General features: G+C 60.4%; 54 protein-coding genes (1 of these 54 only partly in view). 33 read left to right on the plus strand and 21 right to left on the minus strand.

What is annotated here, in order from left to right; all coding sequences use genetic code 11:
* The 3 genes in view from AAIH70_RS06270 to AAIH70_RS06280 are tightly spaced (each overlapping or abutting the next) and all read right to left on the minus strand, a layout consistent with a single transcriptional unit that may run on beyond the window.
* Window positions 1-41: the 5' end (the start) of a pyridoxal phosphate-dependent aminotransferase gene (locus AAIH70_RS06270; protein ID WP_132271340.1), read on the minus strand. 1141 nt of this gene lie to the left of the window's left edge; the window shows 41 of its 1182 coding nt (coding positions 1-41); the start codon lies at window positions 39-41; its stop codon lies beyond the left edge, outside the window.
* Window positions 41-736 carry a TetR family transcriptional regulator C-terminal domain-containing protein gene (locus AAIH70_RS06275; protein WP_132271341.1) on the minus strand — a complete coding sequence of 232 codons (696 nt, stop codon included), beginning with the start codon at window positions 734-736 and terminating at the stop codon, window positions 41-43. Before AAIH70_RS06275 ends, AAIH70_RS06270 begins: the two co-directional genes overlap by 1 nt.
* Entirely contained in the window at window positions 733-1611 is an 879-nt protein-coding gene (locus AAIH70_RS06280) for a dimethylarginine dimethylaminohydrolase family protein (protein ID WP_132271342.1), read from the minus strand. The genes AAIH70_RS06275 and AAIH70_RS06280 overlap by 4 nt, the downstream gene beginning before the upstream one ends.
* 222 nt (window positions 1612-1833) lie before the next feature.
* Between AAIH70_RS06280 and AAIH70_RS06285 the strand changes: the two genes are divergently transcribed.
* The 4 genes from AAIH70_RS06285 to AAIH70_RS06300 all read left to right on the plus strand — a co-directional run bounded on the left by AAIH70_RS06285 (window position 1834) and on the right by AAIH70_RS06300 (window position 5054).
* Window positions 1834-2607 carry an ABC transporter ATP-binding protein gene (locus tag AAIH70_RS06285; protein WP_132271343.1) on the plus strand — a complete coding sequence of 258 codons (774 nt, stop codon included), beginning with the start codon at window positions 1834-1836 and terminating at the stop codon, window positions 2605-2607.
* A 39-nt stretch (window positions 2608-2646) separates the two neighbouring features.
* Window positions 2647-3429, plus strand: a complete 783-nt coding sequence (locus AAIH70_RS06290) for a transporter substrate-binding domain-containing protein (protein WP_132271344.1) — start codon at window positions 2647-2649, stop codon at window positions 3427-3429.
* 93 nt (window positions 3430-3522) lie between these two features.
* Window positions 3523-4230, plus strand: a complete 708-nt coding sequence (locus AAIH70_RS06295; protein WP_132271345.1) for an ABC transporter permease — start codon at window positions 3523-3525, stop codon at window positions 4228-4230.
* Between the two features lie 8 nt (window positions 4231-4238).
* The gene (locus tag AAIH70_RS06300; RefSeq protein WP_132272511.1) at window positions 4239-5054 is read left to right on the plus strand and encodes an ABC transporter permease subunit; all 816 of its coding nucleotides are present in this window, start codon (window positions 4239-4241) and stop codon (window positions 5052-5054) included.
* Window positions 5055-5185: 131 nt separating this feature from the next.
* Here AAIH70_RS06300 and AAIH70_RS06305 read toward each other — a convergent pair whose 3' ends face one another.
* Window positions 5186-5953, minus strand: coding sequence for an endonuclease/exonuclease/phosphatase family protein (locus AAIH70_RS06305; protein ID WP_132271346.1), 768 nt, complete (start codon window positions 5951-5953; stop codon window positions 5186-5188).
* A gap of 84 nt (window positions 5954-6037) precedes the next feature.
* On the opposite strand from AAIH70_RS06305, the gene AAIH70_RS06310 reads away from it, so the two are divergent.
* Complete coding sequence (locus AAIH70_RS06310; protein ID WP_132271347.1) at window positions 6038-6988, plus strand: lysylphosphatidylglycerol synthase domain-containing protein; 951 nt, start codon at window positions 6038-6040, stop codon at window positions 6986-6988.
* Here AAIH70_RS06310 and AAIH70_RS06315 read toward each other — a convergent pair.
* Complete coding sequence (locus AAIH70_RS06315) at window positions 6950-8551, minus strand: phospholipase D-like domain-containing protein (protein WP_430033625.1); 1602 nt, start codon at window positions 8549-8551, stop codon at window positions 6950-6952. The genes AAIH70_RS06310 and AAIH70_RS06315 overlap by 39 nt on opposite strands.
* A gap of 24 nt (window positions 8552-8575) precedes the next feature.
* Complete coding sequence (locus AAIH70_RS06320) at window positions 8576-8740, minus strand: hypothetical protein (RefSeq protein ID WP_165931910.1); 165 nt, start codon at window positions 8738-8740, stop codon at window positions 8576-8578.
* Window positions 8741-8898: 158 nt separating this feature from the next.
* Here AAIH70_RS06320 and AAIH70_RS06325 point away from each other — a divergent pair, with 158 nt between their 5' ends.
* On the plus strand, window positions 8899-9402 hold the full coding sequence (locus tag AAIH70_RS06325; RefSeq protein ID WP_132271348.1) for a ferritin-like domain-containing protein: 504 nt from the start codon (window positions 8899-8901) through the stop codon (window positions 9400-9402).
* Between the two features lie 78 nt (window positions 9403-9480).
* Here the strand turns inward: AAIH70_RS06325 and AAIH70_RS06330 are convergent, their stop codons facing one another.
* From AAIH70_RS06330 to AAIH70_RS06350, 5 genes are all read right to left on the minus strand, one after another.
* The gene (locus AAIH70_RS06330; RefSeq protein ID WP_132271349.1) at window positions 9481-9678 is read right to left on the minus strand and encodes a hypothetical protein; all 198 of its coding nucleotides are present in this window, start codon (window positions 9676-9678) and stop codon (window positions 9481-9483) included.
* 368 nt (window positions 9679-10046) lie between these two features.
* Window positions 10047-11678, minus strand: a complete 1632-nt coding sequence (locus AAIH70_RS06335; protein ID WP_132271350.1) for a GumC family protein — start codon at window positions 11676-11678, stop codon at window positions 10047-10049.
* Between the two features lie 126 nt (window positions 11679-11804).
* Complete coding sequence (gene asnB / locus AAIH70_RS06340) at window positions 11805-13754, minus strand: asparagine synthase (glutamine-hydrolyzing) (RefSeq protein ID WP_132271351.1); 1950 nt, start codon at window positions 13752-13754, stop codon at window positions 11805-11807.
* A gap of 104 nt (window positions 13755-13858) precedes the next feature.
* Window positions 13859-15235, minus strand: coding sequence for an FAD-containing oxidoreductase (locus AAIH70_RS06345; protein ID WP_132271352.1), 1377 nt, complete (start codon window positions 15233-15235; stop codon window positions 13859-13861).
* Window positions 15232-15711, minus strand: a complete 480-nt coding sequence (locus AAIH70_RS06350) for a DUF4126 family protein (RefSeq protein ID WP_132271353.1) — start codon at window positions 15709-15711, stop codon at window positions 15232-15234. Before AAIH70_RS06350 ends, AAIH70_RS06345 begins: the two co-directional genes overlap by 4 nt.
* 443 nt (window positions 15712-16154) lie before the next feature.
* On the opposite strand from AAIH70_RS06350, the gene AAIH70_RS06355 reads away from it, so the two are divergent.
* From AAIH70_RS06355 to AAIH70_RS06375, 5 genes are all read left to right on the plus strand, one after another.
* Window positions 16155-17984: a sensor histidine kinase gene (locus AAIH70_RS06355; protein WP_430033629.1), complete on the plus strand. Its 1830-nt coding sequence runs from the start codon at window positions 16155-16157 to the stop codon at window positions 17982-17984.
* A complete protein-coding gene (locus AAIH70_RS06360) occupies window positions 17981-19327 on the plus strand; it encodes a sigma-54-dependent transcriptional regulator (protein ID WP_132271355.1) in 1347 nt (448 codons plus the stop codon). Before AAIH70_RS06355 ends, AAIH70_RS06360 begins: the two co-directional genes overlap by 4 nt.
* Before the next feature lie 329 nt (window positions 19328-19656).
* Window positions 19657-20640, plus strand: a complete 984-nt coding sequence (locus AAIH70_RS06365) for a tripartite tricarboxylate transporter substrate-binding protein (protein ID WP_132271356.1) — start codon at window positions 19657-19659, stop codon at window positions 20638-20640.
* A gap of 275 nt (window positions 20641-20915) precedes the next feature.
* Window positions 20916-21377, plus strand: coding sequence for a tripartite tricarboxylate transporter TctB family protein (locus AAIH70_RS06370; protein WP_132271357.1), 462 nt, complete (start codon window positions 20916-20918; stop codon window positions 21375-21377).
* A 12-nt stretch (window positions 21378-21389) separates the two neighbouring features.
* On the plus strand, window positions 21390-22895 hold the full coding sequence (locus tag AAIH70_RS06375) for a tripartite tricarboxylate transporter permease (RefSeq protein ID WP_132271358.1): 1506 nt from the start codon (window positions 21390-21392) through the stop codon (window positions 22893-22895).
* A 172-nt stretch (window positions 22896-23067) separates the two neighbouring features.
* Here the strand turns inward: AAIH70_RS06375 and AAIH70_RS06380 are convergent, their stop codons facing one another.
* Window positions 23068-24126, minus strand: a complete 1059-nt coding sequence (locus AAIH70_RS06380; protein WP_132271359.1) for a LacI family transcriptional regulator — start codon at window positions 24124-24126, stop codon at window positions 23068-23070.
* Between the two features lie 245 nt (window positions 24127-24371).
* Here AAIH70_RS06380 and AAIH70_RS06385 point away from each other — a divergent pair, with 245 nt between their 5' ends.
* The 6 genes from AAIH70_RS06385 to AAIH70_RS06410 all read left to right on the plus strand — a co-directional run bounded on the left by AAIH70_RS06385 (window position 24372) and on the right by AAIH70_RS06410 (window position 31920).
* Complete coding sequence (locus tag AAIH70_RS06385) at window positions 24372-25628, plus strand: ABC transporter substrate-binding protein (RefSeq protein WP_132271360.1); 1257 nt, start codon at window positions 24372-24374, stop codon at window positions 25626-25628.
* 256 nt (window positions 25629-25884) lie between these two features.
* Window positions 25885-26799 (plus strand): carbohydrate ABC transporter permease, encoded by a 915-nt coding sequence (locus AAIH70_RS06390; protein WP_132271361.1) that lies wholly within the window; start codon window positions 25885-25887, stop codon window positions 26797-26799.
* The gene (locus AAIH70_RS06395) at window positions 26799-27683 is read left to right on the plus strand and encodes a carbohydrate ABC transporter permease (protein WP_132271362.1); all 885 of its coding nucleotides are present in this window, start codon (window positions 26799-26801) and stop codon (window positions 27681-27683) included. Before AAIH70_RS06390 ends, AAIH70_RS06395 begins: the two co-directional genes overlap by 1 nt.
* A 4-nt stretch (window positions 27684-27687) precedes the next feature.
* Window positions 27688-28794: an ABC transporter ATP-binding protein gene (locus AAIH70_RS06400; RefSeq protein ID WP_132271363.1), complete on the plus strand. Its 1107-nt coding sequence runs from the start codon at window positions 27688-27690 to the stop codon at window positions 28792-28794.
* A 291-nt stretch (window positions 28795-29085) separates the two neighbouring features.
* Window positions 29086-30786, plus strand: coding sequence for a sensor histidine kinase (locus AAIH70_RS06405; protein ID WP_132271364.1), 1701 nt, complete (start codon window positions 29086-29088; stop codon window positions 30784-30786).
* 75 nt (window positions 30787-30861) lie between these two features.
* The gene (locus tag AAIH70_RS06410; RefSeq protein ID WP_132271365.1) at window positions 30862-31920 is read left to right on the plus strand and encodes a DNA topoisomerase IB; all 1059 of its coding nucleotides are present in this window, start codon (window positions 30862-30864) and stop codon (window positions 31918-31920) included.
* Window positions 31921-32132: 212 nt separating this feature from the next.
* Here the strand turns inward: AAIH70_RS06410 and AAIH70_RS06415 are convergent, their stop codons facing one another.
* The 3 genes from AAIH70_RS06415 to AAIH70_RS06425 form a co-directional block, all read right to left on the minus strand.
* On the minus strand, window positions 32133-32690 hold the full coding sequence (locus AAIH70_RS06415; protein ID WP_132271366.1) for a type 1 glutamine amidotransferase domain-containing protein: 558 nt from the start codon (window positions 32688-32690) through the stop codon (window positions 32133-32135).
* 29 nt (window positions 32691-32719) lie between these two features.
* A complete protein-coding gene (locus tag AAIH70_RS06420; RefSeq protein ID WP_132271367.1) occupies window positions 32720-32932 on the minus strand; it encodes a hypothetical protein in 213 nt (70 codons plus the stop codon).
* Window positions 32933-33507: 575 nt separating this feature from the next.
* A complete protein-coding gene (locus tag AAIH70_RS06425) occupies window positions 33508-33789 on the minus strand; it encodes a hypothetical protein (RefSeq protein ID WP_132271368.1) in 282 nt (93 codons plus the stop codon).
* A gap of 444 nt (window positions 33790-34233) precedes the next feature.
* Between AAIH70_RS06425 and glgX the strand changes: the two genes are divergently transcribed.
* The 3 genes from glgX to AAIH70_RS06440 all read left to right on the plus strand — a co-directional run bounded on the left by glgX (window position 34234) and on the right by AAIH70_RS06440 (window position 37135).
* Window positions 34234-36306, plus strand: coding sequence for a glycogen debranching protein GlgX (gene glgX, locus AAIH70_RS06430; RefSeq protein WP_132272514.1), 2073 nt, complete (start codon window positions 34234-34236; stop codon window positions 36304-36306).
* Between the two features lie 203 nt (window positions 36307-36509).
* Window positions 36510-36767 (plus strand): hypothetical protein, encoded by a 258-nt coding sequence (locus AAIH70_RS06435; protein ID WP_132271369.1) that lies wholly within the window; start codon window positions 36510-36512, stop codon window positions 36765-36767.
* A complete protein-coding gene (locus tag AAIH70_RS06440) occupies window positions 36764-37135 on the plus strand; it encodes a hypothetical protein (protein WP_132271370.1) in 372 nt (123 codons plus the stop codon). Before AAIH70_RS06435 ends, AAIH70_RS06440 begins: the two co-directional genes overlap by 4 nt.
* Here AAIH70_RS06440 and glgA read toward each other — a convergent pair.
* Both glgA and AAIH70_RS06450 read right to left on the minus strand, forming a co-directional pair.
* Window positions 37129-38601: a glycogen synthase GlgA gene (gene glgA / locus AAIH70_RS06445; protein ID WP_132272515.1), complete on the minus strand. Its 1473-nt coding sequence runs from the start codon at window positions 38599-38601 to the stop codon at window positions 37129-37131. The two genes, AAIH70_RS06440 and glgA, sit on opposite strands and share 7 nt — an antisense overlap.
* Window positions 38602-38940: 339 nt before the next feature.
* Window positions 38941-39351 (minus strand): DUF2934 domain-containing protein, encoded by a 411-nt coding sequence (locus tag AAIH70_RS06450; protein ID WP_132271371.1) that lies wholly within the window; start codon window positions 39349-39351, stop codon window positions 38941-38943.
* Here AAIH70_RS06450 and AAIH70_RS06455 point away from each other — a divergent pair.
* Entirely contained in the window at window positions 39334-39729 is a 396-nt protein-coding gene (locus AAIH70_RS06455) for a hypothetical protein (protein WP_132271372.1), read from the plus strand. The two genes, AAIH70_RS06450 and AAIH70_RS06455, sit on opposite strands and share 18 nt — an antisense overlap.
* A gap of 67 nt (window positions 39730-39796) precedes the next feature.
* On the opposite strand, the gene AAIH70_RS06460 is transcribed toward AAIH70_RS06455, so the two are convergent.
* On the minus strand, window positions 39797-40294 hold the full coding sequence (locus tag AAIH70_RS06460; RefSeq protein ID WP_132271373.1) for a ferritin-like domain-containing protein: 498 nt from the start codon (window positions 40292-40294) through the stop codon (window positions 39797-39799).
* A gap of 201 nt (window positions 40295-40495) precedes the next feature.
* The gene (locus AAIH70_RS06465; protein WP_430033636.1) at window positions 40496-40672 is read right to left on the minus strand and encodes a hypothetical protein; all 177 of its coding nucleotides are present in this window, start codon (window positions 40670-40672) and stop codon (window positions 40496-40498) included.
* Between the two features lie 277 nt (window positions 40673-40949).
* On the opposite strand from AAIH70_RS06465, the gene AAIH70_RS06470 reads away from it, so the two are divergent.
* The 3 genes from AAIH70_RS06470 to AAIH70_RS06480 all read left to right on the plus strand — a co-directional run bounded on the left by AAIH70_RS06470 (window position 40950) and on the right by AAIH70_RS06480 (window position 44465).
* Window positions 40950-41474, plus strand: a complete 525-nt coding sequence (locus AAIH70_RS06470) for a sigma-70 family RNA polymerase sigma factor (protein ID WP_132271374.1) — start codon at window positions 40950-40952, stop codon at window positions 41472-41474.
* 35 nt (window positions 41475-41509) lie between these two features.
* On the plus strand, window positions 41510-42037 hold the full coding sequence (locus AAIH70_RS06475; RefSeq protein WP_132271375.1) for a superoxide dismutase family protein: 528 nt from the start codon (window positions 41510-41512) through the stop codon (window positions 42035-42037).
* A gap of 82 nt (window positions 42038-42119) precedes the next feature.
* Window positions 42120-44465 (plus strand): glucose/quinate/shikimate family membrane-bound PQQ-dependent dehydrogenase, encoded by a 2346-nt coding sequence (locus tag AAIH70_RS06480; protein ID WP_430033639.1) that lies wholly within the window; start codon window positions 42120-42122, stop codon window positions 44463-44465.
* Between the two features lie 67 nt (window positions 44466-44532).
* Here AAIH70_RS06480 and AAIH70_RS06485 read toward each other — a convergent pair whose 3' ends face one another.
* Window positions 44533-44811: a BON domain-containing protein gene (locus tag AAIH70_RS06485; protein WP_132271377.1), complete on the minus strand. Its 279-nt coding sequence runs from the start codon at window positions 44809-44811 to the stop codon at window positions 44533-44535.
* Window positions 44812-44866: 55 nt separating this feature from the next.
* Window positions 44867-46411 (minus strand): PAS domain-containing sensor histidine kinase, encoded by a 1545-nt coding sequence (locus AAIH70_RS06490; RefSeq protein WP_132271378.1) that lies wholly within the window; start codon window positions 46409-46411, stop codon window positions 44867-44869.
* Window positions 46412-46573: 162 nt separating this feature from the next.
* On the opposite strand from AAIH70_RS06490, the gene AAIH70_RS06495 reads away from it, so the two are divergent.
* The 9 genes from AAIH70_RS06495 to AAIH70_RS06535 all read left to right on the plus strand — a co-directional run bounded on the left by AAIH70_RS06495 (window position 46574) and on the right by AAIH70_RS06535 (window position 56310).
* Window positions 46574-47200, plus strand: coding sequence for a TetR/AcrR family transcriptional regulator (locus AAIH70_RS06495; protein WP_132271379.1), 627 nt, complete (start codon window positions 46574-46576; stop codon window positions 47198-47200).
* 53 nt (window positions 47201-47253) lie between these two features.
* The gene (locus AAIH70_RS06500; RefSeq protein WP_430033642.1) at window positions 47254-48396 is read left to right on the plus strand and encodes an efflux RND transporter periplasmic adaptor subunit; all 1143 of its coding nucleotides are present in this window, start codon (window positions 47254-47256) and stop codon (window positions 48394-48396) included.
* A 27-nt stretch (window positions 48397-48423) separates the two neighbouring features.
* Window positions 48424-51579, plus strand: coding sequence for an efflux RND transporter permease subunit (locus AAIH70_RS06505; protein ID WP_132271381.1), 3156 nt, complete (start codon window positions 48424-48426; stop codon window positions 51577-51579).
* A gap of 165 nt (window positions 51580-51744) precedes the next feature.
* Window positions 51745-52728: a thiosulfate ABC transporter substrate-binding protein CysP gene (cysP, locus tag AAIH70_RS06510; RefSeq protein ID WP_132271382.1), complete on the plus strand. Its 984-nt coding sequence runs from the start codon at window positions 51745-51747 to the stop codon at window positions 52726-52728.
* Window positions 52729-52928: 200 nt separating this feature from the next.
* Complete coding sequence (cysT, locus tag AAIH70_RS06515; protein WP_132271383.1) at window positions 52929-53753, plus strand: sulfate ABC transporter permease subunit CysT; 825 nt, start codon at window positions 52929-52931, stop codon at window positions 53751-53753.
* Window positions 53754-53756: 3 nt separating this feature from the next.
* Window positions 53757-54635, plus strand: a complete 879-nt coding sequence (gene cysW, locus AAIH70_RS06520; RefSeq protein WP_132271384.1) for a sulfate ABC transporter permease subunit CysW — start codon at window positions 53757-53759, stop codon at window positions 54633-54635.
* Window positions 54632-55651 (plus strand): sulfate/molybdate ABC transporter ATP-binding protein, encoded by a 1020-nt coding sequence (locus tag AAIH70_RS06525; RefSeq protein ID WP_430033645.1) that lies wholly within the window; start codon window positions 54632-54634, stop codon window positions 55649-55651. The genes cysW and AAIH70_RS06525 overlap by 4 nt, the downstream gene beginning before the upstream one ends.
* A gap of 76 nt (window positions 55652-55727) precedes the next feature.
* Window positions 55728-56006 carry a type II toxin-antitoxin system ParD family antitoxin gene (locus AAIH70_RS06530; protein WP_132271386.1) on the plus strand — a complete coding sequence of 93 codons (279 nt, stop codon included), beginning with the start codon at window positions 55728-55730 and terminating at the stop codon, window positions 56004-56006.
* Entirely contained in the window at window positions 55996-56310 is a 315-nt protein-coding gene (locus AAIH70_RS06535) for a type II toxin-antitoxin system RelE/ParE family toxin (protein WP_132271387.1), read from the plus strand. Before AAIH70_RS06530 ends, AAIH70_RS06535 begins: the two co-directional genes overlap by 11 nt.
* Window positions 56311-56328: the final 18 nt, after the last annotated feature.

The raw sequence follows: 56328 nt of genomic DNA on the forward strand, positions 1-56328 counted from the left end.
CCGAGATGGGCGAGGCGGTCGGTGATGGAGGCGTAACGCATCAAATGTCTTTCTTCAGTGGGTCGGCGGGTGGGATGCCATCTGCACCCTGTGTGTCGTCTGTCTGCACCGAAAGGTCGCCGGATTTCAAGCCAAGCAGCGTCTCGACCGAACGAAAGGCCAGCGCCTGCAGTTCGCCTTCGGCGAACAGGTCATCTGCCAGCGTTGCTTCCAGCCAGAGCCCGTCGAGAAGTCCTGTCAGTGCGACCGTGTGGTGATGGCAGCGCGCGACTTCTTCCGGTCGATTGTTTTCGATGAAGAAATCGCGGAGCAGGTTTTCAAGTGCGGTCAAAATGGCCGTGTAGTTTTCGCGGTGGATGGCGGCAAAGGTCGGATCGTGCCTGATATGGCCGATAAAGGCCGCCCAGAGCGACAGCATGCGCGGATCGGTAACGCTGGCCGAGTGGTTGGCATCGATGAAACGGCCAAGCCGCTGTTTGGCTGTGCCGGCGCTGTTGGCCGCCTCGATGGAGCCGGAGGTCATGGCCGCCATCATCTCGCGATAGGCGGCCTGCATCATCTGGTCCTTGCTGTCGAAATAGTGCCGGATCAGGCCGCCGGTGACACCGGCGCGGGCTGCGATCTGGCGCACTGTGGCGCCCTGTATGCCGAATTCGGCAATACAGTCGAGCGTTGCGGCAATGAGATCCTCACGCCGCTCCGTTTCGCTTGCCCGATGAAAGGTCCGTCGGCTCAATTTTTCTCCCGAAGAATGGGGCGGGTGAGGCATGTCGGCCCGCCCTCGCAGGCGATGCAGAGCGCATCCGCCTCAAACGTTTCGACCTTGCAGCCATGCGCTTCCATCGCCGCCTTGGTGTCCGGAAAGCCGCTGACCATGATGACATGGTTCGGCGTGACCGGTAGAACGTTGAGGTTGAGGCCGTTGCTGGCCGCAAAATCCGCTTCCGGGGCGTGGATCAGCGTATACTCACGTTCGCGCAGCAGCATATAGAATGCGGCGGGCATCAGCGGCGCATGCACCAGCGCCAGTTTCGGCGCCAGCGGGCTCATCACCGACATCAGATGCAGGCAGGCTTCCTCGCCCTGCCACAGCGGCAGGTCGAAACCGAGGACGGTGACGCCGATTTCTGCAAGGATCGTCTGCATCTGCTCGATGCCGGCCTGGTTGGAACGCACGCCGCGGCCGATCGCCAGCGTCTTGTGATCCACCCAGATGCAATCGCCGCCTTCCACCGTGCCCGGCGCTTGGATGCGGCCGAGGATCGGGATGCCGGCATCCCGATAGGTCTTTTCGTGCAATTCCGGTTCGGCTGCGCGCAGCGGCTTGCCCATGCGCAGGATCACGGCGCCCTTGTCGGTCATCAGCGAGGGGTCGTGGGTGAACATGCTGTCGGCCAGGCCGTCGCCGTCATCCTCGATCCACAGAACCTCCGCGCCGGACTTTTCCACAAGGCCTGCAAACACCTTGTGCTGTTCGATCGCCTTGTTTGCGTCGAAGGTCGGGCCGTAGTGCCAGTTTGCCGCATCCGCAGCCAGAAGGCTTTTTCCCGGCCGGCGCATCATCACCCGCAACAGCCGTTCAGACATGGCCTGGGAGCCGTATTCGCTCATGTAAAAAACCCCTCGAAAGCTATGGGTTGATCTGTTCCGGGCAACACAATGGCCCGGTCAGGTTGTGTGTTTGGCTTATTATACGCTTGAGTAATTTTTGGACAAGTGCAAAACTTGCCCCAAAATCGGGCTGCAATTCCAGCAGGTGGTCCGAAGATATGCGCTGGGGGAACATGTCAAAACAGCAGATCGGGCGGCAAACGCCCGGCGGTGACGGTGTGAATGAGTGATACGGCGCAAGCCATCGAGGTCCGCGACCTCCACAAGCGGTTTGGCCCGCTTGAGGTCCTGAAGGGTGTGTCCCTGACGGCCAAACAGGGTGATGTCATCGCCATTATCGGCGGTTCGGGGTCCGGCAAGTCGACGCTTTTGCGTTGCATCAACATGCTGGAACTGCCCAGTGCCGGTTCGGTAACGGTGCATGGCGAAACAATCGAGATGAAAACCGACGGTCATGGCGGGCTGATCCCGTCCAACCGCCGTCAGGTGCAGCGCATCCGCACCCGGCTCGGCATGGTGTTCCAGAGTTTCAATCTCTGGCAGCACATGACGGTTCTGCAGAATGTCATCGAAGTGCCGGTGCATGTGCTGAAACAGCCACGCGACGAAGCGATCGCGGTGGCCGAGACCCTCCTGAAACGCGTCGGGCTCTATGAAAAGCGCGATGCCTATCCCGCCTTCATGTCCGGTGGCCAGCAGCAGCGTGCGGCAATTGCCCGTGCGCTCGCCATCCAGCCGCTGGTCATGCTGTTCGACGAACCGACCTCGGCGCTCGACCCGGAACTGGTCGGCGAGGTTCTCTCCGTCATCGGCGATCTGGCGCGCGAAAAGCGCACGATGATCCTCGTTACCCACGAGATGAAGTTTGCCCGTCAGGTGGCGAGCCATGTGGTTTTCCTGCATGGCGGCGTCATCGAGGAACAGGGCCCGCCTCAGGCGATTTTCGAAGATCCGAAATCGGAGCGGCTGAAGAAGTTCATCAGCTCCATCCATTAAAGCAATCAAAAAACCTGCAAAACCTAAAGGGGACAAACCATGAAGAGCATTTTGAAGACGGTCGCGCTCGCAGCACTGGTTGGTGTTGCCGCTGTCGGCGCCGCATCGGCCGAACCGATCAAGGTCGGCGTTGCCGCAGAACCCTATCCGCCGTTCACCTCGCCGGATGCCAGCGGCAAGTGGGTCGGCTGGGAAGTCGAGTTCATGAACGCCGTCTGCGCCGAAGCAAAGCTGGAATGCGTCATCACCCCGGTCGCCTGGGACGGTATCATTCCGGCGCTGACCACCAAGAAGATCGACGCCATCATGTCGTCCATGTCGATCACCGACGAACGCCTGAAGACGATCGATTTCTCCGACAAATATTACAACACCCCGACCGGCATCATCGGTCCGAAGTCGGAAAAGTTCACGGCAACGCCTGAAGGCCTCAAGGGCAAGATCCTCGGCGTTCAGGTTTCCACCATCCATGCCGAATATGCCCAGAAGCATTTCAAGGACGTGGTTTCCGAGATCAAGGAATACCAGACGCAGGATGAGGCCAATAACGACCTCGCCGCCGGCCGCGTCGATGCCGTTCAGGCCGATGCGATCACGCTCGACAGCTTCCTCGCGTCCGATCAGGGCAAGGAATGCTGCGAAAGCAAGGGCAATGTCGTCGATGATCCGGCCGTTCTGGGTGCCGGCGTCGGCATCGGCCTGCGCAAGGATGAAACCGAGCTGAAGGGCAAGTTCAACGCCGCCATCAAGGCGATCCGTGCCAACGGAACCTATGACAAGTTCTCGAAGGCCTATTTCGATTTCGACGTCTACGGCAAGTGATTGCCTGATTGCTTGCGGTTCCGGCGCCTGTCGCCGGGACCGTTCTGTTTTGATCCCTCCTGACGGAGCCGATCCTCGAATGGCGGTAATTTCATGGACCTGAGCCTGCTTGCTTTATCTCCCCCCGGATGGGGTGGCGTTCTGCTGGCTGGTCTTTTCAGTTCGTTGCAGCTTGCGGTCGGCGGTTACCTGCTCGGCCTCATCATCGGTATCGGCGGCGCCTCCGGCAAGCTGTATGGCGGGCCGATCGTTCGCGACCTGCTGGAAATCTACACGACGCTGGTGCGGGCCATTCCCGAACTGGTGCTGATCCTGCTGCTCTATTACGCCGGCACCGATCTGGTGAACCAGTTGACGGCGCTGCTCGGCCTGCCGTCGGTGGATATCAGCGGCCTTGCCGCCGGCATTTTTGTCATCGGCGTGGTGCAGGGAGCCTATTCGACCGAGGTTCTGCGCGGCGCCATCAAAGCCATTCCGGCCGGCCAGATCGAGGCGGCACGCGCCTATGGCATGTCGCCGTTCATGACTTTGCGGCGCATCACCCTGCCGGCCATGCTGCCCTATGCCGTGCCGGGTCTGTCCAATCTCTGGCTGATCGCCACCAAGGATACGGCGCTTCTCGCCGTCGTCGGTTTCAGTGAACTGACGCTGGTGACGCGACAGGCTGCGGGCACGACCAAACATTACCTGACCTTCTTCCTCGCTGCCGGTGTGCTCTATCTCGCCGTGACGCTGGTCTCCAACATCGCCATCGGCGCCATCGAAAGACGGGCGCGACGGGGCATGGTGCGGGAGGCATGACGGTGATGATGAAGGACGAAGCCACCATCCTGCCTGCCTACAAACCGCCAAAGGCACGCAGCCTGTTGGAGCCGCACCGGCTGTTCCTGATGGCTGTGTTTGTCGGCGTCTTTGCCTGTGCCGTCGTTTTCATGCGCTGGGACTGGCTGCCAAAATATCAGGACAGGCTGATCGCCGGCATCTGGCAGACGCTGGTGCTTCTTGCCACCACATCCTTCTTCGGCTTCCTGCTGGCCGTACCGCTCGGTTTGGTGCAGGTCACCGGGCCGCGACCGTTGAAATGGCTGGCAAACGGTTTCTGCACAATCATTCGCGGCACGCCGCTGCTGTTGCAGCTCTGGTTGCTTTATTACGGTCTCGGCTCTCTGTTTGCGCAGTTTCCGGAAATCCGCCAGTCGTTCATGTGGCCTTATCTGCGCCAAGCTTGGCCCTATGGTTTCACGGCGCTGATGCTGTCCTTCGCGGCTTATGAAGGCGAAGTCATGCGCGGCGCCTTTGCCGGTGTGCCGAGGGGCGAACTGGAGGCGGCACGCGCCTTCGGCATGCGCCGTTTCACCATGTTCCGCCGCATCTGGCTGCCGCGCGCCATCCAGCGTTCGCTGCCGACGCTGAACGGCGAGACCGTTCTGCAGTTGAAGTCGACCCCTCTCGTCGCAACCATTACCGTGATGGATACCTATTCGGTGATCGCCAAGGTTCGCTCGGATACGCTGCTGACCTACGAGCCGCTTCTGCTTCTGGCGCTGATCTATCTGGTGCTGACCGGCATTCTGGTCGTTGCCTTCCGTTATCTGGAAAACCGCGTTCCCAACCGCGGCGCCTGATGTCCCCAAAGAAAAGGCGCTTCCCTCATCTAAGGGAAGCGCCAGACGGGGAGGTATCCATGACGCGCCGCCGCGGTTGGATGCGTCGGCACGGGCTGTCAACTTTCCTATCGTGATTTGGTTCCGCCGCCTCAGAATTCGATCGTCACCAGCAATGGCAGATGATCGGAGGCCAGCCGCGTCAGCGGCGTCGAGACAGCCTTGGCTTCGATGATTTTGGGGCCGCCCGCAACAAACACATGGTCCAGCCGCAGCAGCGGAAAACGAGACGGAAAGGTGCGGCTTGCCACCTTGCCGGTTTCGACGCCGATATCGCGCATCGTCGATGCCAGTTGCCTATAGGCGGGGGATGAGGGGATGGAGTTGAAATCCCCCATCAGCAGGCGTGGTTTTCCCAGCGCATCGGGGTGGCCGATCCAGTCCGGCCCGGTGATGATCGCCGACTGGCGCACACGCTCGCGGCGAAACAGCCCGAGATGGGTGTTGAACACCTGCAAGGGCCGTCCGCCGATATCGATTTCCGCCCACAAGGCACCACGCGGTTCGCCGTAGGATGGCAGGGCATCGGCCTTGATCAGGCGCGTCGGAAAGGCGGAGAGGATGGCGTCGCCGTAATTTTCCTCCTCGACACGCAGGGCCGGGTGGAAATGAAAATCCATTTTCAACAGCGAGGCGATGGCATGCGCCTGATCGATGCCGCCGCTGCGCTTGCGGCCGACATCGAGTTCCTGCAGGCCGATGATATCCGGCTCCAGCCCGGCGATCACATCGGCGATGCGGGCCGGATCGAGTTTCTTGTCGGTGCCGATACAGGAATGCACGTTGTAGCTCAGGATCCTGAGCTGGCGGGCCTGTGTTTCAGGCGTGATCGGGGCAGAAATTGTCGGGCGGTCGTTCATGACGCAGGGAACACCTTCGGCAGTGTTTTCGTTCCGCTTTCACGACCGAAATCCACAAGAGCATAATTGCAGGAGCGAGACAGGGTGAAGCGCCATTTAATCAGGATCGTTATCGCGCTTGCCGTCTGCATTGCCGCCTGGCTGGTTTATCGGGCGTTAGGGCGCTACAGCATCGCCGATATCAGCGCCTCCATGGATGCCATTCCGGCGGTGCGCATCGCCAGCGGTTTTGCCTTCGTGATCGCCTCCTATGTCTGCCTCAGCTGGTTCGACATGCTGGGCCTGAAATATGTCGGAAAGCCACTGGCTTACCGGCGGGCGGCGCTGGCATCCTTCACAGCCTTGTCCATCGGCCACAATATCGGCGTCGCGGCGCTTTCCAGCGGCACGGTGCGTTATCGCTTTTATGCGCGCTGGGGGCTCACCGGCGAACAGGTGGCAAAAATCATCCTGTTCTGCGGTGTCACGGTGGCGCTCGGTCTGGTGACGCTGGCGGGACTGGCGCTGGTGCTGCAGCCGGGGCAGGGGCTGGAACTGCTGGAGCTGGACGAAGGCGCGAAACGGCTGCTCGGGTTCATTCTGCTGGCCGCGCCGGTTCTTTATGTCGGTTTCTGCGCGAAGGTCCGAAAGCCGCTCCGGCTGCGGTCGTGGCGGCTGGAGCCGCCGTCGGCCGGTATCGCCATTGCTCAGGTCACGGTCGGCACGGCCAATTTCGCCTGTGTGGCGGCAGCGCTCTACCAGTTGATGACGGCGTTTACCGATGCCGGTTATCTGGAAGTGGCGGCGGCTTACGTGACGGCCATGCTGGCCGCCATTCTCAGCCATGTGCCGGGCGGTCTCGGCGTGCTGGAAGCCGCAATGCTCAGCCTGATGCCGGCCAGCGCCTCGATCGGCGCACTGGTGGTGTTTCGGGCGCTTTATTATTTCGTGCCGCTCGTCATCGGCGTGCCGTTGCTGATCGCCAGCGAGGCCTATTACCGCCGTCGGCCGGTGCCGTCAGCGCAACAGCCCCAGGGTCAGCCGCGAGAGGCTTAGGCGAAACAGCGAACGCACCTGCTGATAAGGCCAGAACGGGCGTTTGGGGTCGGCAAGGCTGGTGCCGATCACCGAATCCGTTTCGCCCTTGCTGATATCCACATTGAACGGGCGTAGGCCACGTGTGCCGGCATTGAACCGGTCGATGGTCGCGAGCATCGAACCGGTCTCGGCCATCGAGGCCGAAATCTCCTGCCGTGTGACGCCGAGATGTTCGGCCAGCAGATCGTCGCGCATGGTGGTGATCGCGGCTCGACCTTCATCGGTTACCGGCTCGAAGGCGAGGTCGGATTCCGTGTCCAGCCCTTCCGAGCGGTAGTTCAGATTGGATGAGCCGATGCGCAGCAAACGGTCATCGATGACGATCAGCTTGGAATGCACGATGATTTCCCGCTCGCGGCCCTCGGCATCGGCGGTGACGGCATAATAGATGCGCAGGCGGTTGAAGCGGTCATTGCGTTTCAGCTTGCGGATCAGCCGGTTGCGGTTGTTGCCCATCATCACCTTCTCCAGAAATCCGTGGGATTCCTGGGTGACGAGAATGACGATTTCCGGCCCGTCCTCTTCCTGCAGCCGTGCCGCGATGGTGCGGGCAACGCCGAAGGAGGCGAGATACTGGGATTCGAGATAGATATGGCGTTTTGCGGCGCGCAGCGCGTCATGGGTCAGGCGGATCGACTCGCGGTGGCCGCGCTTGCCCTGCCAGCGCCACGGCATGGTGAGCGCCAGCCCGGTCGGGCAATGGGTCAGCGCAGGCGCGAGATCGTCCGGCCACAGCGTGTCGGCATGGCCATCCGGCTGGTTATCCAGCAAGGGCACGATCTGGCGTGTCGCCCGCTTCCAGCGTTTGCGTGCCACTTCACCGACGATGGATGCGGCATCGCCCGAGACGATTGCCTGCATGTCATGCACGGGGCCATAGGGTTTTCCATCCGGAGAGATCCGCAGCGGCTGTTCGACGGCATGCTCGCGCGTGTCCCAGCGGCGGGCGGTCAGGTCGATGCCGCCGAGAAAGGCCACGGCATCGTCGATGCAGACGATCTTCTGGTGATGGCTGGCGCGCAAGGGGTGGCGGAAATCGAACCGCAGCGCGATGCGCTCGTGGGCGTTCCATTCCATCTCGCCGAACATGCGAAAGCTTTTGCCCGAATAGACCGGCCCCATGCCCCAGACGAGGATGCGCACCTGCAGCTCCGGCTCCTCTTCGACGCGTTGACGCAAAAGCGCGCCGATCGTCGGGCTGTCTGCCTCGCCGGGGCGCAGCAGAATGTCGGGGTTGAAATCCCAGCCGATGATGAAGATCGCGCGTTTTGCCTTGAGGATCACCTGTTCGAGGCGGCGGTAATAATCGGCGCCATCGACCAGAAAGGCAGCCTTTTCGGCGTTTGCCGTACGCCAGGCATTTCGGCCATGCCTGATGATGGATTCCGGCGTTTCCGCTGCGGAATGATTGCTGGTCTTGTTCATCGGATACACGTGGTCACGCCCCAAAATTCGGTCGTGGCCATAAACGCGCAGGCGCGCCGCTTGTTCCCTGACGTGGTTGCGCGCCACAGGCAGCATCAGACATTTAAATCCTGCAATTTCCTAATGTTGGGCCGCATGCAATGGCGGAGCATCGCTTTCATCGGGATTGGGAAGCGGTATCTCGTCCGGAAGAAGGTCCGGATCGGGTTCCTCGATCGGCGGTTCCGGTATCCAGTTGGGGGCAGGCATCGGTGGCTGTTCGCTCGGTTCGCGTGGGTCTGGCATGAAATATTCCCTGATTTGCTTGGCGGAGCCTCAGTCGGAAACCGGAAAGCGGCCCGAAGGTTCCGACATAAATGCCCACCATGCGGAACCGCCTTAAACTTGCCCGCGTTAACGGCATGATTGAAATGCACGCTTGAGCAGAGAGGAGAGGTTGAGCGATGACCCATGTCCAAATTCATTTCGATGCCTGGCTTCGCGATGCATTCGCCGCGGAGGGCCAGTCGATCACCATGCTCACCAGTCAGGCCAGAAGGATCCAGAATTATCCGGATCTGAAGGCACGGGTGGAAGATCATCTTGTCGAGACGCAGGCCCAGCAGGAGCTTTTGCGCGGTCTGTTGGAACGCACTGCCGGCCCCCCGTTGATCAGAACCGTTGCCGGCAAGCTCGGCACTGCGGCGCAGGGCATCAGCGGCATGCTGGCCGGTGACGAGATCATCAAGGGTGCGATGGCGACCTACATTTTCGAGCAGGGCGAAATCGCCAGCTATCAGGTCCTGATGGCGGCCGCCGATGAACTCGGCGATGCGGAGGCGGAAGATGTGCTTTCCCGCATCATGGAGCAGGAGGTGGCGATGGCCAACTGGCTGCACGAGCATCTCGATGTGCTGACCCGCATCTACCTGATGCGCGACGAGCGCGATCTGCAGGCCAAACGCTGACCGTTTTCAAGGAAACAGAATAAAAAGCCGCCAGTTGGAAGGCTGGCGGCCGGATTTACAAAGGTCCTGTTCAGATGGTCATGCGTTGACATGACGCGCGAGATCGCTCTCGGTACGGGCGCCCTTCTGATAGGACAGCATGATCCGTGCTGCGAGGTCCTGAGCGGCGAGGCTTTTTCCCTCGAAACCATGCTCGGCGCAGGTATCGTTATAAAACTTCTGCAGAAATGCGAGCTCTTTCGGATCGAGCGTCGGATATGCCGTGGATGAATTCATGTTTCTGCCTCCACACCGGGGGGCGAAAGCGATCCAGGCCAAACATGTTCGGCCTGTTCTTCCAGTCGCGGCCGCCCTTTATTCGTCCTGGCCGTCGATAACTCGAGCCTACGCCCTGATTGAAGCTTTGCAAGGCAAATCCATTTTGCAGTACGGCAAGAGATTGGGCGTAAGGTCCGCGCCGAAGGATGACATCAGACGGCTGTGATGACCGATCATCTTTGTCTATCGGTAACATGCTGAAATTATTATCTTTATTGATGAGCCTTTGACGGTTTTCCGGCTTGTGCATCGCGGTTGGCGCGCCGGCTCGCGCGCTTTCACAAATTTGCGAGAACCGGTTTTAGGGCCCCGCAAACCCTGTCAAATCAGGCGGAAATGTAGCGCGGGCGGGCGTTTCGGAGATAACCGAGAAGACCGAAGACAAGCGCCAGCCCTGTGCCGATGGCTGCACCAGCAATGGTGCCACCGACCATCAGCAGAGGTGTGCTCGGCGGCCAGCTTTTGGTTTTCGGTGCTACCGGATTGGAGATCACCCGCACATTGCTGGTGTCGATTTCCTGACGTTCGCTGATCTGGTTGGTGCGGCCGAGATAGGTTTCGTAAACGGCAGCCTTGGCGCGGGCATCACGTTCCAATTCGCGCAACTGTACCTGCGCGTCGTTGTTGGTGAAGACGGTGGCGCGTTCGCTGTCGGAACGGTTGCGCAATTGCGCCAGCGTCGCGCGGGCTTGTTCGCTATCCTGTCGTGCCTGCTGCAGGATGCGGTCGGCTTCCTCGGCGATCGCGCTTTCCAGCGTCGCGCGTTCTGACTGCATGGCGACAAGGCGCGGATGGCGGCTGCCATAGGTGCGGGTCATTGCGCCGATCTGCTGTTCGAGCGCGGTGAAATTGCCGCGCATCGTCGTCATCGCGGCGGAATCGAAGATGGTGGCGCTGGCGATGCGGCGATCGGCAACGGCCGATCGCATCTGGTTATAACGCGTTTCCGCCTGGATCAGCCGCTGCTGCGCATCCAGAACCTGCGTATCGAGGGCGCTGGAAATGCGGCTGCTGGTCAGCTCGCCGGCGCTCGATTGAAGCTTGTTGTCGCGCTTGAACTGTTCGACCTTTTCTTCCGAAAGGGTGACGGAGGCGCGCAGTTCATCGAGACGGGAATTGATGCTGGCGGCAATGCGGCCGGCGCTTTCCGAAGACGACTGGAAAAGCTGCGCCTGAAACGCCTCGACGATGGCATTCGACAGGCGAATGGATTTTTGCGGATCTGCAGTCCACACCGACAGCATGACCACGAAGGACCGTTCTTCGCGTGACGCTTGTACACGTTCCTCAAGCGCGCGCTGCACGGCAAGCTCGCGTTGGTCCTGCGAGAGTTCACCGCCGCTGCTGCCCAGAAGCGAAGAGAGCAGGCTGGGCTTGAAGAATTCCGGGTCTTCCGTCAGCTTCTGGTCGCGGATCACCTGACGAAACACGTTGCCGGAGGTGAGGACGCGCAGCTTGCTGCCGACTTCGAGTAGCTGCGAATCCCGCTGCGGATTGGCGGCGGTCAGGTCGTCGGGCGTGACGTTCAAGTTGGATGGGTCGACGATCAGGTCGGTATAGACAGTGTAACGCGGCGTCGTCGTGGTGGCGTAACCAAAGGCCAATACGGCGCCGATAATCGCCATCACCACGATGAGAAGGAAACCGCGCTGCAGCCAGCGCAGGACATGGCCGATGCCGATCTGCGTCACGCTTTGCCATTGCGCCTGCAATCGGGCTTCCAGCGCAGACGACTCGTCATCGCCGAAGGATGCAGAGGGATAAGACGCCTCGGTCCGCGGGGCGGTGTCCGGTCGCGACGCTTCAGGACGCTCGCTGCGATGGAGCGGGCGGGCTCTGTCCTCGTCGGTGTCCGGGCCGGCCTGATCGAGAAGCGAGCCGGCGGAGGACGAACGACGGAGCGGGGCGTTTGCCCGCACCTGTCGGCGATTATCTTCGGACTCGTTGGGCCGGAACATACACATCCTCCATCCCGTGCAATGATCGCAGGGAGAATTCACATGCACCAACTATGAGCCAACCTCATGAAAATAGGGTTAAGTTAGCAAATTCGATTATATGTCGGCTTTTGAAATACCGATTTATCACGCCGCTTGCGATGCATCGACAGCCGGCGTGACAAAAGCCTGATGCCACAGCTGGGTCGAAAGAATGCCGACAAAGGCGGCATTGTCGCGGAAGCCGCTGGCCGGTTTGGCCATGCATTTGCGGGCGAGCATGGCAACGGCTTGCGGATCAAACAATCCGCCCTCTGCAATCGCCGTTTCGTTCATGACGGCCGGAACATAGGTCTGGCCGGAGGAAGGCATGAAGGAGGCGCTGTCGGGCGCGCGGTACGGTTGTTTTGGCCGGTTGGCGACAACAGGTGGCAGCAGATCGCGGGCGACGCGGCGAAGGATATGCTTTTCCTCCAGCCCTTTGAGCTTCAGGCTGGGCGGCAGGTGGTTGGCGAATTCGACGAGGCGATGGTCGAGGAACGGGAAGCGCCCCTCGATGCCATGCGCCATGGCCATACGGTCCCCCTGGCTCGATAGAATGTAGCCCGGCAGCAGGAACCGCATTTCCAGATATTGCGCCTGGTTGAGCACATGCCAACGCGAGAAATCGGCAGGCAGGCGTGACACGAGTTCATCCGCTGCATTGTAACCGGCAAGCTGCTGTTTCAGGCTGTCGGAGAAGAAATTTTTGGCCGAGCCGGTGTTGCGCAGGCGCGGGCGCAGCGCAAACAGCGGATCATCGAGACTGTCCTTGGTGGTGCCGAAGAAGGCAGAGAGATAACCCGCCGACTGCTGTTTCAGGCCGGGCAGGTAGGGATAGAGTTTCTTGAACAGATGCGGCCGGATTTTTGATCCGGGCTGGCGGGCGCAGAAACGCCGCACCTTGGCTTCCTTGAAGATGTCGTAACCGGCAAACACCTCGTCGGCGCCTTCGCCGGTCAGCACCACCTTCATGCCGCTTTCGCGCACGAGGCCGGACAGCTGGAAGAGGGGAGCCGGGGCGGTGCGAATGATCGGCCGCTCGGTGAAGCGGATGACATCCGGGAAACTGCCGGCGATCTCGGCGGGGCCGCAGGTGATGGCGTTGTGCAGCGTGCCGAGCGCCATGGCCACCGCCATCTGGTGCAGGCTTTCGTCATGTTCGGGGCTGTCGAAGGTGACGGAAAAGGTGCTGAGGCCGGCCGGCGCCATCGGCGCTGCGATCGCCGTGATCAGCGAACTATCCAGCCCGCCCGAAAGATAGGCGCCGACCGGCACGTCGGCGCGCATGCGCAGGCGCGTGGCGTCGGTCAGAAGCGCGCGCAGTTCCTCAACGGCTTCGTCTTCGTTCATAGCGACATGATCGCCGGCATCGGCAAATTGCGGTGCCCAATAGGGGCGGATATCGACACGGTCGTTTTCGATGATGATACGGCCCGCCGGTTCCAGTTCAAAGATATCGCGGAAGGCGGTGCGCGGCGCTATCGGCGCCCACAGCGTAAAGATCTGGTCGAGCGCAAAAGGATCGAGTTCGGCGACGATGCCGGGCACCTGCAACAGCGCCTTCACTTCCGATGCGAAATAGAACGTGCCGTTGCGCTGTGCATAAAACAGCGGCCTGACACCCATGCGGTCGCGGGCGAGCAGCATGCGGTGGCGGCGTCCGTCCCAGATGGCGAAGGCAAAATCACCGTTGAGGCGCTGCAGGCAGTCATCACCAAAAGCCTGATAGAGATGCAGGATGACTTCCGTGTCCGAGCCGGTTCTGAACCGGTGGCCGGCGGCCTTCAGCTCATCGCGCAGTTCGACATAGTTGTAGATCTCGCCGTTGAAGACGATGGTGAGGTCGTCATCGCCTTCGGTGAGTGACATCGGCTGCTGGCCATCACCGAGGCCGACGATCGACAGGCGCACATGGGCAAGGCCGAGACCGGGGAGGGTTTGGATGCCGCGTTCATCCGGGCCGCGATGGGCAATCGCCTGCGCCATCGACGTCAGCAGCCCCTGCGACTGCTCCATCGGCACGCCATCACCCAGAAAGCCGGCAAATCCGCACATGACCATTACTCCAACACCAGAGTTTACTTAAGCAAACCCGGCTGGAGGGCCGGTTAATTTTAATAAACCGTCCCGGACAGACGTAAAATTAAGTTACCCGATCCTTAAATCTTGGCCATCGAGAGTATCAGCGTCGGCCATAGCTCCGAGACGGTCGGGTGGATCGGTACCGCCCAGCGCAAGGTATCGTAGGGCACGCTGGCATTGATCATGTCGAGCACGCCATGGATGGCTTCATCGCCGCCGGTGCCGAGAATGGAGGCTCCGAGAATTTTGCGCGTGTCGGCATCGGCGATGATCTTCATGAAACCTGACGTCTCGCCCTTTTCGATGGCGCGGCCGACGCGGCTCATGGGCCTTGTCCCGACGAGGATGTTTTTGCCGGTTTCGCGCGCCTGCTTTTCCGTCAGACCGACACGGCCAAGCGGCGGGTCGATATAAAGCGCGTAACCGGGAATGCGGTCGGAGACTTTTCTGTTCTCGCCATCCAGCAGATTGGCGGCGACGATCTCGAAATCGTTATAGGCGGTGTGGGTGAAGGCGCCGCGGCCGTTGCAATCCCCCAGCGCCCATATGCCTTCGACGCTGGTGGAAAGATCGTCATTGACCTTGATGTAACCGCGCGCATCCGTCTTCACGCCGGCCTTGTCGAGGCCGAGGTCGTCGGTATTGGGGCGGCGGCCGACGGCGAGCAGAACCTCCGAACCGATCACTTCCGGTTCACCTTTCGTGCAGTTTACGTCCACCGCCACACCCTGTTTATGCGGGCGAAAACGGATGCATTCCGCACCGGTGCGCACCGTGATGCCTTCCGCTTCGAGAATGTTGCGGATGGCATCGGAGACGTCCTCGTCCTCGCGAGAGACGAGGCGGGGGCCTTTTTCGACGATGGTGACCTCTGCGCCAAAACGCCGGTAAATCTGCGCGAATTCCAGCCCGATATAACTGCCGCCGATCACGACCAGATGTTTCGGCACCCGTTCCAGCATGACGATCGAGGTGTTGGTGAGATAGGGCACTTCATCGATGCCGGGAAAATCCGGAATGGTGGCACGGCCGCCGACATTGAGGAAAATTTTCGGGGCGGTGATCACCTCGTCACCGATGCGCACCGTATTGGCGTTTTCCAGCCGGGCATGGCCCTCGATGAAGGTGCAGCGCTGCATGCCGCGCAGCCATGTCTCGTTGTTGTTGCGGGCATTCAGCGTCACCTGATGCGAGCGCTGTTTGACCCGTTTCATGTCGATGGAAATCTCGCCACCGACCGTCACGCCATAATCGGCACCGCGACGTGCAAGGTGTGCGGCGTAAGCGCTGGCGACCAGCGCCTTGGTGGGCATGCAACCGGTATTGACGCAGGTGCCGCCGACCAGTTTGCGCTCAACGATGGCAACCGTCTGGCCTGCATCGGTCAGGCGACCGGCGAGCGAAGGCCCGGCCTGACCGGTGCCGATGATGATGGCATCGAATTGTTGCGTCATGCGGCGACCAATGCTGCCGGGATGGCGGAAATGATCAGGTAGGCGGCGATGATGGCAATCGCATCTTCGATGAAGGCTGCCGGCGGGTCCTTTTTGAAGGCGGCGGCAAGTTTTGCGCGCGCGGCCGCCCCGCCGTAGGTGCCGATCACCGCACCGATGACGCCGGCAACCAGTCCGGCAATCCACATGCCGCTGCCGGCCCCGATCGCAGCACCGGTCAGCGCGCCCATGACAAGCCGGGCACCGAATTGCTGCGGCACCTTGCGGCTGGGTGTCGAGGGCAGCTGGTCGGTCACCAGCTCGACCACGGCCAGCACGGAAAAGATGGCGACGGCCCAGAACGACCCAAGGAAGGACAGCCATGTGCCCGACAGGTTGAGCCAGCCGAGCCAGGCGGCCCAGCTGATGGCGGCAGGCGCGGTCATGGCTCTGAGGCCAGCCACCACACCGATAAGAAGCGCAAGCAGATATGTCATGCGATACCACTCCGTTTCAAAAGATTATGCGTCCTGACCCACCGCAATGGTCACGCGTATCGCAGATGGAACGCGGGAGGGTGCGTCCAGCCGATCTCCCCCCTTGAGGGGGAGATGCCCGGCAGGGCAGAGGGGGGTACTGTCTCGGCAAGACCTTTGCCGCTCGATATGCCGCCCCGTCGCTTACCCCCCTCTGTCACTATCGTGACATCTCTCCCTCAAGGGGGGAGATTATCGGGAGCAAGCGCCACCACCTCAATTCCAATTGCGTCGGCCCTCAACGGCCAAGAAAACTCGCCCAACATAACCACCATTCAGCTTCGCGCGAAAGCTGCATTTTTCAATCGTCAAATCTCCGGTCGTTTTCCGGGTGTGGTGACAATCGTCACGTCTTCATTACAATGCGGTTTCTGACGAGTGCGGGAGGAGGAGCCCGGGCTTTCTTGAAGATACGTTTTATCCTGATCTTCGGCGGATTGGCGGCCGTGGTGCTGGCCTTGATCCTGCACGGCAGCCATGTCGCCAGCCGTAGCTACATGCGAGAGGCCTCCGAACAGGCGGGCACGACGCTGCGGCTTGCCGTCTCGGCGCTCGACGGGCATCTGCGCCGTTACGAGGCGCTGCCGGCGCTGATCGCCGATCATGAGGATGTCGAGGCGCTGATCATCGATCCCGCCAATCCGGCTCTGCGCGATGCCACCAATCTCTATCTCAAGGACATCAATGCGCTTTTGAAATCCTCGGACATCTATGTGATGACCATGGACGGCGTCACGGTCGCCGCCAGCAATTTCGACAGCGCCACCAGTTTTGTCGGCGAAAATTTCAGTTACCGACCTTATTTTCAGGAGGCGGCAGCCGGGCATCAGTCGCGCTTTTATGCGCTCGGCACCACATCGGCGAAACGCGGCTATTATTTCTCCTCGCCCATCGAAATCGGCGGCACCATCTATGGCGTCATCGTCTTTAAGGTGGATATCGACGGCATCGAAGCCTCATGGGGTGATGGCGACAGCCGCATCGTCGTGTCGGACCCCGAAGGCATCATCTTCATGACCGGCACGCCGCGCTGGCTGTACAGCAGTGTTCTGCCGCTGACGCCGGAGCGGCTGGCCAATACCAAGGCGTCCCGCCGGTATTCCGATGCGGTGCTGCGGGAACTGCCGGTGCAGCGTGGCTTTGATGGCGAGCATGCCATGCTGTCGATTTCCGAAGAGGGGGCCGACAAGGAGTTTCTGGTTCTGTCGCAGCTTATGCCGGAAGCGGGATGGACTGTTGCGGTGCTGATGGACACGGCGTCGGTCAGGGCGCAGGCGCAGAACTCCACCATCGTCGCTATCCTGCTCGTCTGCCTCGCCTTTCTCGGCGGCGCCATTCTGGTGCAGCGGCGCATGCGGTTGGCGGAACGCATCAAGCTGCAGGCGGAAGCGCAGGAAAACCTCGAGCGGCGGGTGGAGGAACGCACCGCCGATCTTGCCCGCGTCAACGGGCAGATCAAACAGGAAATCGCCGAACGGCGGCTGACGGAGCGGCGGTTGCGGCGCACGCAGGCGGATCTGATCCAGGCCGGAAAACTGGCGGGGCTAGGCCAGATGTCGGCGGCGCTGAGCCACGAGTTCAACCAGCCGCTGGCGGCCACCAAAACCTATGCGGATAGCGCGGCACTGCTGATCGAGCGCGGGCGTCCGGGTGAGGCGAGCGACAATCTGCGGCGCATTTCGGCGCTGATCGATCGCATGGCCTCGATCAGCCGCCACTTACGCAACTTTGCCCGCAAGCCGGAGGAAAAACTGTCGGTGGTTTCCTTTGATGACGTGATGCGCGACACGCTGGAAATCGTCGATGCACGTCTACGCGCTGCCGATGCGGCACTGACGATCGAGATGGACAGTCCGCCGCCGGTGGTGCTGGCCGGCGCGGTGCGGTTGCAGCAGGTTCTGGTCAACATCATCACCAATGCCGCCGATGCCATCGAGGGGCTGGAGGACCGGCGTATCATCGTTTCGGCTGCCCGCAGCGATGACGGGCGTGTCGTGATCTGCGTGCGTGACCACGGTCCGGGCGTACCCGCCGCCATTCGCGAGCGCATCTTCGATCCGTTCTACACCACCAAGGGTGTCGGCAAGGGGCTGGGGCTTGGCCTGTCGATCTCCTACAATATCGTCAAGGATTTTGGCGGCAGCCTTGTTGCCACCGATCATCCGGACGGCGGCGCGGTGTTTGCCATTGAGCTGACCTCTGCCGATGCCGCCATCGGGAGGGCCGCCGAATGAGCGAGCAGCGTGTGCTTCTGATCGACGATGAGGAGGAATTGCGGCGCTCCACCAGCCAGGCGCTGGAACTGGCGGGCCTGCATGTGCAGACCTTCTCCAATGCCGATCATGTGCTGGAACTGACCGGTTTCAGTTTCGACGGTATCGTGGTGAGCGATATCCGCATGCCGGGGCTGGATGGCATGACACTTCTGCACCGCATCCGCGAACTCGATGCGGAAATTCCGGTCATCCTTGTTACCGGCCATGGCGATGTGCAGCTGGCCGTGAAGGCGATGCGTGAGGGCGCCTATGATTTTCTCGAAAAACCCTTCACCGCCCAACATCTGGCCGGCATCATCCGTCGCGCACTCGACCGCCGCGCGCTGGTGCTGGAAAATCGTCGGCTGAAGGCTGTGGCCGGCAAACGCGACGATCTCGAAGCCCGGCTGCCGGGCCGGACGCAAGCCATGGTGGACCTGCGTTACGCCATCCGCGCCATCGGCGCGACCGATGCCGATACGCTGGTGATCGGCGAGACCGGGGCGGGCAAGGAAGTGGTGGCGCGGGCGCTTCACGATGTCAGCCCGCGCGCCAACCGGCCGTTTGTCGCCATCAACTGCGCGGCACTGCCGGAAAACCTGATCGAAAGCGAGCTTTTCGGCCATGAGCCGGGAGCGTTTCCGGGCGCGCTTCGGTCGCGTTACGGCAAATTCGAGCATGGCCGGGGCGGGACCATCCTGCTCGATGAGATCGGCTCCATGCCCTTCGATCTGCAGGCAAAATTCCTGCGGGTGCTGCAGGAGCGGGTGATCAACCGGCTCGGCTCCAATGAGACGGTGGAACTCGACGTGCGTTTCATCGCCACCAGCAAGGTCGATCTTGAGGCCGAGGTGCTGGCCGGGCGTTTTCGTGCCGATCTTCTCTACCGGTTGAATGTCGCGACCGTGCATGTGCCGTCTTTGCGGGAAAGGCGGGCGGATATTCCGTTGTTGTTCCTGCAATTGGTGCGGGAGGCGGCGGCGCGGTATGGTCGCGAGGATCAGCCGATTTCGCACGAGCTGCTCTCTACTGTCTCGCAGCGCGACTGGCCGGGCAATGTGCGTGAATTGCGCAATGCCGCTGACCGGCTTGTGCTCGGGCTTGATCTCAATCCAGGTGATATTTCGGGCTCTGCTAAATCGCCGGATGGACGGCTGGCGGAACGGGTGGCGGCGTTCGAGCGCACCGTGATTGCCGATGCCATCGCCGCGCATGGCGGGGCGCTGCGACCGGTTTACGAACAGCTCGGCATTTCCCGCAAGACGCTTTACGAGAAGATGCAGCGGCATGGGCTGGACAAGAAATTGCTGGGTGCGGAGTAGGGGGCATACGGTTTTGCTACATTACCGGGACGGTGCGCCCATCCGATCTCCCCCCATGTGGGGGAGATAGAAGGGAGACCGTGGCGCCGTCCTCGTTCACCCAATTTGTTTTCGGCAGTCGATCCGCTAATCCCAAATGTGTCGAAATCCACCCATGTCATGCGCGCTATGGGTGAAACTCCACCCATTACCCCCACTGAACCTCTTGAAAAACCGGCAAGCGCGAAGCGGCTGATTGCGCAGGCCGAACAAGCTGCGGACAGATGAACCATTCGGACGAAGCGGGAGGAGCCGTGGCCGTCCGGTTCGGTTTATCTGGGAGGGTAACAATGAAAATCCTGAATACGATTTTGGGCGCGACGGTTTTTGCCGCCGCTGGCGTCATCGCGTCTGCTGCCTTTGCGCAGACTTTTCCGTCACGCTCGATCACCATGGTCGTGCCATTCGCGGCCGGTGGCCCGACCGATACGGTGGCGCGCCTCGTTGCTGAATCCATGTCGAAAGATCTCGGCCAGCAGATCGTCGTCGAAAATGTCGGCGGTGCCGGTGGCACGCTCGGTGCCGGTCGTGTCGCCAATGCGGATGCCGATGGTTATACCGTGCTGTTGCACCATATCGGCATGGCCACCAGCGCCACGCTTTACCGCAAGCTGCCCTATGACACGTTGAACGCCTTCGAATATGTCGGCCTCGTTACCGACGTGCCGATGACCGTCGTTGCCCGCAAGGATCTCGACGTCAAGGATTTCAAGGGTCTGGTGGAATATGCCAAGGCCAATAGCGACAAGGTGACGGTGGCCAATGCCGGTATCGGCGCTGCCTCGCATCTCTGCGGCATGCTGTTCATGTCGGCCATCGAAACGCCGCTCGTCACCGTGCCCTACAAGGGCACCGGCCCGGCCATGACCGACCTTTTGGGCGGTCAGGTCGATATCATGTGCGACCAGACCACCAACACCACCAAGCAGATCCAGGGTGGCACGATCAAGGCTTACGCCGTCACCTCGCCGGAGCGTCTGGCCATTTTCAAGGATATCCCGACGGTTGCCGAAGAAGGTGTTCCCGCCATGCAGGTGGGCATCTGGCACGGCATCTACACGCCGAAGGGCACGCCGAAAGAGGCCAATGATCGCTTGTCCAAGGCGTTGCAGGTGGCTCTGAAGGACCCGAACATCGCGTCGCGTTTCGCCGAACTCGGCACGCTGCCTTCGCCGGAGGCCGATGGCACGCCGGCTGCGCTGAAGGCAAAGCTGGAAAGCGAAATCGCCCGCTGGGAACCGGTCATCAAGGCGGCTGGTCAGTACGCGGACTGAGGGCCGGTTTCGGTCATCTGACCCGTCCAAGTGGCCTAGCCCCTCACCAACAAAATCTACGACTTGGCTGCGCCAAGGCCGTGATTTTGTAACCTCTCCCGCAAGGGGAGAGGGAGGGGTGCCGAACTCGCCGCGCATTACCTCTCCCCTTGTGGGAGAGGAAGCAATTTCAACATCTTGGCCTCAAGGCCAAGTGTTAGAAATTGCAGGTGAGGGGCAAGGTCCTTGGTCTGGTGAGATCTGATGTGCAGTCCAATGCATAGTTTGGAGACACCATGAATTCCCTGAAATTCGACAGAACCAATCTCATCTGCGGGCTGATCTTCGTCGGCATCGGCATCTTCTTCGCGCTTCAGTCGCTGGATCTGGAACTCGGCACGGCATTCCGCATGGGGCCGGGGTATTTCCCGTTCATCCTGGCGCTCGCGCTCATCCTGTTCGGCGGCATCATTCTGGTGCAGTCGCTGCGGGTGGAACATGAGCCGATCAGCGGTATCGCCTGGCGCGGCATGATCTTCATTCTCGCCGCTCCCATCCTGTTCGGCATCACCGTGCGCGGCCTCGGTTTTGGTCCGGCGCTGTTCATTTCCGCCTTCGTCGCCTGTTTTGCCTCGACGCGGATGAAGCCGCTTCCGGCTTTGGCGCTTTCGGTGGCTGTGACGTTTTTCTCCATCCTGGTTTTTACCTACGGGCTCGGTCTGCCGTTCCGTCTCGTCGGCCCCTGGCTCGGTTATTAGGATCAGCGCGACATGGAACTTTTTGACAATCTCGCGCTCGGATTTTCGACCGCAACCTCGCTTGAAAACCTGTTCTTCTGCCTGATCGGCGTGCTGCTCGGCACGCTGATCGGCGTGTTGCCGGGCATCGGCGCCACCGCCACCATCGCCATGCTGTTGCCGATCACATTCCAGCTGGAGCCGGTTTCCTCGCTGATTATGCTCGCCGGCATCTATTACGGTGCGCAATATGGCGGCTCCACCACCGCCATCCTCATCAACATGCCGGGTGAATCCTCATCCGCCGTCACCGCCATCGATGGCTACCAGATGGCCCGCAAGGGCAAGGCCGGTGCGGCACTGGCGATCGCCGCCATCGGTTCGTTTTTCGCCGGCACCGTCTCCACCTTTCTTGTCGCCATCTTTGCGCCGCCGCTCACCGTGATCGCGCTGAAATTCGGCGCCGCCGAATATTTCTCGCTGATGGTGGTCGGCCTCGTCTCCTCCATCGCGCTGGCGCATGGCTCGATCATCAAGGCGCTGGCCATGGTGTCGCTCGGCCTTCTGCTAGGCCTTGTCGGCACCGACATCTATTCCGGCACGCCGCGCTTCACGCTAGGCATTCGCGAATACTCCGACGGGCTGAACTTTGTCGCCGTCGCCGTCGGTATCTTTGGCGTCGCGGAAATCCTGCGCAATCTGGAAAACGAAAGCACCCGCACGGTGCTGATGTCGAAGGTGAGCGGACTGATGCCGAGCCGAGAGGATTTTCGCGCGATGATCGCACCTGTGCTGCGCGGCACGGCGGTCGGCTCCATCCTTGGTATCCTGCCGGGCGGCGGGGCGATCCTTGCGGCCTTCGCGTCCTACACGATCGAAAAGAAGGTCTCAAAGCACCCGGAAGAGTTCGGTCATGGCGCGATTGCCGGTGTTGCAGGCCCCGAAAGCGCCAACAATGCCGGTGCGCAGACCTCGTTCATCCCGCTCCTGACGCTCGGTATTCCGGCCAACCCGGTGATGGCGCTGATGATCGGTGCGATGATCATCCAGGGTATCGTACCCGGCCCGAATGTGGCGTCCGAACAGCCAGCTCTGTTCTGGGGCATCATCGCCTCGATGTGGATCGGCAACCTGATGCTGGTCATCCTCAATCTGCCGCTGATCGGGCTGTGGGTGAAGCTTCTGACCATTCCCTACTACGTGCTCTTCCCCATCATCATGGCGTTCTGCTCGATCGGGGTCTACAGCGTCTCGTCCAATGTCTACGACCTCTATGCCGTCGCCTTTTTCGGTTTCATAGGTTACGTGCTGGTAAAACTGCGCTGCGAACCGGCACCGCTTCTGCTCGGCTTCGTACTCGGGCCTTTGCTGGAAGAGAACCTGCGGCGTGCGATGATCCTGTCGCGCGGTGATGCGACGACCTTCATCACCCGGCCGATCAGCGCCGGATTGCTGTTCATCGCTGCGGCTGTTCTGGTCATCGTCTTCCTGCCAAGCGTCAAGGCAAAGCGCGAAACGGTGTTTCAGGAAGAGGATTGAGGGTTTGGCTCGGCGCAGGTGGTCGGGAAGGTCGAAAACCTCTCCTCCGCCATCCTCGGCCTTGTGCCGAGGATCTGCGACCGCCTGATATTTTTGGCGTGGTCAGATCCTCGGGACAGGCCCGAGGATGACGAAAACATGCGAGCCGGATTGGCCGTCGAGGTCCGATTTTTTATTCCTCAGCCAGCCTCTGCAAATGCTGCAGTTCCTCCACCGGCACCGGTCCAGCAATCCGCCGCAACAGCATCTGCCCCATCAGCAGCCCTGCCTCGGACAAATCCTCGTAGATCGTTTCCACGCGTGGCCGGATCTGGTCGAACAGACCCGATGTCTGCTTGGCGACAAAATCCACCTCGCGGCCGGGCAGAAGCCCGTGGTCGTGGCAGGCTGCCATGATCGCCATGGCCACCACTTCGCCGCCGCAGACAAAGCCATCCGGCGGCGAGGACTGGTGCAGGCGCTGGTCGAAATAGCGGCGGATATCGTCGGACTTGCTGTCCAGCGAAATGCCGGTGGCGATCTCGTAGCCGACGCCTTCCTCGCGCACCGCCGTCATGAAACCGTGGCGCATGTGGTGAGAGAAGGTGAAGGTGTCGGGTGGCAGCACGATCGCCAGTTTTGCGCAGCCCGAGGCGATCAGCTTCTTGGCCGCCCGGTAGGCGAAATCGTAATTGTCGTAATCGACGAAGGGATGCGGTGTCGCAAGTTCTGTGCGGCCATGACAGATGAACGGAAAATCGTTCTGCATCAGCAGTTTGACCCGGTCGTCCATCGGCTGGGTGCGGGTGAAGATGATGCCGTCGGCCAGCCGGTTGCGCAGGATATGTTCCACCGGTTCGATCTGTGGACTGTCGGAAAAATGCGGTGAGATGACGAGGTGGTAGGGCGTGCCGCGCAGCGCTGCCGTCAGCCCGTTGATCATCGAGGTGGCGTAGCCGAGAATTTCCTCGTGCGGATCGAGGATCAGGCTGATCACCTGCGTGCGGCCGGTGCGCAGGCGTTGGGCGGCGCGATCCGGCAGATAGCCGATTTCGGCAGCCACGTGCGCCACGCGCTGGCGCGTTTCCAGCGCGATCTGCGGCGCGCCGGCAAGCGCCCGCGACACGGTGGTAACAGCAAGGCCGGTCAGGTCGGCAATCGTCCGCAATGTTGGTTTGGCGGCATCGCTTCCGCGCACAGCGCCTTTTGCGCGACGTACGGGACGGCGCTCCTTAAGATCGTCCAGCGGCATCAGGCAGTCCTCCTCCACGACGCACGGCTGGCTGGAGACCGCACGACATTGTGAAAACGTTGCAAAAGCCAACTGATATTTCAAGTTCTGTTTTCGTCGATCCGTGTATTTCGATGAAATTCAGACATTTAGGGGCATTTTTCGGGTTTTTGACAAACTGCAATTGGCGGGTTGACAGCGACCATGGTTGTATCGTTATAAATTTGCATATCCGGAGAGGAGCCCGGATTTGAGGGAGAGAGATCATGAATATGCGTATTATCGCCCAGCTTGCAGCTGGCGCGGCACTCATCGCGTTGGCTGCCGGTAGCGCCAAGGCTGCTGAAGAGGTCGAAGTTCTGCACTGGTGGACCGCCGGTGGCGAAGCCGCAGCGCTCAACGTGCTGAAGGAAAACCTCGCCAAGGAAGGCGTTTCCTGGAAGGACATGCCGGTTGCCGGCGGTTCCGGCGTGCAGGCCATGACCGCTTTGCGTGCCCGTGTCACCTCCGGTGATCCGCCGACCGCCGTGCAGATGCTCGGCTTCGACATTCGCGACTGGGCCGAACAGGGCGTCGTTGGCAATCTCGACGATCTCGCTGAAAAGCAGGGCTGGGGCAAGGTCATCCCGGAAGCGCTGCAGGCGTTTTCGAAATATGACGGTCACTGGATCGCCGCACCTGTCAACGTGCACTCCACCAATTGGCTGTGGCTGAACAAGGCCGCCTTCGACAAGGCTGGCGGTAAGGAACCAGCCAACATCGACGAGCTGATCGCGCTGCTCGACAAGTTCAAGGAACAGGGCCTGACGCCGCTCGCTCATGGCGGCCAGCCATGGCAGGACGGCACATTGTGGGAATCCGTCGTTCTGTCGACCGGCGGCATGGATTTCTACAAGAAAGCCGTCATCGACCTCGATCCGGCCGCTCTTTCGGGCGACCAGATGAAGAAGGTCTTCGACACGATGACCAAGCTTCGCACCTATTTCGACCCCAATTTCTCCGGTCGTGACTGGAACCTGTCGACGGCTCTCGTCATCGAAGGCAAGGCCGGCGCCCAGCAGATGGGTGACTGGTCGAAGGGCGAATGGCTGCGCGCCAACAAGAAGCCGGGCACCGATTTCGTGTGCATGCGCTTCCCCGGCACGCAGGGCAATGTTCTGTTCAACGCCGACCAGTTCGTGATGTTCGACGTGGGTGACGCCAAGCGCGATGCACAGATGAAGCTTGCTTCGGCTGTTGAGGATCCGGCTTTCCAGATCGCTTTCAACACCGTCAAGGGTTCCGTTCCGGCCCGTACCGACGTGCCCGGCGACCAGTTCGACGATTGCGGCAAGAAGGGCATCAAGGATGTCGCCGATGCTGCAAAGGCGGGCACGCTGGTCGGTTCGCTGGCCCATGGTTACGCCCAGCCCGGCGCCATCAAGGAAGCCGTGTTCGACGTGATCACCCAGCATCTGAACGGTCAGATCGACACGGCAACGGCATTGAAGCGTCTGCCGGAAGCGGTTGCTGCTGCGAAGTGATTGGCTGTTTGGGATCCAGGTGAGGGGGAAGCCCCTCACTTGCGATTTCTAGCACTTAGCTGACGCTAAGGTGCTGAAATCGCTTTCTCTCCCGCAAGGGGAGAGATAAGGGCGCCGCGCCATCAGCGATTTACCTCTCCCCTTGTGGGAGAGGATACAAAATCGGCATCTTAGCTTCAGCTAAGTGCCAGATTTTGTTGGTGAGGGGCTCTCTTCGCGCCCTCCAACATGCAAATTTTCTCTGCCGGAGATCATCATGACCACAATCGAACCGGCAACCGCTTCGCCGCCGCGCCGAAACTTCGCCGACAGCCTGCGCGGCTGGCTGCCGAAGCTCGTGCTGGCGCCGTCCTTTGCGGTGATCCTGCTGTTCGTCTACGGTTTCATCCTGTGGACCGTCTATCTGTCCTTTACCAATTCGCGCATCCTGCCGGTCTACAAGCTGGTTGGTTTCGATGCCTATGTGCGCCTGTGGTCGCAACCGAACTGGTATATGGCGATGAAGAACCTCGCCATTTTCGGCGTGCTCTATATCGGCATCTGCATTTCCATCGGACTTGGCCTCGCCATCCTGATGGATCAGCGCATCCGCGCCGAAGGGATATTGCGGCCGATCTTTCTTTATCCGATGGCGCTGTCCTTCGTGGTGACCGGCACTGCCTGGAAATGGTTTCTGAACCCCGGCCTTGGCATCGAGAACACGATGCACAATCTCGGCTGGGAGAGTTTCAAATTCGACTGGCTGGTGAACCCGGACATGGCGATCTACACCGTCGTCATCGCCGGTGTCTGGCAGGCATCCGGTTTCGTCATGGCGATGTTTCTGGCCGGCCTGCGCGGTATCGATGGCGAGATCATCAAGGCCGCCCAGATCGACGGTGCGCCGCTGACAAAGATCTATCGCCGCATCATCATTCCCATGCTGCGCCCGGTTTTTCTCTCGGCCTTCATCGTGCTCGCGCATATGGCGATCAAGTCCTATGACCTTGTGATTGCGCTGACCGGCGGCGGGCCGGGCAATGCCACCGAACTGCCGTCCACCTTCATGTATTCCTACACGTTCACCCGCAGCCAGATGGCCGTCGGTTCGGCCAGTGCGGTGATGATGCTGATGGGGATCACGGCGATCATCGTGCCCTATCTCTATTCCGAACTGCGGGAGAAACGCTGATGAGCGGCGCCATCAACGAAACCGTCAGCGGCGGCTCGGCCAAAACCGCCCGCGTGGTGATTTACGGCCTGCTCATCCTGCTCGCCGCCATCTATCTTCTGCCGCTTTACGTGATGCTGACCACCTCGCTGAAATCACTCGACGAGATCCGTGGCGGTGACATGCTGTCCTTGCCAGCATCGCCATCGATCGCGGCCTGGACCAAGGCATGGGGCGAGGCCTGCATCGGCGTCACCTGCACCGGCATCAAGGGCTATTTCTGGAACTCCATCAAGATGGTGGTTCCGGCGGTGATCATCTCCACACTGCTCGGTGCACTGAACGGTTACGTGCTGACCAAGTGGCGTTTTCCGGGCCACAAGATCATTTTTGGCATGATGCTGTTTGCCTGCTTCATCCCGTTTCAGGCGGTGCTGATCCCGATGGCGCGCATGCTCGGCATGATGGGCATCGCCAACACCACGACCGGCCTCGTTTTCGTCCACGTGATCTACGGTCTCGGTTTCACGACGCTGTTTTTCCGCAACTATTACGAGGCGTTTCCGGACGAGTTGATCAAGGCGGCGATGATGGATGGTGCCGGGTTCTTCCGCATCTTCTGGCGCATTCTGCTGCCGACCTCGGGGCCGATCATCGTCGTCACCGTCATCTACCAGTTCACCAATATCTGGAACGACTTTCTGTTCGGCGTCTCCTTCTCGTCCGGCGGTTCCTCGCCGATGACGGTGGCGCTGAACAACCTCGTTGCCTCCTCCACTGGCGTGAAAGAGTACAATGTCGACATGGCCGCGGCCGTCTTTGCCGCCCTGCCGACCCTGTTCGTCTACATCGTCGCCGGACGCTATTTCGTGCGCGGCCTGATGGCCGGCGCAGTCAAGGGATAAATCCATGAGCTTTCTTGAAATCAGGAACCTGCGCAAGAAGATCGGTACTGTCGAAGTCCTGAAAGGCATCGATATCGAGCTGGAAAAGGGCGGGTTTCTCGTTCTCGTCGGCCCTTCCGGCTGCGGCAAGTCCACGCTTCTCAACGCCATTGCCGGTCTGCTGCCGCTGACCTCGGGCGACATCGTCATCGACGGGCAGGTGGTCAATGACCTGCATCCATCGCAGCGTGATATCGCCATGGTGTTCCAGTCCTACGCGCTTTATCCGAACATGACGGTGGAGGAGAACATCGCCTTTGCGCTGGAAATGCGCGGCGTGCCGAAGGCGGAGCGTGAGGCATCGGTCAAGGCTGCCGCGAAAACGCTGCAGATCGAACACCTGCTGAAGCGTCGCCCGAGCCAGTTGTCCGGTGGCCAGCGCCAGCGTGTCGCCATGGGCCGTGCGCTGGTGCGCAAGCCGCGTGTCTTCCTGTTCGACGAGCCGCTGTCCAACCTCGATGCCAAACTGCGCGTTGAAGTGCGTGCCGAGATCAAGTCTCTGCACCAGAATACGCACGCGACCATCGTTTACGTCACCCACGACCAGATCGAGGCAATGACGCTGGCGACCAAGATTGTCGTGTTGAAGGAAGGCACCGTGCAGCAGGTCGGCACGCCGGCCGAAATCTACAATCTGCCCGCCAACCTGTTCGTGGCCGATTTCATGGGCTCGCCGGCGATGAACATGCTGGACGGCAAGGTGGTGGGCACCGGGCCTGAGGCCCGTATCACGCTGTTCGGCGACCAGAATATCAGCGTTCCGGTGCCGCCGACGGTGACTGCGGGTGCGCTCAAGGATGGTCAATCGGTGCTGCTGGGTCTTCGCCCGGAAGCGATCACCGATACCGGACTGGTCGATCCGCAGGCCCGCTCGGTCGCCCAGATCGAGGCGCCGGTGACGATGACCGAGCCGACCGGATCGGACACCTTTGTGACGGCGGCACTCGGCGGAAAACACTTTACCGCCCGCACCCGTGCCGAAGTGGCCTGTGCGCCGGGCGACACGTTCCGCTTTGCCTTCAACCTCGACAAGGCGGTTGTTTTCGATCCGCAGAGCGGGTTGCGTCTTTAGTCTTTTCTGTATTTGTAGACCGTCATGGGAAGCCGGTTATACTGCGGCTTCCCTTTTGCGTTTTGCCCGGCCGTGCAGGGCGAGATCGCTAAAAATCCTTTCAAATTATAGGCTTGTCTCTTCGCTAAATTCAAATTTCATGAGCATCGCACACAATCCAACTTGGACTCGTGATCGAATTCGGATAGAAGACGTTAACCTCTTTGGACGGGACGAGGGTCAGGACTATCGGAATGCGAATGGCGGGGGCCGCGAATCATTCGTCTGGCTTGAAAGAGTTGGGCGCACTGGATGGGTAGGTTTTCACACCTTTTCCCCAAGGCGACCATTGGCGCCTACCTGATCGCTTTTGCCGCCGTTATTGCTCTGCCACTGCTCGCCTTCGTCGTGTTTTTGATGTTCCAGCTGGAGCAGAACGAGCGCGAAATCCTCAACAGCGAAACCGCGGAAGATGCGCAGATCATCGGTCGTGCCATCGATCGCGAGCTGCGCGACATGTCCACCACATTGCGCCTGCTCAGCACCTCGCCGGAGATCGAGCGCGGCCAGTTTGCCGATTTCCATCGTCGCACCCAGTCCAGCCTGCGCGGCAGTTCGCTTTACGCGCTTCTCGTTGCCGAAGATGGCCAGCTTCTTTTGAATACGCGCGTGCCGTTCGAAACAGCGCTTGGCAAGATGGGCAATATGCCGGCACTCAGCTCGGCTCTGCGTTCTGGCCGCACTGAAGTTTCGGATGTCTTTCGCGGTGCGACCAGCGGCAACTGGGTTTTCAACGTGACCATGCCGTTTCCCAAGGACACGCGCGGTGACATCGGTGCGCTGATCCTGACGCAGAATGTTTCCGACCTGAAGAATGTGCTGTCGACCGAAGGCCTGCCAAAGGACTGGTCGGTGGCGGTGCTTGATCAGACCGGCAAGATCGTGGTGGCGGATGGCGCGACGGGTTTGACGGTCGCAAGCCCGTTCCCTGCCGATACGCTGTCGCTGATGAGGGGGCAGAACGGCACGATCGAGGATGTCGGCGGTTCGCCGCGGCAGATGTATGGCTTTTACATTCATCCCGAATGGGGATGGCGGGTCATCGTCTGGGGGCCGATTGCGTCGGCGCAGGCGAGCATTCTCAGCACATGGCGATACCTGATCGCCGGCAGCGGATTGCTGCTGCTGATCGGCTTTGGTTTCGCCTGGCTGGTGGCGCGGCAGCTGCGCGTTCCCATCCGTCAGATTTCCGAGATGGCCGACCGGATCGGCAAGGGGGAAATCGTCTCGCCTGTCGAAACCAGGATCATCGAGGCGAACCATGTGGCGATTGCGCTTTCCAACGCCTCGTTCGATCGCAGCCAGGCCGAGGACCGCATTCACCTGATCCTGCATGAACTGGTGCATCGCACCAAGAACATTCTGACGCTGATCCAGGCGATGATGCGCCAGCTTGCCCGGCAGGATACGACGATGGAAGAGTTCCAGAAGGCGATCAGCACACGCCTGCAGGGACTGGGCCGCTCCATCGAAGCGCTTGCGCGCGAGCAATGGGCCGGTGTGCCGATGCGCCGCGTCGTCGAAATCCATCTTGCGAATTTTTCCGAAACGCTGGATCGTGTCGACATGCGCGGCGAGGATTTTGTGCTGAAGGCGGAGGCGGTGCAGAACCTTGGCCTCGTCCTGCACGAACTGACCACCAATTCGATGAAATATGGCGCACTGTCCTCGCAGAACGGCCGTGTCGAAATTTCGTGGTCCGATGTGGCTTCGGAAAGCGGCGAGCGCACGCTCAAACTCGTATGGGCGGAAAGCGGCGGGCCACCGGTTCGTGCGCCATCATCGACCGGTTTCGGCACCACCATCATCAAACGTCATGCCTCTGCCGCCTTTGCCGGAAGGGCGGATGCGGAATATCCGGTGGAGGGTTTCCGATGGACGCTGACGGCACCGCGCAACCAGCTTGAGCGCACCGCGGAAGATCGTCGCCGGGAAGCGGCCCGGCTGGGATAAGCAACCGGCCGCGATCGCCAGCCTGCTAACCTGAATGTGACGGAACCAAGCCGGTGACATCGCCGTTTGGCGGGAATGGACGCGTATTCATCCACTTCCGTATCTGAGCCCGGTGAGGGCCTCGCCATCCTCTCCACCATCGGCCTGACCTATGTCAGCGACAGCGAGCCGGGAATCCGGCGTCTGCGGCGCGGCAAGGGTTTTTCCTACAAGCTGCCAGACGGTTCGCTTCTTGCCGAACAGGCGCACAAGCTGCGCATCGGTTCGCTCGGCCTGCCGCCCGCCTATGAGAATGTGTGGATCTGTCTCGATCCGACAGGCCACCTGCAGGCGACCGGGTTCGATAGCCGCGGGCGAAAACAGTATCGCTACCATGCCGATTGGCAGTTGTTTCGCAGCGAGCTGAAATACGATCAGATGATCGAGTTCGGCGAGGCCTTGCCGAAAATCCGCAGGAAAGTTCAACGCGATCTGGCCGAAGGGCTTGATGGTCCGCAGGCGGTGATTGCCGCACTGGTGGCGCTGCTCGATGCCACGCATCTGCGTGTCGGCAACCGCGCCTATGCCAAGGAAAACAAGACTTACGGTGCCACCACGCTTCTGAAACGGCACATGAAACTGTCGGATGACAGCATGGTGCTGAAATTCACCGCCAAGGGCGGCAAGCGCGTCAGCCACACGATCCGTCATCCGCGGCTGCAACGTATTCTCGAAGACATTGCCGACCTGCCGGGCCGTCAGCTGTTTTCCTGGCCGGACGACGATGGCGTGCCGCGCGGCATCGACAGCGGGCGACTGAATGCCTATCTGGCCGCTGCTTCAGGCCTGCCGATTTCGGCCAAGACTTTTCGCACATGGGGCGGCAGCCTTGCCGCGTTCATGGCGGCGTGGAAGGCAGCGTCGGCCAACGAGATCGTGCGGATCAAAATGCTGACGGCGGCGGCATCGGAAGAGCTGCAGAACACGCCGGCCGTGTGCCGCTCCAGCTATATCCACCCCGGCATTCTGGCGTTGGCCGAGGATGTTTCGCCACTCGAAAAGATCATGGCGACGCCAAAACTGGTGGAGAAGGAGACCAGCAGCCTCAAGGCGGATGAGCGGCGATTGCTGGCGTTTCTGAAGCTGGTGGGGTGAGGGGGGCGAATGGTGAGTAGTGAGAGCGCACGTCCCGGTCTTTCGTCTTCCTGAGGCTTGTCCCGGGGATTTGACCCCGTAACCACACACTCATCGTAGCAGATGCTCGGGACGCTGCCCGAGCATGACGGCCGTTTGGGGTGCTCCCGAAACAAAAAAACGCCCGCCATATCACCGGCGAGCGCTACATTCATTTCACCTTGGCGGCAGCTTCACGCCGCGCGTCTATGCAAACCTTCCTGCACTTCCTCGACGATCTTGCCGACAAAGGCGGCCAGATCATCCGGGGAGCGAGAGGTGATGATGCCGTTGTCGACCACCACTTCCTCGTCCTTCCAGGATGCGCCAGCATTGCGCACATCTGTGCGGATCGACGGGTAGGAGGTCGCCTTGCGACCGCGCAGAGCGTCGGCTTCGATCAGCAGCCATGGCGCATGGCAGATGGCCGCCACCGGCTTGCCGCTTCTGACGAAATCGCGCACCACCTTCATGGCGCTCGCATCGGCGCGCAGCTTGTCGGGGTTGATCTGGCCGCCCGGCAGAACCAGCGCGTCGAAATCCGCAGCGTTGACATTGGCGGCCTGAAGATCGACCGTGACGCTGTCACCCCAGTCTGTCTTGTCCCAGCTCTTGATTTCACCGGTCTTGATCGACGCGATCTTCACCTCAGCGCCTTTGCTCGTCAGTTCTTCGAGTGGCACGCGCAGTTCGGAGCGCTCATAGCCGTCGGTCGCGAGAATGAGGATGCGGGCGGAACTGATCTTCGTCATGCAATTCTCCTTTTATGTTTTTGCGGCCGTCAAAGGCGGCCGGTGGAAAGATCGCGTCCGTTGATGGAGGCCGGGACGCTCATTTCTTCCCGAGAGGATCGCGGCAGCGGAAGCTTGACTGCTTCCGGCACGACCACATGAAGCTCACGGTCCGGCACGGCTTTCAACTGCCGCGGGGTGCGAGCGAAAGTTAAGAGACCTGTTAGTCTCGAAAGGATATGGCTCGAAAAAAGATTGGTCATGGTGTTTCTCCCGTCGCCCGAAAAGGTCTGATGCCTTTTCCATGAAGAGCTAACCGTGGGCCGGGAGAAACGTTCCATCGGAACGGCGCGCGATCCATCGAAAGGATCGCCGGGGCATGTCTCAGATCGGCACGACCAGCATGGCGCACATGGCGACTGCGAGGACGACGCTGGCGATTTCAAACCATTCCTTGGTCATTGTTCTTACTCCCTGACTGGTGAGTAAAGAACGACGATCTCGCGTTTCTGTTCCACACATTCGCCACATATGTGGAGCGCTGCCACATATGTGAATAATGCCTTAGAGCGGTTCATTGTTAAATGGAAACGGTTCTGCCGGAGCAGGTTTTCGTCGGGGCAGTGGCGATTGGCGAAGTGCATACCACCGGGTACGTGCGAGCCGATCGCCGCTGATCCCGGCGGAAAGATGTCCGGCCCTTACGGGTTGGCTGAAACGGGCCGGCTGATCGCATGGCCGGCTTGGCCGTATGCTGTGGCTACGACACGCGCCAGCCATGCGACCATCCAACTCCGTTTGAGCCAACAGAACCGATTCCATTTAACAATGAACCGCTCTAATTACTCGTGTCGAGTTTCTGCTGCGCCTTCATGCGGGCGCGCGCCGTTTCCACGATTGAGCGACTTTCCCGTGCCGTCGCGGTTTCGATGGCAAAACCTTCGCCGGGTGCGATGCCGGGATCTTCCTCGTGATCCTTGAAGGTCGCATCCTCGGTCAGGCGGTGCAGCAGCGCTTTTGTTGTTTCCTCGCCGCCCATCATGGCGGCCAGCCAGGTGATCATCAATTCGCGGTGGGCGTTGAGCCGGCCTTCCAGTTCTTCGGATGAGAGTGCGGGCATGGCAGTCCTCCTGTGGCTGTGGTTTGTCACATCGGCACATAGAGGAGAGGGCGGGCGAGGGAAGCCTCGTCGGCTTTTTGCCGTATTTCGATTTCCGGACGGAACGAAATGCCGCGCTGCATCATTACTGGGCCGAACCTTAGGGTCAAAACTCAATCAGGATAGCGGTTCTGTTGGCGATGATGGGATTGAATGGAAGCAAACAAGCGCAAGACAAGACCTCTTGGTCTTGTCGAGCATTGTTTGCGATCAGTCGGCCCATCATCGCCAATCCTTCGGACAAGCCGTATTTTGTGCCTGCGGGCGTCGGAAAGGTTTGAAAATGATGAGCATTTCCTGCACCTCTCCTTCTACTCAGGCACAAAATACGGCTTGCATAACCGCTATCCTGATTGAGTTTTGACCCTAACCCCTCACTTGAACCCAGAGTGGCGCGGCATGGATATGACAGTGAAAAATTTCGAGATCACAGCAGGATCGTGGACACAGCTTGGCGCCAATTTCGATGGTGAGGGTACCAATTTCGCGATCTTTTCCGCGCATGCCGAACGTGTCGAACTTTGTCTGTTCGACAATAGCGGCTCCGTCGAGATCGCCCGGCTGACACTGCCGGAATATACCAACGAGATCTTTCACGGTTATATCCCCGGCCTCAAGCCCGGCCAGCTTTATGCCTACCGCGTGCATGGCAAATTCGAACCGGAAGCCGGCCATCGCTTCAATGCCAACAAGCTGCTGATCGATCCTTACGCCCGCGAACTGGTGGGCGAGTTCAAGTGGAACGAGGCGCATTTCGCCTATGACCTGCTTGCCGAAGACAAGGATCTGACCTTCAACGAGCTGGACAGCGCGCCCTACACGCCGAAATGCCGGGTCATCGACCCCTACGGCTTTGATTGGGGCAAGGATGCTTCGCCCAACATCTCATGGCCGGCGACCATCGTCTATGAGACGCATGTGAAGGGTTTTACGCAGCTCAACAAGGCGATCCCTGAAAATCTGCGCGGCACATTCGAGGGCATGGGCCACAAGGCGACGGTGGATTACATCAAGAGCCTCGGCATCACTTCCGTCGAACTGATGCCGATCCACGAATTCCCGCAGGACCAGCATCTGCTGGACAAGGGCCTCAACAATTTCTGGGGTTACAATTCGATCGGCTTTTTCGCGCCGGCCTCGCGCTATTATGGGCCGAACGGCATTGCCGGTTTCCGCGACATGGTGCGGTCCTTCCACGATGCCGGCATCGAGGTCATTCTCGACGTGGTCTATAACCACACGGCCGAAGGCAACGAGCTTGGGCCGACCTTGTCCTTCAAGGGCATCGACAACTTTTCCTATTACCGCACCCTGCCGGACCAGCATCGCTATTACATCAACGATACCGGCACCGGAAACACGGTGAACACTTCGCATCCGCGCGTGCTGCAGATGGTGATGGATAGTCTTCGTTACTGGACCGAACACATGCATGTGGACGGTTTCCGCTTCGATCTTGGCACCATTCTCGGCCGCGAGCCGGAAGGCTTTGACGAACGCGGTGGTTTCTTCGATGCCGTCACGCAGGACCCGATCCTGTCGAAGACAAAACTGATCGGCGAGCCATGGGATATCGGTCCGGGCGGTTATCAGGTCGGTGGTTTTCCGCCGGGCTGGGCCGAATGGAACGACAAATATCGCGATACGGTGCGCGAATACTGGAAGGGCGACAACGTGGCGACCGATTTCGCCGCCCGTCTTCTCGGCTCCGGCGATCTTTACGACCAGCGCGGCCGTCGCCCGTGGTCGAGCGTCAATTTCGTTACCGCCCATGACGGGTTCACCTTGAACGATCTCGTTTCCTACAACGAGAAGCACAACGAGGCGAATGGCGAAGACAATAACGACGGCCATAACGACAACCGTTCCTATAATTACGGTGAGGAAGGTCCGACCGACGACGAGGGCATCAATGCGGTGCGCGAGCGCCAGAAGCGCAATTTTCTCGCCACGCTGCTGTTTTCGCACGGCACGCCGATGCTGCTGGCCGGCGACGAATTCGGCCGCAGCCAGATGGGCAATAATAACGGCTATTGCCAGGACAGCGACATTTCATGGGTCCACTGGGAGGACCTGCCGGAGAGCTGCGAGGAGCTGCGCGAGTTTACGCGCCAGATCATCGCTCTCCGGCAGACTCAGCCATTGCTCAGACGCGAAAACTGGCGCGACGGGCTGGATGTGAAATGGTTCAACGCTGGCGGTGGTTTCCAGACCCCGGAACAGTGGGAGGAAGGCTCGACGATTGGCCTTTATCTCGGCCGTGGCGACCTGAAGGAGGAAGAGGGCATCTGGCACGATGTGCTTTTGCTGTTCAATCCGTTCGAAGGCACGGTGCCGTTCCGCATCCCGCAGTTCGGCGAGGGCGGCTGGGTGCTGGAACTGAGCACGGCGGATCTTTCACTGCATGGTCAGGTGATCACCAAGGAAAAGGACTTTGAACTGGAAGGCCGCAGCCTGGTTCTGTTCCGCCGGCCTTAAACCTTTCCGCGACGTCATGCTCGGGCCTGTCCCGAGCATCTGCTACGTTCAATTCGTGACCGTGTGATCAGATCCTCGGGTGAAGGCCCGAGGATGACGTTGCGCGTGGGCTTGCCCTGTCCACCTTATTTTGCGATCACCTCTCGGTAGGACTTCCGCGAAGGAGACGCGTCATACCGACCGGCAAAGACAAGCAGAAATCCGTGTTCTTTCGTTGGGCGTGTCGACCACTGCCGCTATCTTGGAAAATTACGGCTGCGTTCTGGGTGGCGATTGCCGTGCTGATGCTGTCGGGGATCGTGGCGCAGCAGATGGAATGGTACGGGCTTTCCAGCCGGCTGTTCGCCTATATGGCGCTGTGTGCGGTGGGTTATGTGATCAGCTGGCTCTGCCTTGCCTATGTCAATATGCGGCACATGGGGCGGCGGCTGAAGGTGAGCCGGGACCAAGACCAGCCATGACGCTTTTTCTGCGCAGTTATCTGATTACGCTTGGCCTGATTTTTGCGAGTGGCGGGGTCGGTGCGGTGCTTCTCGACTGGAGCGAAAAACTGTCGCTCGGATGGTTCGGCGGCATCATCGCCGTCGCTATTGCCGTTCTGGGTTTTGCATTGCTGCTCGTCGGCATGTTTGGCAGCCCCGTTCGCGTCGATGTGTGGGCCGACCGTGCCTCCATTCATGAGGGCAGCATTCTTGTCGCCGTCATTGCCCTGCCGCTGTTTCTGCTCATGCGGCTTTTCATTCATGCGAACAACCGTCCATCGCCAAGCCTGCCGATCACCGAAATCCGTGGCAAGCGCGCCGCACGCCGGCAAAAACGCCGTCAGTAGACCTGACGGCGGGCGTTTTCGTCCGTGACGGCCGCGCCGCGCACGAGGCTGTTGTAGACGTTGGCATATTGGTCGGCGCTGCGTTCCCACGAAAATTTGGTCTTCATGCCCTGGTTCTGCAGGCGCGCCCAGCTGCGCGGATCGGCATAGGCATCGAGCGTGCGGCGCAAGGCAAGACGCAGGCCGTCGGTATTGACCGGGTGGAACTGAAAACCGGTGGCGACGCGGGCGGAAATCGCCGCATCATTGGCGTCGATGATGGTTTCCGACAGGCCGCCGGTGCGTGAGACGACAGGCACGCAGCCATAACGCAGCGCATAAAGCTGGGTGAGGCCGCAAGGCTCAAAACGCGATGGCTGCACGATGGCATCCGAGCCGGCATGGATGAGATGCGCGGTCGGTTCACCATAACCGATATGCACGGCCATGCGGCCGGGGAAGCGGGCGGCGGTTTCCAGCAGTTTCTGCTCGATATCATGGTCGCCCTGACCGAAAACGATGATGCGGCCACCCTTGAAGATCACTTCGTCGGCGGTGTCGGCAAACATGTCCATGCCCTTTTGCCAGGTCAGACGGCTGACGGCGGAAAAGATCGGGCCATCGCCACGGTCGAGACCAAAGTGGTCGAGCAGGGCGTTGCGGTTGGCGCGTTTGCGGCGCAGGCTGGTCGTGTCGTAATTCTGCGGAATATGTTCGTCGGTGGCCGGGTCCCAGATATCCATGTCGATGCCGTTGACGATACCGCGCAGAACCGTGACGCGTTCATTCAGCACGCCATCGAGACCCATGCCGAAGCGCGGTGTCAGGATTTCGCGGGCATAGGTGGGGCTGACGGTGATGATGGCATCGGCGGTCTGCAGGCCACCCTTGAGGGTGCTGATATCGCCAAAATATTCGAGGCAATCCATCGACATCGTGCTCGCCGGCAGGCCCATCAGGGGCAGCAGGCTCGCGGCATACTGGCCCTGGAAAGCGAGGTTATGGATGGTGAGCACGACCGGTGTCGTACAGCCTTTTTCACGCATGTAGACGGAGGTCAGTGCGGACTGCCAGTCGTGGGTGTGCACGAGGTCGGGCAGCCAGCCGGGCAATAGGCCATTGGCGATTTCGGCGCCGGCCAGCGAAAGGGCGGCAAAGCGTTTCCAGTTGTCCGGGTGGTCGTTGCCGTGCTGATCGACATAGGGGCCGCCGGGGCGGTCATAGAGCGTGGGGATATCGAGCACGAACAGATCGAGATCGCCGACCTTGCCATGCAGCAGCGAAGCGCGCTCGCCAAGCAGGTCTTCGAACACGAGTAGCGGCACGTGGCTACCAATTTCACGCATCACAGCCGGATAACCGGGCACAAGCGTCGTGGTCTGGATGCCGGAAGACAGCAATGCCTTGGGCAGCGATCCCGTCACATCCGCCAACCCGCCCGTCTTGATCAGCGGGAAGACCTCGGATGTCACTGAAAGCACGCGCATGGATTGCATTTCCCCCTGACGAAACAGTTGGCCGCCATCGCGGCCCATATTCTTGCGCGCAATCACGGCGCTGCGTGTCGGATCACGCATGCCGGTCTGTTCGAAGGTTACAGGTGCATTCATCATCGTGCCTGCCTCCCATATGCCTGCCGCGGGCACTTCTCGCAGTCTTGCCTGATGCCTGAATGGAGGTCGGCGTCCTCGGTCGCCTCAAATCTCCATGCAAAAGGTAAACGAAACCATCGCTTCACAATATAACTCGTCGATTACAGACAAAAGAATGCGTTTGCCGCGGAGATGTCCACGGCAGCGCCAATGCATATGAAAAGCCGAAACGGGTTAATCCGCGGCGAGCTTTTTTGATCTCGTTTTTGCTGCCGGTTTTGCCTCGGCGGCAATCGCCTTGGTCTTGGCAGGTTTGGCAGTTTTTGTCGCTGGCTTCACCGGTGCCGGCGTGGCGTCAGCTGTTTTTGCGTCTGCCGACTTTGCCGGTGCAGCCTTTGCCGCTTTCGGCTTGGCCGTTTTGGCGACAGCTTCAGGCTTTTTTGTTGCCGGCTTCTCAGTTGCGGCACCGTTTGCCTTGGGTTTCTTGCCTTTCGGCAGACCCTTGGTCACACCAAGCGGTGCAAACAGCTGGTATTCCTGCCGCGCCCTTTCCCAGTGTTCGTTATCCTTGCCTGTCGGATAGCCTTCCTCTTCCCACAACGTGTAGGCACGCTTACTGATCCACTCGTGTTCGGATTCCGCCATGATTACGTCTCCGTTCGCCCGGTTGTCACAACAGATGACACGCGCAAAAGTTCCGTTACGCAAGGCAAATTTTTGTGCGGTGCTTCTTTTTTTGCAGGAACCTTTTTGACAGTTCCTCGTTCGGGTGCCGGGAGGAAACAAACCATGCAGAACTACTTCGATATCTTGCCCCACTCGACGGGGTGGATCTATGTGATCAACGGCATGCCGTCAGCGTCTTTTCCAAGCTATACTCTGGCCCTGAAAGCCGCACATCTGCATGCCGAACGTGAACGCAACAGCCTGCAAAAGCCGGTTTTCCGCCGCCAGGAACTGGATGGCGGCATGGCGCCCTGCGATCAAAATGTGACAACGCCTTATCCGCAGATACGCTCCTGAAAAGACAGCCGGATGATACGGCAAGGCCCGCCATTGGCGGGCCTCTTCTTGTTGCATTGCAACTGGTTCACGCTGCCTTTTTTGCAGCGGAATTGACGGCCGTCGTGGCAAGCGTCGTCAGTGCCTCGTCGGTCTTGCTTTCTTCCGCAAGCGTTTGCTCCAGAAGCGTCACGGCCTCCTTCAAGCCCAGCTGTTTTGCCCAGGCACGCAGCGTGCCGTAACGGCTGATCTCGTAATGCTCAACGGCCTGTGCCGCGGCAAGAAGCCCTGCATCGAGCGCCGGCGTGCCCTTGAATTCTTCAAGGATTTCTTCGCCTTCGGAGAGGATGCCTTCGATCGCATCACAGGTCTTGCCCTGCGCGCGCTTGCCGATGATTTCGAAAACCTGCTTCAGGCGATCGATCTGACCTTCGGTTTCCTCCTTGTGGGTCAGAAATGCCTGCTTGAGTTTCGGGTCCTGCGCCCCACGCGCCATTTTCGGCAGCGCCTTCACGATCTGCCGCTCGGCGTAATAGATGTCCTTGAGAGTTTCGTAAAACAGGTCTTCCAGCGTCTTCGTTGCCATAACGGGCGTCCTCCTGATTTGCGGATGATATTTTGGGATTGTCGCGTTTCATCGACGAGGAGCTAACCGACAATGTGTCGAATTGTTCCCGCATGTCTGCAACTGTAAAATCGGAAAATATCTGGCGCCGACCGCAGGAGGCAGCCGGATTGGGCAACTGTAAATACTGAAGGAGTAGGTGTTGCCTTAAATGGCGTAAAGTCAGGTCTTGTCGGCCAGCTTGTCGTGAAGTGCCTCTTGCAGATCCTGCGCAAGCTTGAGCAGGCGATCCGGCACTGCTTCCTTCTCGATCTCGCTCAGGATAATGGCGACTTCCTGCGATACCCGGCTGCCAAGCTTTGTGGGTTCATCGGGAACAAGCGTGCTGTCTTTCGTCATTCTTGCCTCTGCCGCATGGCTTTACTGGACCGCCAACGGTCTCGTTGCCCCCAGCATTCGATTTTATCTGCCCATGCTTAATTATTCGAAAGCGCATAATGGCGACCCAAGTCAATGCTCGGTGTGTGCATTGCACCCTTGCCACGGTGTCGGTGGACGATTCATCGGATGGCTGATGCGCGAATGCGACAGCGCCGGCTTGTTCGGAACCAAATGGACAGAGCAGACGTTTGCACCCGTCATTACCATCCGCAGATTTTGAAAGAGGTGCGCCCCGGTGTCTGAATCACAGTTGAGTCGTGATCCTGCACGCGCAGATATCGTCCGGCTGATCCCCGCACTCAGGGCCTTTGCCCGCACCTTTTGCCGCAATTCCAGCGATGCCGACGATCTCGTTCAGGAGACGTTGATGAAGGCACTCGGCAATCTCGACAAATTCGAGCCGGGCACGAAGCTGAAATCATGGCTGTTCACGATCATGCGCAACACTTTCTACACGCGCGCCAAGGTGTTGGGTCGCGAAGCGCCGGGCATCGAGGAAAATGTTTCGGGTGATACGCCGATCGCCGCCTCGCAGGAGGTGGCGGCGCGCGCCAAGGAGGTGCAGCGGGCGCTGGCAAAACTGCCGCCGCATTACCGCGAAGTGCTGACGCTGGTGGCGATCCTGGGCGAAAGCTACGAATCCGCTGCGGAAATCTGCGATTGCGCCGTCGGCACCGTCAAGAGCCGCCTCAACCGGGCGCGGCATCAGATCCTGATCGAGCTTGGCGAAGGTAACGAAAACGGGACGACACACGTCTGACGCAGGCATCGTCTGGTAAAACAGGGAGAGACACCATGAAAAGCATCGCCATTTTTGCAGCCGTCGCGCTGGCCTCGAGTGCGACCTTTGCCGTCGCGGCCGATCAGGTGGCACCCGTGACCGCCACAGGAACGGCGAAGTTCGTCGGCGCAAAAGGTGAGGATGCCGGCAAGGCTGATCTGAGCACGACGCCAGCGGGCGTTCTGATCAATGTCGAGATCAAGGGGCTGCCGGCCTCGCAATGGGTTGCCTTCCATGTGCATCAGACCGGCAGTTGTGATGCCGCCTCCCACCACGAATCCGCCGGTGGTCACTTCAATCCGGATGGCAAGGAACACGGTTATCAGGCCGCCAACGGCCCGCATGCCGGTGACATGCCCAACCAGTATGTCGGCGCCGGTGGCGTGCTCAGGGCGCAGGTGATCAATGATGCGGTGACGCTCGACAAGGGTGAAACGGGCATCGTCGGCCGCGCCCTGATGGTTCATGCCAAGCCGGATGATTACAAGACCCAGCCTTCCGGTGCGGCCGGCGATAGGCTGGCCTGCGCCGTCATCGAATAATTTTCACAGTTCGCCAGCTTGACGGGCGGAGCAAACGCGCAATTTGCAGAACAAGACACCGCTTATCCAGCCGGAGGCCGACATGGCGATCACCATTACCGCGATCCTTTTCACTCTGATCGGGATCGCGCTGGCCGCGGGTGGCGGTCACCTTCTGATGATCGGCGGCAGCGCCTATTATCTGATTACCGGCATCGGTTTCGTGCTCACCGCCATCCTGCTGTTCATGCGCCGTCCGCTGGCGTTGTCGCTTTATGCGGTGATCGTCATCGGCTCGCTTGTCTGGGCCGTCTGGGAAGTCGGTCTCGACTGGTGGCAGCTTGGGCCGCGCGGTGGTGTCATCATCGTGCTCGGCATCTGGTTGCTGACGCCGTGGATCCGCCGGCCGCTCGGGTTTTCCAGCCCGACCACCGGTTTCCGTTACGGCGCCGATGTGCGACCGCTCGCCGTCTCCGTCTGCATTGCGGTTCTGGTGGCGCTGGTATCGATGTTATTCGATCCGCATGACCAGTCCGGCGACCTGCCGGAAGAGGTGGTGGCGGCAGCGCCCAACCTCGGCGGCAACGTGCCGCCGGCCGACTGGCATCAATATGGCCGCACGCCCTATGGCCAGCGTTATTCGCCGCTCGACCAGATCAACAGGGAAAACGTCGCCAAGCTAACCGAAGTCTGGCGTTTCCAGACTGGTGACGTGAAACTGCCGGACGATGTCGGCGAGACCACCTATCAGGTGACGCCGCTCAAGGTCGGCAACACGCTGTTTCTCTGCACGCCGCACAATTGGGCGATCGCGCTGGATGCGACCACCGGCAAGCAGATCTGGAAATTCGATCCCAATGTCGGCCTCAATCCCGACCGTCAGCACCAGACCTGCCGCGGCGTCAGCTATTATTCCGATACGGCTGCGGCCGCCGGTACGCCATGCGCTGCCCGCGTCTACCTGCCAACATCCGATGCGCGCCTGATTGCGCTCGATGCCGGTACGGGCCAGATCTGCGAGAGCTTTGCCGATAAGGGTACGTTGCATCTGGAAGCCGGCATGCCGTTCAACCCGGCCGGTTATTATTACTCGACCTCGCCGCCCGCCATTGCCGGCAACAAGATCATCGTCGGCGGGGCGGTGAACGACAATTATTCGACGCAGGAACAGTCCGGCGTCATTCGCGCCTTCGACGTCAATTCCGGGCAGCTGATCTGGAATTGGGACAGTGGCAACCCGACGCAGACGACGCCGCTGCCGGAAGGGCAGAAATACACGGTGAATTCGCCCAACAGCTGGTCGGTCTTCAGTGTCGATGAGGCACTCGGTCTCGTCTATATCCCGCTCGGCAATCAGGTGCCGGACCAGCTTGGCATCGGTCGCAGCGAAAACGTCGAAAAATACTCGTCGTCGATCGTCGCGCTCGATCTCAACACCGGTGCCGACCGCTGGGTCAAACAGTTCGTGCATCATGACCTTTGGGATATGGACGTGCCGGCCCAGCCGACGCTGATCGATATCAAGAAACCCGACAACAGCACCGTTCCGGCGTTGGTTGGCCCGACCAAGCAGGGCGATATCTACGTGCTCGACCGCCGCACCGGCGAGCCGATCATTCCGATCACGGAAGAACCTGCACCGACAGGCGCGATTGCCGGTGACTTCACCGCGCCGACGCAGCCGACCTCGGGCCTCAGCTTCAAGCCGCCGAAACTGGAAGAGCGCAACATGTGGGGTGTGACCATGTTCGACCAGATGGTCTGCCGCATCCGTTATCACTCGCTGCGCTACGATGGCCGGTACACGCCGCCGTCACTGGAGGGCTCGATCGTCTATCCCGGCAATTTTGGCACGTTCAACTGGGGTGGCGTCGCGGTCGATCCTGAACGGCAGGTGATGTTCGGAATGCCGACCTATCTGGCCTTTACCTCGCAGCTCGTGCCGCGCGACCAGGTGCCGCCGAAGGGACAGGATGAAAAGGGCAGCGAACAGGGCCTCAACCGCAATGACGGCGCGCCTTACGGCGTCAAGATGGGGCCGTTCCTCGGGCCGCTGCAGGTTCCCTGCCAGGCGCCGCCATGGGGTTATGTCACCGGCGTCGATCTGCGCACCGGCGAAACCGCCTACAAGCACAAGAACGGCACCGTTTACGACATGACGCCGCTGCCGCTGCCCTTCAAGATCGGCGTGCCCGGCATTGGCGGGCCGATGATCACCAAGGGCGGTGTCGCTTTCCTCGGTGCAGCTGTCGATGATTACTTGCGCGCCTATGATCTCACCAATGGCCAGCAATTGTGGGAAGCCCGTCTTCCGGCGGGTGGTCAGGCGACACCGATGAGTTATGCGGTGGAGGATGGCCGTCAGTTCGTGGTGATGGTGGCGGGCGGACATGGGTCTGTCGGCACCAAGCCGGGGGATTATGTGATTGCCTATGCGCTGCCGCGGTAAGAGGCACACTTGAACGAAAAAAGCCGGGACGTTTTCGCCCCGGCTTTTTAATGGAAACATTTGTCGATTAATGCAGAAAACCACCACTGCGGATAAAATTGCGCACCTGACTGACGCCATCCACACAGGCGGCAATCTCGGTGGCGCGGGCAATCTCGCCGTCATCCAGAACCGTGCCGGTGAGGGTGATTTCCGATCCGTCCGCTACCACGGTCACATCGCTGGCATCGACGCCGAAACTGGTGGCGAGTGCCTCGGCGACGCGGGTTTCAAGTTCGGCGACGGGCGGATTTTCCACCTCGATCGTCGGTTCCTTGTCGTAAAACATCGGCGGTTTGAACACCATGATCGGTCCTCCTTCGGTTGTCCTGCAGGATCAACGCGAGGGAGGGCGGTTTGGTTCAATGGATGGCCGTGCCGACGATCTCTTTCAGCTGCGCCTGTGTAAACGGTTTTGCCAGACGCGGAAGCTGCTGATCGTTGCCGGCCGGCAGTTCGGCGTAGCCGGTCGCCAAGACCACCGGCAGGGTGGGGCGCAGTCTTGCGATTTCCAGCGCCAGCTCTGAGCCGGTCATCTGCGGCATGGAATGGTCGGTGATGACAAGGTCGATCGCTTCGCCGCTGTTGACGACGGACAGCGCATCGGCGGCGTTATAGGCCTCGATGACGGTGTGGCCGAGATCTTCCAGCATCAGCGTCGTGTTCATCAGCACAAGCGCATCGTCATCGACCGCGAGGATGGTGAGCGGGCGGGTGTTCTGTTCGGGCAAAAGCAGCGGGAGTTCCGGCTCGATGATAGCGTCGTCATCTCCGGTAATCGGCAGGTTGAGAAAAATCGTCGTGCCTTTGCCGCGCGCGCTTTCGATACTGAGCGCGCCGCCGGACTGTTCGATCAGGCCCTGCACCATGGAAAGGCCGAGCCCGGTGCCGCGGCCAACACCCTTGGTGGTGAAAAAGGGCGTCGTTGCGTGCTCCAATGTTTCCGCGTCCATGCCTTCGCCATCGTCTTTCACGCTGATGCACAGATAGCGGCCCGGCTTGAGGCGGGCGTCCGTTTCGACGATTTCTCGCGCTGCCGCTGAGATCGTGATGTTGCCGCCATGCGGCATGGCATCGCGTGCATTGACGATGAGGTTCAAAAGCGCGGTTTCCAGCTGGTTCGGGTCGGTCAAAACCAATGGCAGATCGTCGGGAAAATCGGTTTCGATGGACAGTGTCTGGCTGAGCGAGCTTTTGAGAAAATCGCGCATGCCGAAGACGAGTTTCGGTACGTCGACGGGCAGGACGTTGAGTTCCTGCCGGCGCGAAAAGGCCAGCATGCGCTGTGTCAGTGCCGCGCCGCGTTCGGCGCCACGAATGGCGTTGTCGATCAACGGCATAAGCGACGGGTCTTCCGGCAAGCGCTTGCGCAGCATTTCCAGGCTGCCCATGATCGCCATCAGCAGATTGTTGAAATCGTGGGCGACACCGCCGGTCAGCTGGCCGATCGCTTCCATCTTCTGTGCCTGGAACAGTTCCTCGCGGGCTTTGGCCAGAGCCTTCTGCGCTTCCATGCGTTCGCTGTTGTCGCGGGTGATCTTTGCAAAGCCGACGACATGGCCGGCATCATCATGAATGGCGTCGATGACGACATGCGCCCAGAAGCGGCTGCCGTTGCTGCGCACCCGCCAGCTTTCCTTTTCGAAACGCCCTTCGCGGCGGGCGATGGTCAGTGCGCGCTGCGGTTCACCGCGGCCACGCTCCTCCTCGGTATAGAAGAGTGAGAAATGTTGTCCGATGATCTCGTCGGCGCCATAACCCTTGATGCGTTCGGCACCGGAATTCCAGGTGGAAACGTGACCATCCGCATCCAGCATGTAGATGGCGTAGTCGGTGATGGAATCCAGAAGCGTCTGGTAGAGCCCCTCGCTCGTCAGCATTGGCGGATGGCCTTTGGCCAGGTTCATGGTCGTCCCGTCGCTCCCTCAGAGTCTCACAAGAATACTCTAATACGGAATTGGTTCCGAAACCGATAATCCTTCGGAAAGGGTTGCCGAGCGATTGACAAACACCCATTGTCGAATTACGACTGACGAAAATTAAAATTCGTCAGTCGTAACGGAGCAGACATGAGCGACAGCCTTCAGGCCAGTCATGCCGCCGCCAGCGCCCAAGCAGGAGATGTGCGGTCGGAAAATATCGCGCGTATTCTGGACACTGCCGAACGCCTGTTCCGGCACTACGGTTACACCAAGACCAATGTGGCCGACATTGCCAAGGAACTCGGCATGTCGCCCGCAAACATATACCGGTTCTTCGCCTCCAAGGCGGAGATCCATCAGGCATTGGCGCGCCGCATGCTGGCCGCCAGCTATGATCTGGCAGTCGCCAATGCCCACAGCGGCAAGACTTTTGCCGACGGTCTGCGTGCCTATGCGCTTGGCCAGCATCGGATGACGCTTGAAACCATGCTGCATGAGAATAAGGTGCACGAAATGGTTGTGATTGCCATGGAGCAGCAGTGGCAGGTCATCGAAGAGCATATAGAGCGGATCCGCATTCTTGTCGCGGAACTGATTGATCAGGGCATCAAGGCCGGCGAGTTCCGCCAGCAGAATGTCGAAATCGCATCGGATTGTTTCATGCAGGCGACGGTGGCGCTGTGCCATCCTCAGATCATTGCAGACTGCCTTGCTGACAGCCGGCTGGCAACGCCGGAAGATCTCGTTGAATTCGCTATCAGGGCGCTCCGCTGATCCCCATAGGGGCAAGCAGGTGCGTCAGGTTTCAATCGCATGGGAGTGCGGTCATGTCGTCGTTTTCGAAATTGTCCATCGGCCTTGTTCTGGCCTCCACGCTCACCATTCTCGCCGGTTGTTCGGAAGAGAAAAAGCCGGAAACGGCCGAGGTCCTGCGACCGGTAAAGGTTGCCGAAATCGGTGCTGCCGATGAAGGACGCGCACTCGTCTATTCCGGCTCCGTCCGGGCACGAAAACAGATGGATCTGGGTTTTCGCGTCGCTGGAAAAATCACCGAGAGGCTGGTTGATGTCGGCGAGCGGGTAACGCCCGGCACGGTTCTTGCCCGTCTTGATGCCGTGGATCTGCAACTGGCCGTCCGCCGTGCCGAGGCCGATCTGGCATCCGCCGAAAAGCAGGTGGAAATTTCGACGCTTGCCCGCCGCCGCGCCGAAAACCTTGCTTCCAAGAACATCGCACCGCAGGCCGAGCTGGAGCAGAGCGTGCTTGCCGCCGATCAGGCGCTGTCGGCCCGTCAGTCGGCCGTCTCTGCGCTGGAGCAGGCGCGCAACCAGGTTGCCTATGCGCAACTCAAATCCGACGTGAACGGTATCGTTACCGGCGTCAGCGCCGAGGCTGGCCAGGTGGTTGCTGCCGGTACGACGGTGATTTCCGTTGCAGTCGATGGCGAGAAGGAAGTCGAGATCGCGGTGCCGGAAAACGACATCGCCCAGTTCCGCCCCGGCAAGACGGTTTCGGCGACGTTCTGGTCCTATCGCGACCTGACGCTGGAAGGCAAAGTCCGGGAAGTGTCCGGCAGTGCCAACACCCAGTCGCGCACATTCATGGTCCGTGTCAGCCTGCCGGATGATGAACAGTTGCGGCTCGGCATGACCGGCATGATCACGGCGCGCACCGATGGTGCGGTTGCCGCCTATTCCGTGCCGCTTGCCGCCGTCACCCAGAAGGACGGCAAGTCGATCGTCTGGATCGTCGACAAGGCCAAGGGTACCGTGCATGCGAGGCCCGTTACCGTTGCCGGTTTTTCCGATGACGGCGTGCGGATCGCCGATGGGGTCAAGCCCGGTGAAACGGTCGTCGCCGCGGGAACGCAGTTCATGGCGGAAGACATGAAGGTGCGAGTGCCGGGCGCTGCCACGGCAGAAGCGGAAGGCAACACCCAGACGGCGCCCCACAGCGCTGATCGCTCGTAACGGCGCCGGATAGAGGGAAAAGAGATCATGTCGTCCTCCGATCACACACCTTCCGGCCCCGAAAAGACGCCGGAAAAGCAACCTTTCAACCTTTCGCGCTGGGCGATTGCCCATCCGAGCATCGGCCGGTTCCTGTTCGGCCTGATCATCGTCATCGGTGCGCTCGGCATCATGAACATGGGCCAGAAGGAAGATCCCGATTTCACCTTCCGCGTCATGGTGGTGCAGGCCGTCTGGCCGGGCGCCTCGCTTCAGGAAATGCAGGATCAGGTCGCCAACAAGATCGAGCGCAAGCTGCAGGAAACCCCGCATCTCGACTGGGTGAAATCCTATTCGCGCGCCGGCAGCACGATCATCACCCTGCAGATCAAGGGCGATACCAATGCCGCCGAGGTGGCCGATGCCTTCTATCAGGTGCGCAAGAAGGTCGGTGACATTACCGACCTGCCGAGTGGCCTGCTCGGGCCTTATTTCAACGACGAATTCGGCGATACCTATATCACCCTGCATGCCATCAGCGGTGAAGGCTACAGCTATCCGGAGCTGAAGAAATACGCCATCCAGGCGCGCGACATGCTGATCGCCACACCCGGCGTCGAAAAGGCCGTCATCCTCGGTGACCAGGCGGAAAAGATCTATATCGACATCTCGTCCAAGGTTCTGGCCGAGCACAATCTAACCTTCACAGACCTCCAGAACGCCCTTGCTGGGCAGAACACCGTCGATCCGGCCGGAAATGTTGAGACCTCCAGTCGTTCCGTCCGGATCGCGGTGGAGGGCGGCGTCACGACGCCGGAAGATGTGCGCGAGCTGCGGCTGCGTACCGGCTCGGACGTGATCCGTCTCGGCGATATCGCTACCGTGTCCTCAGGGCTTGTCGAACCCTATGAGCGCAAGTATCGCTTCAACGGGCATGACGGCGTGCAGGTCGGTGTCGTGATGGCGCCCGGCTTCAAGGTGACCGATGTCGGCACCTCGGTCGAGGCGACCTATGAGCGCTTCATCGCCTCCATGCCGGTCGGCGTGTCCGTCGATCAGGTTTCCAATCAGCCGGAAGTGGTGACCGAAGCTGTCGGCGAGTTCACGCAGGCGCTGATGGAAGCGCTGGTGATCGTGCTGGCCATCTCGCTGATCTCGATCGGCTGGCGCTCGGGCATCATCATCGCCATCGCCATTCCGCTGGTTCTCGCCGCCACGCTCGGCATCATGTACACGCTCGGCATCGAATTGCAGCGCATCTCGCTCGGCGCGCTGATCATTGCGCTCGGCCTGCTGGTGGATGATGCGATGATCGTCGTGGAGATGATGGAGCGAAAACTGGAAGAGGGGCTGCCAAAACTCGAGGCTGCCACCTTCGCCTACTCCTCCACCGCATTCCCGATGCTGACGGGCACGCTGATCACCGTTGCGGGCTTCATTCCGGTCGGTTTCGCGGATTCGACCGCCGGCGAATATGTGCGCTCGCTGTTTTATGTCGTGGGCATCGCGCTGGTGGTTTCGTGGTTCGTCGCCGTCTATTTCACGCCATGGATTGGCTATATGCTGCTGAAACAGCGTGCGCATGCGGGCACCCATCACGATGCCTATGACACGCGTTTCTACCGCGGCCTGCGCCACTCGGTCGGCTGGGCGGTCAAGCACCGGGTGATCGTGCTGCTTCTGACGCTCGGCGTGTTTGCCGGCAGCCTGTGGTCGTTCCAGTTCATTCCGCAAAGCTTCTTCCCGCAATCGTCGCGGCCGGAAATTCTGGTCGATATGTGGCTGCCGGAAGGCACCTCGATCGAAGAAACGGAACGTCAGGCCAAGGCGCTGGAAGACCGCATCCTGCCGGATCCCGACAAGAGTTTTGTCGCCACCTATATCGGCGAGGGCGCGCCACGCTTCTTCCTGCCGCTCGACCAGCAGCTTCGCAACCCCAACTATGCGCAGCTGCTCGTCATGGCCAAGGATGTGGAATCCCGCGAACGGATGATCGAAAAACTGCGCAAGACGCTGGCGGAAGATTTCCCGACGGTACGCGGCAAGGTCGATCGCCTGTTCCTCGGCCCTCCGGTCGGCTGGGCAGTGCAGATGCGCGTGCTTGGACCCGATCGTGACGAAGTGCGCCGCATTGCCGATCAGGTGAAGGAACGTTTCCACCAGAACCCGGTTCTCGGCGCGGTGCATGACGACTGGCTGGAAAAAGTGCCGGCGATGAAGCTTGTCATCGATCAGGACCGTGCCCGTGCGCTCGGCGTCTCTTCGCAGCGTGTGCGCCAGATGCTCTATGCCGCCACGACCGGTGCGCCGCTGGGTGATTTCCGCGATGGCGAGGAAACGGTCTCGATCGTTGCCCGCGAACCGGCGGAAACCCGCAAACTGCTGTCGGCGGTGGAAAGCGTCTATATTCCGACCGATAGCGGCGCCTTCGTGCCGGTGTCGCAGATCGCCCGCGTCGAGCCGGTGCTGGAAAACGGCATCGAGTGGCGCCGCGACCGCCTGCCGACCATCACCATCAAGGCGACCGTGCCGGATAGCGTGGAGCCGACCGATCTTTCGGCAAAACTCTACAATCAGCTGGGTGATATCCGCGCGCAACTGCCGGCCGGCTATAGGCTGGAAATCCAGGGCGGCGCGGAAGATGCGGCCGAAAGCCAGCAGTCGATTGCCGCCAAGGCGCCGGTCATGCTGCTTGTGATCGTGGCGCTGCTGATGATCCAGTTGCAGCACTTTGGCAAATCGATGCTGGTGCTTGCCACCGGTCCGCTCGGCATCATCGGCGCTGCAGCCGCACTTCTGATCAGCGGCGCGCCATTCGGCTTCGTGGCGATCCTCGGGGTCATCGCGCTGCTCGGCATCATCATCCGCAACTCGATCATCCTGATCGACCAGATCGACCAGGATATCGCGGCGGGGATGCATAAAGCCGAAGCGATCGTCGGGGCCGCCGTGCGGCGTTTCCGGCCGATCATGCTGACTGCCATGACCGCCGTGCTGGCGCTGATCCCGATCTCTTGGGGTCTGTTCTGGGGGCCGCTCGCCTATGCGATGATGGGCGGCATTCTGGTGGCCACGGTGCTGACCATCTTCGTGCTGCCGGCCGGTTATGCGCTGTTCTTCGGTCGCGAGCCGAAAGAGACGGAAAAGCCTTCGGACCAGCAGAACGAGCCGCAACAGCTCGACCTGCCGATGGCGGCGGAATAATCAAATGCGAGGCCCGTTCCGCGATGTTGGAACGGGCCTCGCCAATTGGGCTTACCTTTGGTGGAAAATTCTCCCTCGCCCATGCGCGTGAGTGGTGGATTTCTCGCGCGGCCTCATGTCGCCGCATATGTTTGCGTCAATCGCAAATTCCACCGGAGACTTTTGATGAAGCGCCTTCTGATCCTCGGCACCGCCCTGGCAGCCCTTTTCGTGCAGCCCGCCTTCGCGCAGGAGCAGAAACTGCTCAACGCCTCCTATGACGTTGCCCGCGAACTGTTCGTTGCCGTCAACGAGGCCTTTGTGAAGGGCCATCCGGGTGTGACCATCGACCAGTCGCATGCCGGCACGTCGAAGCAGGCGCGCTCGATCGTTGAGGGTCTGGAAGCCGACGTGGTCACCTTCAACCAGTCGACCGATATCGATTTCCTCGCCAAGAACGGTTTTGTTTCGAAGGAGTGGACCAAGGCATTCCCGAACGAGGCCTCGCCCTTCTATTCCTTCCCGGCCTTCCTGGTGCGCGCCGGCAATCCGAAAAACATCAAGGGCTGGGCCGATCTGGCGCGTGACGACGTTCACGCCGTCTTCCCGAACCCGAAGACCTCCGGCAATGCACGCTACACCTATCTCGCCGCCACCGCATGGGCGAAGGAAGAGTACAAGGACGACGCCGAGAAGGTCGAAGCCTATATCACCAAGATCTTTGACAACGTTCCGGTGTTCGACACCGGCGGTCGCGCCGCCACCACCACATTCGTCGAGCGTGGCCAGGGCGACGTGCTGATCACGTTCGAGGCGGAAACCCGCGGCATCGAAAAGCAGTTCGGCAAGGACAAGGTCGAAAGCGTCATCCCGTCCGTCAGCCTGCTGGCTGAATTCCCGGTCGCCGTGGTCGACAAGGTTGCCAAGAAGCACGGCACCGAAGCGCTGGCAAAAACCTATCTCGACTTCCTCTATACCGAAGAGGGCCAGAAGATCGCCGCAGAGTTCGGCCACCGCGTCCATAACGAAAAGGTTGCGGCCGAGTTCAAGGATCAGTTCCCGGAAATTCGTCTCGTCAAGGTCGATGACGTGTTTGGCGGCTGGGAGAAGATCCAGAAGGAACACTTTGCGTCTGGCGGCACGCTCGACAAGCTCTACGGCAGCCGGTAACTCTTTCCCAGCATTGAGCCTGACCACATACTCTTCCTTCATGCTCGGGCCTGTCCCGAGCATCTGCTGAGCCAAATGGAGGCCACGGTAGATCCTCGGCACAAGGCCGAGGATGACGGCAAGCAAGAGGCCGGCTCCATCACTCCTCTCACCGGCGGATTTCCCATCCGCCGGCTTTTGCCAATTAAGGAACCGAGTGCGTGAGACGTCGCAATGTCCTGCCCGGCCTGCCACTATCGCTGGGCGTGACCCTGTTTTATGTCGGCCTGATCGTCGTGCTGCCGCTGGTGGCGCTGGTTTTCAAGGCGGCAAGCCTCGGGCCTGCGGATTACTGGCAGATCGTCTCGTCGCCGCGCGCCGTGGCGAGCTATCGCGTCACAGTGCTGTCAGCGCTGGGTGCCACCATCTTCAACCTGTTTTTCGGGCTGTCGCTCGCCTGGGTGATCACCCGTTACCGTTTTCCCGGCCGGCGTATCGTCGATGCCGTGGTCGATCTGCCATTCGCGCTGCCGACGGCGGTGGCCGGTATCGCGCTGACGGCGCTGTTTGCCAATAACGGCTGGTTCGGTTCGGTGCTCGAAAGCTGGGGCATCAAGGTTGCCTATACGCCTTTGGGCATCATGATCGCCATGTGCTTTACCTCGCTGCCCTTCATCGTGCGCACCGTGCAGCCGGTGCTGGAGGATCTCGATCCGGCGCTGGAAGAGGCGGCGCAATCGCTCGGCGGTTCCGACTGGACGATCTTTCGAAAAGTCATCCTGCCACTTTTGACCCCGGCACTTCTCGCCGGTGTATCGCTCTCCTTCGCGCGTTGCCTCGGCGAATTCGGCGCGATCATTTTTATCGCCGGCAACCAGCCGATGTCGACGGAAATCACCGCATTGCTGATCTTCATCCGGCTGGAGGAATATGATTATCAGGCGGCGGCCGCGATCGCCTCGGTGCTGCTGCTCACCGCCTTCTTCATGCTCGGCATCACCAACTGGCTGCAGGCGCGGGCGCTGCGTTACACGGTGAAGGGATAGGTCATGAGCACGCTTCCTACCCGAAAGAAGCCGCCGCGTGTCGGCGACAATCCCATTTTTCGCCGCACGCTGATCGGTATCGTGCTCGTTCTCGTCGCCTTCGTTATTGTCGCGCCGCTGATCATCATCGGCGTCGAGGCATTTTCGAAAGGGTGGGTGGTTTACCGCGATACGATCATCCATCCCGATACGCTGCATGCCATCGGCCTGACGGTGCTGGCGGCGCTGATCGCCGTGCCGGTGAATACTGCCTTCGGCATTGCCGCGGCCTGGGCGATCACAAAGTTCGATTTCTGGGGCAAACGCTTTCTGCTGGTCGTGATCGAGATCCCGTTCTCGGTGTCGCCCATTGTTGCCGGTGTCGCCTATCTGTTCGTCTACGGGCTGCAGGGCCTGTTTGGTCCGTTGCTGGATGCGTATGACATCAAGATCCTGTTCGCCGTGCCCGGCATCATCATCGCCTCGATGTTCGTGACTGCACCTTTCGTGGCGCGCGAACTGATCCCGCTGATGCAGGCGCAGGGGCGTGATCTCGAGGAGGCGGCCACCTCGCTCGGGGCATCCGGTTTCCGCACTTTTCTTTCGGTGACGCTGCCCAATGTCAAATGGGCGCTGCTGTACGGCGTCATTCTCTGCAATGCGCGTGTGATGGGCGAGTTCGGGGCGGTTTCGGTCGTTTCCGGCAATATTCGGGGCCAGACCAACACGCTGCCTCTGCATATCGAACTGCTCTACCACGATTATCAGGCGGCGGGTGCTTTCGCCTCCGCCTCCATCCTGGCGACCATCGCCGTCTTCACCATCATCGCCAAGGTCCTGCTCGAAAGACAGGGCGCCGGCCGCGTCCGCAAAACCGCCAACCCGGCAGAGAAAATCGCATGAAGATCCGCCTGGAAAATGTCGTCAAAACCTTTGAGAACTTTCGCGCCGTGAAGGATGTGTCGCTGGATATCGAGAGTGGCGAACTGGTGGCGCTGCTCGGCCCCTCCGGCTCGGGCAAGACCACGATCCTGCGCATGGTGGCGGGACTGGAATATGCCGATGGCGGCCATATCCATTTCGGCGATCAGGATGCCACCGACATTCCGGTGCGCGACCGTGGCGTCGGTTTCGTGTTCCAGCACTACGCGCTGTTTCCGCATATGACGGTGGCCAACAATATCGCTTTCGGCATGAAGGTTTCGAAGGTGAAGCGCGACAGGGCAGCCATTGAGGCCCGCGTCACCGATCTGCTGCGACTGGTGCGCCTCGAAGGTCTCGGCGATCGTTTTCCGGCACAGATTTCCGGCGGCCAGCGGCAGCGCGTGGCTCTTGCCCGTGCCCTTGCCGTCGATCCAAAGGTGTTGCTGCTCGATGAACCTTTTGGCGCGCTCGATTTCAATGTGCGCCGCGACCTGCGCCGCTGGCTGCGCGAAATCCACTCGGAACTGGGGATCACCACGCTGTTCGTTACCCACGATCAGGAAGAGGCGCTCGATCTTGCCGACCGGGTGGTGATCCTGAAGGATGGCCAGATCGTGCAGCAGGGCACGCCGCAGGAGGTCTGCCGCGATCCGCAATCGGCCTTCGTGATGAAGTTTCTGGGGGATGCCAATGTGATTGCGGCAGAGGTGCGCGACGGGCGTGCCCATGTCGGTGATATTTCGGTAGAGGCGCCCGGCGTGGTGGACGGCAAGGCCGAGCTTTACGCGCGCCCCGCCGATCTCGACTGGTCGGCTGAGGGGCCGGGTATCGCCGCGACGATTTCGCGCGTGCTCGACCGCCCGGATGGGCGGCGGGTGCTGGCGGTGACAGCAGCCGGCGAACAGTTGGAATTCAATGTCGAGCCGGAACGGGTGGTGACGGCGGGTGAGGGTGGTTTTGTGACGCTGCGGCGGGCGAAGGTGTTTGCTGTTTAGGAAAGACCGACCCCAATCCCGTTGGCTGATTTCGAAGATGGTGGTAATAATTCGCACCATCTTGAGAAGGCAGACGATGTCCAAGGTCGAGAAAGTCAGCATTTCCATGACTCCGCAACATGCCGAGCTTTTGCGCGATGCGGTGCAAAGCGGCGCCTATGCGAGCGGAAGCGAAGTGGTGCGTGAGGCCCTGCGCGACTGGTCGGCAAAATGGATCGAAAAGCGCGAGACCACGGCCAGACTGCAGGCCCTGTGGGAAGAAGGCAAGAACAGCGGCCCGGCCGTCGAACTTGATCTCGACGCCGCGCTGGATGAAGCTCGTGAGGAACTGGCTGCGGCGATCCATGGCCGTTAAGCTGGTGTGGACCCCGAAGGCTCGGGCCGACGTCAAGCAGATCTACGTCGATATCGGCAGGCACCAGCCCGATAGCGCTGAACGCTACTTTGCCAATTTGCGGCACAAGGCACAGATGTTGACCGAGCATCCTCGCCTGGGCACGCGCCAGCCGTCGATTTTTCGAACGGCGCGAATGATTGTCGAAGCGCCTTATATCATTCTCTACGAGACCCGGCCCGATACCGATGATGGTGATGTCCATACGGTGGAAATCGTGCGGGTCGTGGATGGCCGGCGCGACCTTTCCACCCTGTTCAAGTGATGCTGCCTACAGGTTCTG

The organism is Neorhizobium sp. BT27B (assembly GCF_050455485.1).
In the GTDB taxonomy this organism is placed as follows: domain Bacteria; phylum Pseudomonadota; class Alphaproteobacteria; order Rhizobiales; family Rhizobiaceae; genus Neorhizobium.

Bases quoted from the DNA above. Each gene is read 5' to 3' on its own strand.
- AAIH70_RS06410 (WP_132271365.1), top strand. From the start codon at position 30,862: ATGGACGCGTATTCATCCACTTCCGTATCTGAGCCCGGTGAGGGCCTC.
- AAIH70_RS06480 (WP_430033639.1), top strand. From the start codon at position 42,120: ATGGCGATCACCATTACCGCGATCCTTTTCACTCTGATCGGGATCGCG.
- AAIH70_RS06525 (WP_430033645.1), top strand. From the start codon at position 54,632: ATGAAGATCCGCCTGGAAAATGTCGTCAAAACCTTTGAGAACTTTCGC.
- cysW (WP_132271384.1), top strand. From the start codon at position 53,757: ATGAGCACGCTTCCTACCCGAAAGAAGCCGCCGCGTGTCGGCGACAAT.
- AAIH70_RS06370 (WP_132271357.1), top strand. From the start codon at position 20,916: ATGAATTCCCTGAAATTCGACAGAACCAATCTCATCTGCGGGCTGATC.
- AAIH70_RS06390 (WP_132271361.1), top strand. From the start codon at position 25,885: ATGACCACAATCGAACCGGCAACCGCTTCGCCGCCGCGCCGAAACTTC.
- AAIH70_RS06465 (WP_430033636.1), bottom strand. From the start codon at position 40,672: ATGACGAAAGACAGCACGCTTGTTCCCGATGAACCCACAAAGCTTGGC.
- asnB (WP_132271351.1), bottom strand. From the start codon at position 13,754: ATGTGCGGATTTGCCGGCTTTCTGGGTGATGGCGTGCCGATGGAGCAG.
- AAIH70_RS06305 (WP_132271346.1), bottom strand. From the start codon at position 5,953: ATGAACGACCGCCCGACAATTTCTGCCCCGATCACGCCTGAAACACAG.
- AAIH70_RS06360 (WP_132271355.1), top strand. From the start codon at position 17,981: ATGAGCGAGCAGCGTGTGCTTCTGATCGACGATGAGGAGGAATTGCGG.
- AAIH70_RS06505 (WP_132271381.1), top strand. From the start codon at position 48,424: ATGTCGTCCTCCGATCACACACCTTCCGGCCCCGAAAAGACGCCGGAA.
- cysP (WP_132271382.1), top strand. From the start codon at position 51,745: ATGAAGCGCCTTCTGATCCTCGGCACCGCCCTGGCAGCCCTTTTCGTG.
- AAIH70_RS06500 (WP_430033642.1), top strand. From the start codon at position 47,254: ATGTCGTCGTTTTCGAAATTGTCCATCGGCCTTGTTCTGGCCTCCACG.
- AAIH70_RS06400 (WP_132271363.1), top strand. From the start codon at position 27,688: ATGAGCTTTCTTGAAATCAGGAACCTGCGCAAGAAGATCGGTACTGTC.
- glgA (WP_132272515.1), bottom strand. From the start codon at position 38,601: ATGCGCGTGCTTTCAGTGACATCCGAGGTCTTCCCGCTGATCAAGACG.
- AAIH70_RS06350 (WP_132271353.1), bottom strand. From the start codon at position 15,711: ATGACATATCTGCTTGCGCTTCTTATCGGTGTGGTGGCTGGCCTCAGA.
- AAIH70_RS06320 (WP_165931910.1), bottom strand. From the start codon at position 8,740: ATGCCAGACCCACGCGAACCGAGCGAACAGCCACCGATGCCTGCCCCC.
- AAIH70_RS06380 (WP_132271359.1), bottom strand. From the start codon at position 24,126: ATGCCGCTGGACGATCTTAAGGAGCGCCGTCCCGTACGTCGCGCAAAA.
- AAIH70_RS06300 (WP_132272511.1), top strand. From the start codon at position 4,239: ATGAAGGACGAAGCCACCATCCTGCCTGCCTACAAACCGCCAAAGGCA.
- AAIH70_RS06535 (WP_132271387.1), top strand. From the start codon at position 55,996: ATGGCCGTTAAGCTGGTGTGGACCCCGAAGGCTCGGGCCGACGTCAAG.
- AAIH70_RS06485 (WP_132271377.1), bottom strand. From the start codon at position 44,811: ATGGTGTTCAAACCGCCGATGTTTTACGACAAGGAACCGACGATCGAG.
- AAIH70_RS06495 (WP_132271379.1), top strand. From the start codon at position 46,574: ATGAGCGACAGCCTTCAGGCCAGTCATGCCGCCGCCAGCGCCCAAGCA.
- AAIH70_RS06450 (WP_132271371.1), bottom strand. From the start codon at position 39,351: ATGGCGGAATCCGAACACGAGTGGATCAGTAAGCGTGCCTACACGTTG.
- AAIH70_RS06335 (WP_132271350.1), bottom strand. From the start codon at position 11,678: ATGTTCCGGCCCAACGAGTCCGAAGATAATCGCCGACAGGTGCGGGCA.
- glgX (WP_132272514.1), top strand. From the start codon at position 34,234: ATGACAGTGAAAAATTTCGAGATCACAGCAGGATCGTGGACACAGCTT.
- AAIH70_RS06460 (WP_132271373.1), bottom strand. From the start codon at position 40,294: ATGGCAACGAAGACGCTGGAAGACCTGTTTTACGAAACTCTCAAGGAC.
- AAIH70_RS06365 (WP_132271356.1), top strand. From the start codon at position 19,657: ATGAAAATCCTGAATACGATTTTGGGCGCGACGGTTTTTGCCGCCGCT.
- AAIH70_RS06290 (WP_132271344.1), top strand. From the start codon at position 2,647: ATGAAGAGCATTTTGAAGACGGTCGCGCTCGCAGCACTGGTTGGTGTT.
- AAIH70_RS06325 (WP_132271348.1), top strand. From the start codon at position 8,899: ATGACCCATGTCCAAATTCATTTCGATGCCTGGCTTCGCGATGCATTC.
- AAIH70_RS06375 (WP_132271358.1), top strand. From the start codon at position 21,390: ATGGAACTTTTTGACAATCTCGCGCTCGGATTTTCGACCGCAACCTCG.
- AAIH70_RS06330 (WP_132271349.1), bottom strand. From the start codon at position 9,678: ATGAATTCATCCACGGCATATCCGACGCTCGATCCGAAAGAGCTCGCA.
- AAIH70_RS06490 (WP_132271378.1), bottom strand. From the start codon at position 46,411: ATGAACCTGGCCAAAGGCCATCCGCCAATGCTGACGAGCGAGGGGCTC.
- AAIH70_RS06420 (WP_132271367.1), bottom strand. From the start codon at position 32,932: ATGACCAATCTTTTTTCGAGCCATATCCTTTCGAGACTAACAGGTCTC.
- AAIH70_RS06475 (WP_132271375.1), top strand. From the start codon at position 41,510: ATGAAAAGCATCGCCATTTTTGCAGCCGTCGCGCTGGCCTCGAGTGCG.
- AAIH70_RS06530 (WP_132271386.1), top strand. From the start codon at position 55,728: ATGTCCAAGGTCGAGAAAGTCAGCATTTCCATGACTCCGCAACATGCC.
- AAIH70_RS06385 (WP_132271360.1), top strand. From the start codon at position 24,372: ATGAATATGCGTATTATCGCCCAGCTTGCAGCTGGCGCGGCACTCATC.
- AAIH70_RS06395 (WP_132271362.1), top strand. From the start codon at position 26,799: ATGAGCGGCGCCATCAACGAAACCGTCAGCGGCGGCTCGGCCAAAACC.
- AAIH70_RS06425 (WP_132271368.1), bottom strand. From the start codon at position 33,789: ATGCCCGCACTCTCATCCGAAGAACTGGAAGGCCGGCTCAACGCCCAC.
- AAIH70_RS06345 (WP_132271352.1), bottom strand. From the start codon at position 15,235: ATGACGCAACAATTCGATGCCATCATCATCGGCACCGGTCAGGCCGGG.
- AAIH70_RS06315 (WP_430033625.1), bottom strand. From the start codon at position 8,551: ATGCTGCCTGTGGCGCGCAACCACGTCAGGGAACAAGCGGCGCGCCTG.
- AAIH70_RS06405 (WP_132271364.1), top strand. From the start codon at position 29,086: ATGGGTAGGTTTTCACACCTTTTCCCCAAGGCGACCATTGGCGCCTAC.
- AAIH70_RS06285 (WP_132271343.1), top strand. From the start codon at position 1,834: ATGAGTGATACGGCGCAAGCCATCGAGGTCCGCGACCTCCACAAGCGG.
- AAIH70_RS06440 (WP_132271370.1), top strand. From the start codon at position 36,764: ATGACGCTTTTTCTGCGCAGTTATCTGATTACGCTTGGCCTGATTTTT.
- AAIH70_RS06280 (WP_132271342.1), bottom strand. From the start codon at position 1,611: ATGAGCGAATACGGCTCCCAGGCCATGTCTGAACGGCTGTTGCGGGTG.
- AAIH70_RS06295 (WP_132271345.1), top strand. From the start codon at position 3,523: ATGGACCTGAGCCTGCTTGCTTTATCTCCCCCCGGATGGGGTGGCGTT.
- AAIH70_RS06415 (WP_132271366.1), bottom strand. From the start codon at position 32,690: ATGACGAAGATCAGTTCCGCCCGCATCCTCATTCTCGCGACCGACGGC.